The organism is Parafrankia sp. EUN1f (assembly GCF_000177675.1).
In the GTDB taxonomy this organism is placed as follows: Bacteria; Actinomycetota; Actinomycetes; order Frankiales; family Frankiaceae; genus Parafrankia.
Window position 1 is genome coordinate 1 of the sequence record NZ_ADGX01000037.1, and the last position, 57,671, is coordinate 57,671.

General features: G+C 69.4%; 47 protein-coding genes, 2 tRNA genes and 2 pseudogenes (1 of these 51 running past the window's edge). 27 read left to right on the forward strand and 24 right to left on the reverse strand.

From position 1 onward, the window contains the following. The first annotated feature begins 770 nt into the window (after positions 1–770). A complete protein-coding gene (locus FREUN1FDRAFT_RS43765) occupies positions 771–956 on the forward strand; it encodes a hypothetical protein (RefSeq protein ID WP_006540616.1) in 186 nt (61 codons plus the stop codon). A 14-nt stretch (positions 957–970) separates the two neighbouring features. Further along, positions 971–1,336, forward strand: coding sequence for a hypothetical protein (locus FREUN1FDRAFT_RS13500; protein ID WP_006540617.1), 366 nt, complete (start codon positions 971–973; stop codon positions 1,334–1,336). A gap of 478 nt (positions 1,337–1,814) precedes the next feature. On the opposite strand, the gene FREUN1FDRAFT_RS13505 is transcribed toward FREUN1FDRAFT_RS13500, so the two are convergent. Continuing rightward, positions 1,815–2,483, reverse strand: coding sequence for an O-methyltransferase (locus FREUN1FDRAFT_RS13505; RefSeq protein WP_006540618.1), 669 nt, complete (start codon positions 2,481–2,483; stop codon positions 1,815–1,817). A gap of 230 nt (positions 2,484–2,713) precedes the next feature. Here FREUN1FDRAFT_RS13505 and FREUN1FDRAFT_RS13510 point away from each other — a divergent pair, with 230 nt between their 5' ends. The 3 genes and pseudogenes from FREUN1FDRAFT_RS13510 to FREUN1FDRAFT_RS41435 all read left to right on the forward strand — a co-directional run bounded on the left by FREUN1FDRAFT_RS13510 (position 2,714) and on the right by FREUN1FDRAFT_RS41435 (position 5,111). Beyond that, positions 2,714–3,715 (forward strand): LysR substrate-binding domain-containing protein, encoded by a 1,002-nt coding sequence (locus tag FREUN1FDRAFT_RS13510; protein ID WP_006540619.1) that lies wholly within the window; start codon positions 2,714–2,716, stop codon positions 3,713–3,715. Between the two features lie 632 nt (positions 3,716–4,347). After that, positions 4,348–4,692, forward strand: a pseudogene (locus FREUN1FDRAFT_RS13515) (transposase); the annotation flags it as partial. A gap of 71 nt (positions 4,693–4,763) precedes the next feature. Next, complete coding sequence (locus FREUN1FDRAFT_RS41435; RefSeq protein ID WP_006540623.1) at positions 4,764–5,111, forward strand: DUF732 domain-containing protein; 348 nt, start codon at positions 4,764–4,766, stop codon at positions 5,109–5,111. 311 nt (positions 5,112–5,422) lie between these two features. Here FREUN1FDRAFT_RS41435 and FREUN1FDRAFT_RS13520 read toward each other — a convergent pair whose 3' ends face one another. From FREUN1FDRAFT_RS13520 to FREUN1FDRAFT_RS13530, 3 genes are all read right to left on the reverse strand, one after another. Continuing rightward, positions 5,423–6,661, reverse strand: a complete 1,239-nt coding sequence (locus FREUN1FDRAFT_RS13520) for a pentapeptide repeat-containing protein (protein ID WP_035951497.1) — start codon at positions 6,659–6,661, stop codon at positions 5,423–5,425. 345 nt (positions 6,662–7,006) lie between these two features. Then, entirely contained in the window at positions 7,007–7,561 is a 555-nt protein-coding gene (locus tag FREUN1FDRAFT_RS13525; RefSeq protein ID WP_006540625.1) for a GNAT family N-acetyltransferase, read from the reverse strand. Then, positions 7,558–8,856: a helix-turn-helix domain-containing protein gene (locus FREUN1FDRAFT_RS13530; protein ID WP_006540626.1), complete on the reverse strand. Its 1,299-nt coding sequence runs from the start codon at positions 8,854–8,856 to the stop codon at positions 7,558–7,560. The genes FREUN1FDRAFT_RS13525 and FREUN1FDRAFT_RS13530 overlap by 4 nt, the downstream gene beginning before the upstream one ends. A 303-nt stretch (positions 8,857–9,159) precedes the next feature. Between FREUN1FDRAFT_RS13530 and FREUN1FDRAFT_RS13535 the strand changes: the two genes are divergently transcribed. Then, a complete protein-coding gene (locus FREUN1FDRAFT_RS13535) occupies positions 9,160–9,780 on the forward strand; it encodes a hypothetical protein (protein WP_006540627.1) in 621 nt (206 codons plus the stop codon). An 8-nt stretch (positions 9,781–9,788) separates the two neighbouring features. On the opposite strand, the gene FREUN1FDRAFT_RS13540 is transcribed toward FREUN1FDRAFT_RS13535, so the two are convergent. After that, a complete protein-coding gene (locus FREUN1FDRAFT_RS13540) occupies positions 9,789–10,235 on the reverse strand; it encodes a hypothetical protein (protein ID WP_232295178.1) in 447 nt (148 codons plus the stop codon). Here FREUN1FDRAFT_RS13540 and FREUN1FDRAFT_RS39770 point away from each other — a divergent pair. The 4 genes from FREUN1FDRAFT_RS39770 to FREUN1FDRAFT_RS13555 all read left to right on the forward strand — a co-directional run bounded on the left by FREUN1FDRAFT_RS39770 (position 10,213) and on the right by FREUN1FDRAFT_RS13555 (position 12,766). Beyond that, entirely contained in the window at positions 10,213–10,968 is a 756-nt protein-coding gene (locus tag FREUN1FDRAFT_RS39770; RefSeq protein WP_006540629.1) for a hypothetical protein, read from the forward strand. The two genes, FREUN1FDRAFT_RS13540 and FREUN1FDRAFT_RS39770, sit on opposite strands and share 23 nt — an antisense overlap. Positions 10,969–11,399: 431 nt before the next feature. Then, on the forward strand, positions 11,400–11,564 hold the full coding sequence (locus FREUN1FDRAFT_RS43770; protein WP_157474743.1) for a hypothetical protein: 165 nt from the start codon (positions 11,400–11,402) through the stop codon (positions 11,562–11,564). Positions 11,565–11,633: 69 nt separating this feature from the next. Beyond that, positions 11,634–11,858, forward strand: a complete 225-nt coding sequence (locus FREUN1FDRAFT_RS39780) for a hypothetical protein (protein ID WP_006540632.1) — start codon at positions 11,634–11,636, stop codon at positions 11,856–11,858. Between the two features lie 335 nt (positions 11,859–12,193). After that, positions 12,194–12,766, forward strand: coding sequence for a hypothetical protein (locus FREUN1FDRAFT_RS13555; RefSeq protein WP_157474745.1), 573 nt, complete (start codon positions 12,194–12,196; stop codon positions 12,764–12,766). Positions 12,767–12,925: 159 nt separating this feature from the next. On the opposite strand, the gene FREUN1FDRAFT_RS46255 is transcribed toward FREUN1FDRAFT_RS13555, so the two are convergent. The 9 genes from FREUN1FDRAFT_RS46255 to FREUN1FDRAFT_RS13600 all read right to left on the reverse strand — a co-directional run bounded on the left by FREUN1FDRAFT_RS46255 (position 12,926) and on the right by FREUN1FDRAFT_RS13600 (position 20,471). Continuing rightward, positions 12,926–13,303: a hypothetical protein gene (locus FREUN1FDRAFT_RS46255; RefSeq protein ID WP_006540634.1), complete on the reverse strand. Its 378-nt coding sequence runs from the start codon at positions 13,301–13,303 to the stop codon at positions 12,926–12,928. 47 nt (positions 13,304–13,350) lie between these two features. Beyond that, positions 13,351–13,719 (reverse strand): hypothetical protein, encoded by a 369-nt coding sequence (locus tag FREUN1FDRAFT_RS46260; protein WP_006540635.1) that lies wholly within the window; start codon positions 13,717–13,719, stop codon positions 13,351–13,353. Positions 13,720–13,799: 80 nt separating this feature from the next. Further along, positions 13,800–14,009 carry a hypothetical protein gene (locus tag FREUN1FDRAFT_RS45095; RefSeq protein ID WP_035951501.1) on the reverse strand — a complete coding sequence of 70 codons (210 nt, stop codon included), beginning with the start codon at positions 14,007–14,009 and terminating at the stop codon, positions 13,800–13,802. Further along, on the reverse strand, positions 14,009–14,587 hold the full coding sequence (locus FREUN1FDRAFT_RS13575) for an RNA polymerase sigma factor (protein ID WP_006540637.1): 579 nt from the start codon (positions 14,585–14,587) through the stop codon (positions 14,009–14,011). Before FREUN1FDRAFT_RS13575 ends, FREUN1FDRAFT_RS45095 begins: the two co-directional genes overlap by 1 nt. A 502-nt stretch (positions 14,588–15,089) precedes the next feature. Then, positions 15,090–17,243, reverse strand: coding sequence for a hypothetical protein (locus tag FREUN1FDRAFT_RS13580; protein WP_006540638.1), 2,154 nt, complete (start codon positions 17,241–17,243; stop codon positions 15,090–15,092). Continuing rightward, complete coding sequence (locus FREUN1FDRAFT_RS13585; protein ID WP_006540639.1) at positions 17,240–17,584, reverse strand: hypothetical protein; 345 nt, start codon at positions 17,582–17,584, stop codon at positions 17,240–17,242. Before FREUN1FDRAFT_RS13585 ends, FREUN1FDRAFT_RS13580 begins: the two co-directional genes overlap by 4 nt. A gap of 303 nt (positions 17,585–17,887) precedes the next feature. Further along, positions 17,888–19,669, reverse strand: coding sequence for a DnaB-like helicase N-terminal domain-containing protein (locus tag FREUN1FDRAFT_RS39785; RefSeq protein ID WP_006540640.1), 1,782 nt, complete (start codon positions 19,667–19,669; stop codon positions 17,888–17,890). Then, positions 19,666–20,028 carry a hypothetical protein gene (locus FREUN1FDRAFT_RS13595; RefSeq protein WP_035951505.1) on the reverse strand — a complete coding sequence of 121 codons (363 nt, stop codon included), beginning with the start codon at positions 20,026–20,028 and terminating at the stop codon, positions 19,666–19,668. Before FREUN1FDRAFT_RS13595 ends, FREUN1FDRAFT_RS39785 begins: the two co-directional genes overlap by 4 nt. Positions 20,029–20,222: 194 nt before the next feature. Next, positions 20,223–20,471, reverse strand: a complete 249-nt coding sequence (locus tag FREUN1FDRAFT_RS13600; protein ID WP_006540642.1) for a helix-turn-helix domain-containing protein — start codon at positions 20,469–20,471, stop codon at positions 20,223–20,225. Positions 20,472–20,529: 58 nt separating this feature from the next. Here FREUN1FDRAFT_RS13600 and FREUN1FDRAFT_RS39790 point away from each other — a divergent pair, with 58 nt between their 5' ends. From FREUN1FDRAFT_RS39790 to xerC, 3 genes are all read left to right on the forward strand, one after another. Further along, the gene (locus FREUN1FDRAFT_RS39790) at positions 20,530–21,204 is read left to right on the forward strand and encodes a helix-turn-helix domain-containing protein (protein WP_157474747.1); all 675 of its coding nucleotides are present in this window, start codon (positions 20,530–20,532) and stop codon (positions 21,202–21,204) included. Beyond that, the gene (locus tag FREUN1FDRAFT_RS43775) at positions 21,201–21,374 is read left to right on the forward strand and encodes a hypothetical protein (protein WP_006540644.1); all 174 of its coding nucleotides are present in this window, start codon (positions 21,201–21,203) and stop codon (positions 21,372–21,374) included. The genes FREUN1FDRAFT_RS39790 and FREUN1FDRAFT_RS43775 overlap by 4 nt, the downstream gene beginning before the upstream one ends. A gap of 199 nt (positions 21,375–21,573) precedes the next feature. Continuing rightward, complete coding sequence (gene xerC / locus FREUN1FDRAFT_RS41445; protein ID WP_232295179.1) at positions 21,574–22,770, forward strand: tyrosine recombinase XerC; 1,197 nt, start codon at positions 21,574–21,576, stop codon at positions 22,768–22,770. A 22-nt stretch (positions 22,771–22,792) separates the two neighbouring features. Here xerC and FREUN1FDRAFT_RS13615 read toward each other — a convergent pair. Continuing rightward, positions 22,793–22,881 (reverse strand) — tRNA-Ser (locus FREUN1FDRAFT_RS13615). Positions 22,882–23,293: 412 nt separating this feature from the next. Here FREUN1FDRAFT_RS13615 and FREUN1FDRAFT_RS13620 point away from each other — a divergent pair. Further along, positions 23,294–23,752 carry a hypothetical protein gene (locus tag FREUN1FDRAFT_RS13620; protein WP_006540646.1) on the forward strand — a complete coding sequence of 153 codons (459 nt, stop codon included), beginning with the start codon at positions 23,294–23,296 and terminating at the stop codon, positions 23,750–23,752. Here FREUN1FDRAFT_RS13620 and FREUN1FDRAFT_RS13625 read toward each other — a convergent pair. The 5 genes from FREUN1FDRAFT_RS13625 to FREUN1FDRAFT_RS13645 form a co-directional block, all read right to left on the reverse strand. Further along, complete coding sequence (locus FREUN1FDRAFT_RS13625; protein WP_006540647.1) at positions 23,683–26,556, reverse strand: FUSC family protein; 2,874 nt, start codon at positions 26,554–26,556, stop codon at positions 23,683–23,685. The genes FREUN1FDRAFT_RS13620 and FREUN1FDRAFT_RS13625 overlap by 70 nt on opposite strands. A 132-nt stretch (positions 26,557–26,688) precedes the next feature. Further along, entirely contained in the window at positions 26,689–27,450 is a 762-nt protein-coding gene (locus FREUN1FDRAFT_RS13630; RefSeq protein WP_006540648.1) for an ABC transporter permease, read from the reverse strand. Then, positions 27,447–28,574: an ABC transporter ATP-binding protein gene (locus FREUN1FDRAFT_RS13635; protein ID WP_006540649.1), complete on the reverse strand. Its 1,128-nt coding sequence runs from the start codon at positions 28,572–28,574 to the stop codon at positions 27,447–27,449. Before FREUN1FDRAFT_RS13635 ends, FREUN1FDRAFT_RS13630 begins: the two co-directional genes overlap by 4 nt. 397 nt (positions 28,575–28,971) lie before the next feature. Next, positions 28,972–29,871 carry an LLM class F420-dependent oxidoreductase gene (locus tag FREUN1FDRAFT_RS13640; RefSeq protein ID WP_006540650.1) on the reverse strand — a complete coding sequence of 300 codons (900 nt, stop codon included), beginning with the start codon at positions 29,869–29,871 and terminating at the stop codon, positions 28,972–28,974. A 763-nt stretch (positions 29,872–30,634) separates the two neighbouring features. Then, on the reverse strand, positions 30,635–31,525 hold the full coding sequence (locus FREUN1FDRAFT_RS13645; protein ID WP_006540652.1) for a class II glutamine amidotransferase: 891 nt from the start codon (positions 31,523–31,525) through the stop codon (positions 30,635–30,637). Between the two features lie 355 nt (positions 31,526–31,880). Between FREUN1FDRAFT_RS13645 and FREUN1FDRAFT_RS13650 the strand changes: the two genes are divergently transcribed. Next, positions 31,881–33,857, forward strand: a complete 1,977-nt coding sequence (locus FREUN1FDRAFT_RS13650) for a serine/threonine-protein kinase (RefSeq protein ID WP_006540653.1) — start codon at positions 31,881–31,883, stop codon at positions 33,855–33,857. Positions 33,858–34,117: 260 nt separating this feature from the next. Here FREUN1FDRAFT_RS13650 and FREUN1FDRAFT_RS13655 read toward each other — a convergent pair whose 3' ends face one another. Both FREUN1FDRAFT_RS13655 and dcd read right to left on the reverse strand, forming a co-directional pair. Further along, on the reverse strand, positions 34,118–34,324 hold the full coding sequence (locus tag FREUN1FDRAFT_RS13655; protein ID WP_006540654.1) for a cold-shock protein: 207 nt from the start codon (positions 34,322–34,324) through the stop codon (positions 34,118–34,120). A 499-nt stretch (positions 34,325–34,823) separates the two neighbouring features. Continuing rightward, a complete protein-coding gene (dcd, locus tag FREUN1FDRAFT_RS13660; RefSeq protein ID WP_006540655.1) occupies positions 34,824–35,456 on the reverse strand; it encodes a dCTP deaminase in 633 nt (210 codons plus the stop codon). Between the two features lie 178 nt (positions 35,457–35,634). On the opposite strand from dcd, the gene FREUN1FDRAFT_RS13665 reads away from it, so the two are divergent. The 3 genes and pseudogenes from FREUN1FDRAFT_RS13665 (at position 35,635) to FREUN1FDRAFT_RS13675 (ending at position 39,080) form a co-directional block, all read left to right on the forward strand. After that, positions 35,635–36,411 carry an HAD family phosphatase gene (locus FREUN1FDRAFT_RS13665; RefSeq protein WP_006540656.1) on the forward strand — a complete coding sequence of 259 codons (777 nt, stop codon included), beginning with the start codon at positions 35,635–35,637 and terminating at the stop codon, positions 36,409–36,411. Continuing rightward, positions 36,408–38,860 (forward strand): annotated as a pseudogene (locus tag FREUN1FDRAFT_RS13670) (glycoside hydrolase family 65 protein). Before FREUN1FDRAFT_RS13665 ends, FREUN1FDRAFT_RS13670 begins: the two are co-directional and overlap by 4 nt. 149 nt (positions 38,861–39,009) lie before the next feature. Beyond that, positions 39,010–39,080, forward strand: a tRNA-Gly gene (locus FREUN1FDRAFT_RS13675). A 654-nt stretch (positions 39,081–39,734) separates the two neighbouring features. Here the strand turns inward: FREUN1FDRAFT_RS13675 and FREUN1FDRAFT_RS13680 are convergent. Continuing rightward, complete coding sequence (locus FREUN1FDRAFT_RS13680) at positions 39,735–41,948, reverse strand: (Fe-S)-binding protein (RefSeq protein WP_006540658.1); 2,214 nt, start codon at positions 41,946–41,948, stop codon at positions 39,735–39,737. Between the two features lie 900 nt (positions 41,949–42,848). On the opposite strand from FREUN1FDRAFT_RS13680, the gene FREUN1FDRAFT_RS13690 reads away from it, so the two are divergent. The 7 genes from FREUN1FDRAFT_RS13690 to FREUN1FDRAFT_RS13720 all read left to right on the forward strand — a co-directional run bounded on the left by FREUN1FDRAFT_RS13690 (position 42,849) and on the right by FREUN1FDRAFT_RS13720 (position 53,399). Continuing rightward, a complete protein-coding gene (locus FREUN1FDRAFT_RS13690) occupies positions 42,849–44,054 on the forward strand; it encodes a nuclease-related domain-containing protein (protein ID WP_006540659.1) in 1,206 nt (401 codons plus the stop codon). Positions 44,055–44,976: 922 nt separating this feature from the next. Next, positions 44,977–46,809 carry a molecular chaperone DnaK gene (gene dnaK, locus FREUN1FDRAFT_RS13695; RefSeq protein WP_035951510.1) on the forward strand — a complete coding sequence of 611 codons (1,833 nt, stop codon included), beginning with the start codon at positions 44,977–44,979 and terminating at the stop codon, positions 46,807–46,809. Next, positions 46,806–47,645, forward strand: coding sequence for a nucleotide exchange factor GrpE (gene grpE / locus FREUN1FDRAFT_RS13700; RefSeq protein ID WP_006540661.1), 840 nt, complete (start codon positions 46,806–46,808; stop codon positions 47,643–47,645). The genes dnaK and grpE overlap by 4 nt, the downstream gene beginning before the upstream one ends. Before the next feature lie 172 nt (positions 47,646–47,817). Then, positions 47,818–48,996: a molecular chaperone DnaJ gene (dnaJ, locus tag FREUN1FDRAFT_RS13705; RefSeq protein ID WP_006540662.1), complete on the forward strand. Its 1,179-nt coding sequence runs from the start codon at positions 47,818–47,820 to the stop codon at positions 48,994–48,996. After that, positions 48,993–49,583, forward strand: a complete 591-nt coding sequence (locus FREUN1FDRAFT_RS46265) for a heat shock protein transcriptional repressor HspR (protein ID WP_006540663.1) — start codon at positions 48,993–48,995, stop codon at positions 49,581–49,583. The genes dnaJ and FREUN1FDRAFT_RS46265 overlap by 4 nt, the downstream gene beginning before the upstream one ends. 236 nt (positions 49,584–49,819) lie before the next feature. Continuing rightward, positions 49,820–52,432, forward strand: coding sequence for an ATP-dependent chaperone ClpB (clpB, locus tag FREUN1FDRAFT_RS13715; protein ID WP_006540664.1), 2,613 nt, complete (start codon positions 49,820–49,822; stop codon positions 52,430–52,432). A gap of 46 nt (positions 52,433–52,478) precedes the next feature. Beyond that, positions 52,479–53,399 (forward strand): pseudouridine-5'-phosphate glycosidase, encoded by a 921-nt coding sequence (locus FREUN1FDRAFT_RS13720; RefSeq protein WP_006540665.1) that lies wholly within the window; start codon positions 52,479–52,481, stop codon positions 53,397–53,399. 71 nt (positions 53,400–53,470) lie between these two features. Here the strand turns inward: FREUN1FDRAFT_RS13720 and FREUN1FDRAFT_RS13725 are convergent, their stop codons facing one another. Further along, positions 53,471–54,055 (reverse strand): hypothetical protein, encoded by a 585-nt coding sequence (locus FREUN1FDRAFT_RS13725; RefSeq protein ID WP_232295180.1) that lies wholly within the window; start codon positions 54,053–54,055, stop codon positions 53,471–53,473. Between the two features lie 626 nt (positions 54,056–54,681). On the opposite strand from FREUN1FDRAFT_RS13725, the gene FREUN1FDRAFT_RS13730 reads away from it, so the two are divergent. Continuing rightward, entirely contained in the window at positions 54,682–57,021 is a 2,340-nt protein-coding gene (locus tag FREUN1FDRAFT_RS13730) for an MMPL family transporter (RefSeq protein ID WP_006540667.1), read from the forward strand. A 226-nt stretch (positions 57,022–57,247) separates the two neighbouring features. Further along, positions 57,248–57,671, forward strand: the 5' portion of a protein-coding gene (locus FREUN1FDRAFT_RS13735; RefSeq protein WP_050795860.1) for a PH domain-containing protein. 101 nt of this gene lie beyond the right edge of the window; 424 of the gene's 525 nt are visible here — the first part of the coding sequence; the start codon lies at positions 57,248–57,250; its stop codon lies beyond the right edge, outside the window.

The following is a 57,671-nucleotide window of genomic DNA, read 5'->3' on the forward strand; positions in this document are numbered from 1 at the left end:
CCCGTGGAACCACCCTGAGCACCACCGCCCCCGAACGAGCCCGTGGAACCACCCTGAGCACCACCGCCCCCGAACGAACCCGTGGAACCACCCTGAGCACCACCGCCCCCGAACGAACCCGTGGAACCACCCTGAGCACCACCGCCCCCGAACGAGCCCGTGGAACCACCCTGAGCACCACCGCCCCCGAAGGAACCCGTGGAACCACCCTGAGCAGCCGCATGCGCCGGCGCAGCAAACATCAGCACCGCGGCCGCAGGCACCGAAACCAGCATTCCGCAAACTCGCTTCTTGTCGAGCTTCATCGATAACCCCCTTGCTCGTTCCGCTACTCAGACGGAGGAAGGTGGCCACCCTCATGCGGCGATGCCACTCAGCAGGAGCAATCAGCCGCTGCAGCGAACCGGGATGCTGGACACCTTCCCGGTGCGCCACTCCGCCGCATCCCTACCCGGATTCCTGGCCTAATACTTCAAGGCATCCCGTGTAGTTGCGACGAACGATCTGCCAGTGGTGGCGGTGAAATAAGAGAATACGCTGGAGCGACTGCATTACCGGACCGGCGACAGGGTGCGAGCCGAGCCGTTCGTGGCAACAAATCTCGAGGCCCCATTCCTACCATAACCCGAAAAAAGGAGTGAGCAGGAACATCGGTAGTGTTCATGCTCTATGGTCGACCAGCTCGGGCCCCGAACAGCGGGTTAATCGCCGCGGACTCGAGTTCCCGCGGGTGGTTAACGTCAACTGGTGAGCGGCAATCGGGTTTACGGATGACGGCACGGCGACGGAAGAACGAGCTCCAGCGCCGCTGCGCCAGACCCGTGGACGAGACGGGCGCCCGCATCCGGGCGACGTGGTCGGAGCTGACCGCCGCGGACACGACCACCGTCGAGGCGGCGGAGCTGCTCGGGGTGACCCTGCCGAACAGCAGCGACGGCGGGTCACACCTGCGCTGAGGCGCCCGGCTCGCGTGGCCGGGCTGCTCCCGGCACTCGTCCCGCACCTGGTCCACGCGGCCCGAAAGACGCCGCTGGTCGGCGGCACCGGCCTGGCCGTGCTGATCGCCGCCGGGCCCTTCCTGACCTCGGCCGAGCTGGAGATCGGCCAGGCGGCGATCGTGCTGCCGATCGTCGCGGTGACCTGCGCGCTCGCAGTGGCGTTCGTGCTCGACGTCCGGGCCGCGCCCACCACGGTGACGCGCCGGTCTCCCGGCTGTGGATCACGGGCCTCCGGGTCGGGGCCGCGCTGGCACTGGCGGCGTGCGGCTGGCTGGCGGCGCTGCTGCTCTGCCGCGCCGCCGTCGCGGAGCCCACCTTCTTCCCGGCGGCCGGTCTGACCGTCGAAGCAGCGGCGATGGTCGCGCTCGTGCTGGCGCTCGCGGCCGCCGGCGGCGTCCTTGGCCGGGCCGGCGCACGCCGGCCTCGTGGCCGCACCGGCACTCGTCCTGTTCGCCCTCGCCGCCGTCCTGCTGCCCGAAGAGCTGACGCTGCTCGCCACGCCGGGCACACCTCAGTGGTCGTCCACCCGATGGTTCTGGCTCGGGCTGCCGGTCGCCGCGGTCGTCGTCGGCGTCCTGTTCGCGAGGGAGCCACGCTCCCCTCATGGGAGGCGCACAAGCCCCACCGCACCCGCACCCGCGCCCGTGAACGTCAGCGCCCCGGTGGCCCGGCGCCCCGGTGGCGCGGTGGCGCGGTGGCACGGTGGCGCGGTGGCGCGGTGGCGCGGTGGCACGAGATCAGCCTCCGCGGAGCGGTTCACAGCCCGGCGGAGAGGCTCAGAGCCGGGTGGATCGGCTCAGAGCCGGGTGGATCGACTCAGAGCCGGGTGGAGAGTTCCAGGCCGTCATCAACCGGCAGCGGGCTGGAGATGTATCCATGCGCGGGGTCGCGAACGTAGGCGAGATAGTCCGCGGTGTCGTCGGCGAACAGCACCGTGTCGTCGGCGACGACCACCGCTCCTGTCGACAGTCTGGACTCAATCAGGCGCAGAACCGGCAGGTAGAGGTGGTTCCAGCCGTCCAGCAGCAGGAAGTCGACCTGGTCCGGCAGGGCCGCGAGTGTCTCCAGAGCGTCACCGGGCCAGACCTCCGCCACATCACCCAGCCCCGCCTCGGCGAGATTGGCACGGGCTGCGGCGGCCTTGCCCGGCGACAGTTCGGTGCTGACGACCCGTCCGGCCCCGTTGTCGCGAACGGCGGCGGCCAGGTGAACCGCAGCGATCCCGAAAGAGGTGCCGAACTCGATGACCAGCCCGGGCCGCACAGCACGGACGAGTTGGTAGAGAAAGACCCCGGTCTCCCGGGATACCGGCATATAGATGTCACCGGTGAGCTCGGCGAGCTTGGCGGCGGGCAGTTCCCTCGGGACGAAGCCGGCATGCGCCGCCTGAAACGCGGCGACGGCCGCGTCGTCCTTTTCTGAGGCACCGAACAGGCGGTCGATGACGTTCACGGTCGGCGGGGCGAGCAGCGATGACGAGGGCACGAAAATCGTCCTTCTCATTCGGGTGGCAGGCGAGGGATCCGCGTTCGGAGGAACCAGGCCGCGAAGCAGCTGGGCGGCCCGGAAGCCACAGGTCCGCGCGGGTCTGCCGGTTTGCGGGCCGGGTGGCTCCGTGGGTCGCTCCGGGCGGGCCGCAGCCCTGCCCGGGAACGCTCACCATGACTGTAGGAAGAAGACGATCTGACTTCAAATGCAACTTGTACAGTTGATTAGTGCACAGAAGTCAATCGGACCTGTCAGGTGTCGACCTCAACCTGCTGGTTGCCCTGGACGCACTGCTGGAGGAGCTCAGCGTCAGCGCGGCGGCCCGCCGGCTGCACCTGACCGAGTCCGCGATGAGCCGCACACTCGGGCGGATCCGCCGCGCGGTCGACGACCCCGTCCTGGTTCGGGCCGGTCACAGCATGGTGCCGACACCCCGGGCACTCGCCATGCGCGCCGAGGTCCACGACCTGGTTCTGCGCGCCCAGGCGGTCTTCGCACCGGCCCAGCCCAGCGACCCGGCGACGCTGACCCGGACGTTCACGATCCTCAGCAGCGACCTGCTCATCACGGCAATCGGGGTCGATCTCCTCGACCGGCTTGGAACCGAGGCACCCGGTGTCCGGCTCCGTTTCCTCCCCGAGCCGGACATGCGGTCCGACCCGCTCCGGGACGGCACGGCCGATCTGGAGATCGGCGAGATCGACTCGACCGCCCCAGAGATCATCATCGAGGCGGTCGGGGAGGAGCGGGCAATCGCCGTGGTGCGCGCCGGCCATCCGCTGACCGCAGGACCCGTCACACTCGCCAGGCTGGCAGCAGCCCGGCACGTGACCGCTTCCCGCCGGGGCAGACTAAGCGGTCCGATGGACGAGATGCTTGCCGCCCACGGCCTACGCCGCGAGGTCGCCGCAGCCGTACCGACCCACGCCGCGGCCCTGGTTCTGGTGGCGAACAGCGATCTCGTCTCGATCGCACCGATCCGGCTCGGCCGGGCTCAGCTGGACGCACTGGGCCTCGTCCCGCTCGACCTCGACCTGCGGCTCCCACCGCTGCTGCTGTCCCAGGCATGGCATCCCCGTCACGACGCGGACGGCCAGCACCGCTGGCTGCGCGGCCGCGTCCGTGACTGCCTGAGACAGGCACTCGCCGGGGGCTCGGCGGCGGTGAGGCCGGACGGGTGGAGCGGAGGGCGTGGGATTCGAACCCACGAAGAGGATCGCTCCCCTTAGCGGTTTTCAAGCTTGGCCGACGCTGTGTCAGACAAGTTCGAACGAGACCGCATCGTCCACGCTGCCAGCGTGTATCACGCTCCGTGGTGCCAGGTTCTGCCACTTCAGATCGCTGACGGCCGAGTAGTCCGTGCCCACTACGTGCCCACCGCGATCAACCACGCCGGCTCGTACGTCGACGCCCACTCCCCGCATCACCGCTGGGTGCGGCGTCCTCTCCTCCACGCCGGGCCGTCGCGTCACCGGACCATGCCGGGCTAAGGGGTGGTCAGGGATGGACACCGTCCACCCCTCCCGACCTCTCGACGCCTACCCAAGAGACGCGGAGACACTGTGCCGCAGCAGCTCCCCCGCCACGATCTTCCTCGGTCCTTCCGGCCAGGGGTGGCTGCCACCCCTGCGTGTCCACCCCTCGACCAGGCCCCGTGGACGGGTCGGCACGACCGTCAAGCGGTTATCGATCGTCCCTGTTGGAACACCCGTGCGGCCTCCATGGAGGGCCAGGCCCACGCCGCCCCGCTGCCGGAGCTGCTCCGGCAGCCCCTCGACGACTCCCGGCGCGGGCCGAAGCCGAAGACGCAGCATCTCACCTGCTGAAGGCCTCCCCAGAGAGAAGCTGCGGAGCAGCGTCGCTGGTCACCGCCGGGCAGCGTGGGGACAGCCCGCAGTTCTCCGCGGTGCTCGACAAGATCCGTGTCCCCCGGCCGGGACCTGGCCGTCCCAGGACCCGCCCCGACCGGGTCATGGCGGACAAGGCCTACAGTTCGCGGGCGAACCGGGCGCTGCTCCGCCGTCGGCGAATCCAGTGCACGATCCCGGAGAAGAAGGAGCAGGCTGAGAACCGGCGTGCCCGTGGGTCGAAGGGCGGGATCAACCTCCTCAAACAGCACCCCGCGGTCACCACTCGCTACGAAAAGTTAGCCGTCCGCTGCCGGGCAACGGTCGCCATCGCAGCCATCAACATCTGGTTCCGCTAACGATCTTTTGGAACAGTCCCTGGTAGATCGGCGCGCTCCGTTACCCTGGCGCCCTTCACTTAGGAGGGCAGATGCGGGCACGATGGGTAACGCTGGCGCTTCTGGTTGCGATCAGTGGGTGTAGTGGCTCGGCGGACGGGGGCGATCTCGCCGACCAGCCAGGTCCCGAGAGGTTCGTGCAGGACGTTCACGCGCAAGGCCTCACCCAACCTGGTGCTGATCTACTGACGGTGGGCCATGAAGTGTGCGAAGGGCTCGCCAACCCAACAGCGACGGCGCTTGCTGACGCTGGGAGGAGCGTCGCGGCGCTGAAGCCGACCACGGCGCAGCAGAGAGCATTCATGATCTCGGCCGTACAGAACCTCTGCCCCGAGCACTCCAAGGGCATCGAGATTCTCTATGGAGTAACGGCCAAGTAGTTGCCGCACGGCCGCACTCGGCGCCGGTGAGTGTCATCGCATCGGCAGCCCGGACCGAGGACAGGTCACGGACTGTCGCACGGCCGCCGGGGAGCTCCCAGTGCGGCCATGGTGCGGACACCGGTCTCACTCACGGCCTGTCCGGGGCACCCGTCCGCACCCGTTCGTGGGGAGAAAACCCTTACAGGGCAGTCACTTTCTCGGCGGGTCGCTCGTCCACCTCCGGGTCATCCGGCGACTTAAAAACCGCCAATTTCCGGGCCGAACGGAACGGCGCAAAACCATGTGAAACCGGCACGACGTCGGAAGAGTCAGGAACCGCCCACCAATGGGTCGTAGGGCGGCCAGGATCCCGGCCGCTCCAAGTAGTCCGGCAACCGCGTCCCCGCATCCGCACGAACTGCTGACGCCACCTGCCCCACCGTCATGCCCTGGGCGCCGGCGAGGTTCGTTCCGTTCAGCCAGGTGAGGGTGAGGTTCGTCCCGAACAGCCAGGCGCCGGTGAGGTTCGCCGCGCCCAGATGGGCACGGGTGAGATCCGCCTCGCCCAACTGGGCACCGGTGAGGTTCGCCGCGCCCAGGTTGGCCCGGGTGAGGTCCGATCTGTCCAGCCAGGTGTTGCTGAGGCTCGCGGCGAGCAACTTGGCGTCAATGAGAGTCGCTTCATGCAGCCGGGCGCGGGTCAGGATCGCCTCGCCAAGCCGGGCGCCGGTGAGGTTCACCCCATCCATCTGGGCTTCCGTTAGGTTCGCCTTGTCCAGCCGGGCATTGCTGAGGTTCGCCGCGTCCAACTGGGCTTTGGTGAGATTCACCCCGACCAGATGGGCTCCAGCCAGGTCCGCCCCGACCAGATGAGCACCGGCGAGGTTGGCGTCCGTGAGGGTGAGATCAACCAGGCTGGCGGGGCCGGTGAGGGTTGCGCCGGTCAGGTCACAGCGTGGGACATCGTCGCGGAGCGGGAGTCGCCCTAGGACTTGGACGGCAGCGCGTATATCCGCCGCGGGCCGTACAGGTGAAGGTGCGTCCTGGCCGTCGGCGGGTGGCGGTGGATACAGAACGAGGTCGGTGCTCCGGGTGCGGACGAATGCGGAGAGGACCTCCACGACGGTGCGCTGATCGGCCGGGGAGTCCACCGCGATGCGTTCCAGGGCGTAGATCCCGGCTAGGCGGACGCCGAGGTTGTCCGGGTCGTTGAGCAGCTTCGCCGCCTCCACATACAACTCCCGCACGTGGGTGTTCAGGTTCGCCGCCCGCTCCCGGGCATCCGCCGCCACATTCGCACGCCTGGTTTCCGCGTTGGCCTGCCGTGTCTCGTCCAACGCGATCAGAGCGCCGGCCACCGCGGTCAGCGCCGCCGCCGCGGTGAGCAGCCCGCCCTGCAGGGCTGCCCGCGCCTCGGCGCCCCCGTCGGTGCCCGGCGGGTACATCCGGTCCGGCAGGTTCCAGATCCCCAGTACCGCTACCCCCGCACCGATCGCGGCGACCCCGGCCACGATCCACAGCACCCAGCGCCGTCCCGACCGCCGGCGTGCTCCCCCGTTGTCCGCCATGAGGGAGGTTGTACGCCACTGTCGCTTGCAACAGACAGGCCATCCCATTCGGGGCGAGACCTGTACAGACCGCGCTCGACGAACTGACCGAGCTGGGCTGGATTCGCCGCCGGCCGGACCCGCCGCGCAAGGCCGGTCGGCCGCCGTCCCCTACGTACGAGATCCACCCGGCTCTGACGAACGGACGCCTAGCCTGGTAGCTCTCAAGGGTCGCCCGGCGTCACCAAACGCCCTGATTTCGGAGTCTTCCGGTTCCGCATCGGTTATCGATCATCACTGTTGGACAGCCGAGTGCGCCTGCGAGGAATGCCAGCCTGCCGGGGCCGCGGGCTGTCCGGTGAGCCGTCAGCCCTGGGCGGTTTCCCAGGTCTTGCGGTCGATGGCGTAGATGTCGTACTCGGCGCCCTGGAGGACTTCGGAGCGGTCACGGTGCAGGCCGAGTTTCCCGGCGACCCGGATCGATCCGACGTTGCCGGCCGTCATGATCGAAATCAGATCGTCCTTGCCCGCCACGTCGAACGCGAACTCGACCGCCGCCGCGCCGGCCTCGGTGGCCAGGCCCTGGCCCCACCGGTCCCGGCGGATCGTCCACGCGACCTCGCAGCCCGGCCAGCCGAGCGCCTCGTACAGCCCGGCCCGGCCGAGTAGCTGCCCGCTCGCCCGGTCCTCGACCGCCCACATGCCGTACCCGCGCAGTGCCCAGTGTCCGATCTGAAAGGCGGTCTGCGACCAGGCACCGGCCTCCGTGCTCGGCTGGGGCGTGTGGTCGGCCATCCCGTCGGCCGTCACGATCGCCAGGTAGACGGGGATGTCGTCCGCCCGCCAGCCGCGCAGCACGAGCCGGGGCGTGAGGACGGTCGGTACGCCGTGGGCGTCTGGCTGGCCGAGGGTGAGGGTCATCCGCTGCTCCCTGCCGGTAGTGCCCGTCTGTGGGCCTGGAGCCGCTCGCCGAGTTCGGCGACGGCCCGTTGGCCTTCCCCGCGTGCTCCCAGCTCCTGCCAGATCTGCCCCGATCGCTGGATAACGGTCCGGGTCGGCCGTCCTTCCAGCACCGCCAGCGCCGCCGACGCGGCGTCCGCGGCCTGCTCCGGGTCGGGCTGTGCCCGTCGCAGGAACGCCTGTGCCAGCGCGTTGTACGTCCCGCCGATGTCCTCGTAGCCGCCGCCGGTGGCTTTCAGGATGGTCAGGGAACGGCGGGCGTGCGGCTCGGCGAGCTCACCGTCCCCGAGCCGCCCGGACACCACCGCGACGAACGTGTGCACCAGCTCCTCACCGAACGGTTCGGTGCCGACCATCGGTTCACCGAGCCAGACCGCGTCCTGCACGTCGCGCAGCGACTGCCGGGCCTGCTCGTGCTGCCCGGCCGCGGCCCGCGCGCGGGCCTCGTAGGCCGCGAGCCGGGCGCGTAGGTACGGGTGGGCGCCGTGCCGGGCCTGCGCGGCGATGTCGGCCGCCGCGGTGTGCCGGCCGGTGTAGTAGGCGATCGACGTCTGCAGCGTCGCCACCGAGCCACTCAGCAGCGGGTCGGCGACGTCACGGGCGTACAACTCGGCGAGGGAAGCGAACCGGCGCGCGGCGGCGTCGTCACCGATGTTGAACGCCAACCGTCCGGCGTAGAACGCGTACAGCCCCGCGACCAGGGTGAGCCGGCCCCGGACCCGGCCGGACAGACGGCCGTCGAGGAGCCGCTCGACGTCACGCCAGCCACCGACGATCAGCGGGGTGAGCACCGCGTGCGGGGTGGTCGTGTACGCGGTACCGATCTGGTCGAGCCGTTCGTCGAGTTCGTCGAGGGTGAGCGGGTCCGGGTCGCCGCCTGCGATCCGGCGTGACACCTCACCGGCAAGCCCTGCGGCGACGGCCAGGGCGCCGAGTTCTACTACTTCTCGCCGGTCCGTCTCGGCTCCTTTCGTTGCCCGTCCGCCTGGCAGCTCGGTGTCGAGATCCTGGCGGAGTACCTCCAGCCGCACGTCCTTCCACATGCTGATCAGCTCACCGCCGGCGTTCAACACCCGGTCCAACGCCTTGATCAGGTTCGCTGACGGGACCTGCTTCCCGGCGACGGCCTCGGAGATCTGTGGCCGTTTGAACGTGGTCGCCGCGGCGAGGGTGGTGCGGTTGTGCCCCTGCCGTTGCATCAACTCCCCGAGCCGGCGGGTGAGCCGGCCGCGCGCCGAGTCCTCGCCAGAGTGCATCGAAGCCCCCACCGTCGGGCGCACCGTAACCGCGGCGGTTACGGACGTAACGAGAGTTGCGGTCTGTCGTGGTCCTGGCGCGGAGTGTGTCATGTGACGTGTTCGGGGGAAACACACCCGCCCGCATCTGGGGAGTGGTCGGGGGACCTCCGGACGGGCGCTGGCTCTCGCGCATGACCACCGGTGAGGCCACGCCCAGGCGGGGAGGCGGCTGCCTCAGAGCCCGTCTCCCCGCCGTACCCGGGGCCCGCATCCGCGGGTCACCGGACCGCATCCCGCCCACGACCGAGCCGGGAGGCTCTCATGAATCACGGTTCCGCCCTCACCGTCGACCCGCGCCCGGACCGCGCCACCGCGACCGTGGCCACGGCGCAGGTTGACGCCTACCCGACCGGCCGGCGTGCCGCGGAGATCCTCGACCAGCTCGAGGAGCACCCGCTGTTCGAACGGCTGCGGGCCTCGACGCTCGCCTACCCGGACTGCTGGGCGACGTTCACCGGCTACCCGATCATCAACGAGTGGAACCTCGACGAGGACGGCCCCCACCTGTTCGAAGAGGCGCTCCGCACGATGGCGATGAAGGCCGCCGTCTACGACGCCACCGGCGACGAGCGGGCCGCCGAACTCGACGTCGCCGCGCCCGTCGACGAGATGGTGCACGCCCTCACCGCGCAGTTCACGATCCTGACCGCCATCCAGACCGACCTGGGCGTGACCTTCATCCACAGCACCGACAACGAGCGGTTCCAGTACGACGCCGACGGCTTCACCGACACGATCTACCGGGCCGCCGGGTGGGGTGAGCCCCGACGCCGCTACTGGATCGGCAAGGCCGAGACCGTCCGCCGGCTGAACGTCCTGCTCGGGCTCTACGAGTCGATCGGCATCAACCGCGGCGGACGTTCCCACCTCCTCAACTTCTGACCTCAGCCTCAGCCCACCGCCGCCAGCGCCACCCGTAGCGCGTCCACGACCACCGCCGCCGGGAATCGCCCGGCCGCCGCCCGCTCGGCGTCGGCGAGCACCACCTCGACCTGCCCCGGCTCCGCGTGCCGGACCAGCACCGTCATCCACGCGGCGAGCCCCTCCGCCCGGTCCGGCATCGGGCCCGGGGCAGGTCCCCGGTCCGCCTCCTCGGGCCAGCGTTGCCCCCCGGAGGCGTACCGGCCCGGCGCAACCCCGATCTTGTGCGGGTGGACGCAGACCGGCACGCCGGTGACCGCGTCCCGCCGGTAGCCCCGGGACGTGTCGTACCGGCTGTCCGGGCCAGGCCCGTCCGCGATATCGAACCGGCCCCGGTCATGCACCAGCGCGGGGCAGACCACGCACAGCGCATCCTCATCCCAGGGACGATCCATGTCGCGCTCACCGGACGTCACCGGCCCATCATCACCAGCAGGCACCCCGCCCCGTGGGCCGGCCCGGCGATCTATCCTCACCGCACCCCGGCCGCTGGTCGTCACCGCGGCACTCGACATCGCCCGCCGTTGGTGCTCCGGTCATCAGATCGACGGGGCGCCCGCGCTCGGTCACGCCGTCCGCGTCGCGCTCGCCCTCGGCCGGCACCTGCCCGACGTGTCACCCAGCCTGACGGCCGCCATCCTCCTGCATGACGTCCCCGACTACGCCGACACCCAGACGCTCGGTATCGAGATCGGCGACCGGTGCGGCACAGACGTCCTGATCGCCCTGTGGCTCATCCACGGCGAACACACAGCCATGGACCTCTACCAACACGACCCAGACGCCGCAGTTCGCCGCCTGGAGACCCTTCCCAGCGACGTCGCCGCCGCACTCGCGGCCGACAAGGTCGTCAGCCTGTCCTACGTGCTCGGCTGCGCCCGCCGGGCCTGGGACATCCGCAGCTACTGGGCCAGCCGCCGTGCCTTCCTCACCCTGGTCCCGTACTTCCGGGCGTTCGTCGAAGTCACCGCCCCACGACTACCCCCGGCCCTGGCCGACGAACTCGGCGGGCTGGTGCGGGACGCCCGCCGCGCCGCGATACTCGCGGCTCCTGTGACTGCCACTGGCCGGGTGGCCCAGGCACGTCCGCGGCAACGAATCCTCGAAGGTGGCCGCAGCCAACCGGTAGCAATTGTAGATCCACTCTGATGGAACAGCTGAATACTGCCGCGCGGCCGTCGCTCGGACTGTGCGATCGGTGGTCGATCATCACCGGTGGCACACCCGTACCGATCCCTGGCCCGTACGACCGCCACAGCACGGTGGTGGCCAAAGCCTCGAAACAGGGCAAGTAGACCCCACGTGGTCTTCTGGTGACATACAACCGGCGTGCCTCTGACTGCGATCCTGACGCCCGGTAACTCTTGATTACCGGGCTGAACGGAATAGGACAAAAACGGGTGTGACCAACCGCGGTGATCCGCCGCCAGGAGAGCATCGGTGCGACGTTCTATCTCCTGCGAGGCCTGATCATGCGTGACCGGTGTGAACTGCGGATGGCCGGAACCGGTAAGGGTGCCTACTACGTGTGCACTCGGGCAAGATATTCCAGTACGGACCCACGCCGGCGCGTGCGCCGCATGAACGCAAAGATCGTGGAAGATTTCGTTTCGGACGCGGCGGTTGGCAAACTGGAAAAACTTGACGTGACCGGCGAGGCCGCTACCGAGACCGGGGTTCCTGCCGCACTACAGGAGAAGATCGACGGGCTCCGTGCGGAATTGGAGGAGTTACAGGAGGGCTGAAAGAAGGGCGAGCTCTCTGCACGAAAGTACCGAGAGGACAGGAAAATCATCAACGATCACATACAGGAGTTGCAGAAGCAGACCGCCACCCCGCGTCCGGCGCTGGAGATTCTGGCCGGTCTGACCGGACCGAACGCGCGTGCCGCGTGGGACCGGATGGGCGAGAACGGCGAGAAAGAGCGAATGAACGCGGTTCTGCGGTTTCTGTTCGGCGCCGCGATCATCGGCAAGTCGACCACGCCAGCGGGAAAGTGCGACTACAGCCGTATCCGTTTCGAGGAAAACCGGCTCTGAAGACTTCACCGCCCGCGGGGCGGTGTCTATGGCGACCCCGGTACGACGCCCCAACGCCACACCAGGGCCTGAACCGGTGCCGTAGTCGATCTTCACGGCTTTCCATGACAACCCAGGCGGCTCCCTAAATCTGACGATCACGGAAAGATCAACTCGGAATGTGAGCATGTCCACAGAGCACTGGGATGTACACGGAGGACTCGCCCCAGGTGGCGCATTTACCAGTAGATAGGACCTAGTTCCTATCTACTCTGTGTTGCTACCCGACAGGCCAACTTTCGCTCAGAGTCTTGTTCCGTCAGGGTCCTATGCACCAGAAAGGAAAGGTTCTAGACTTGATCAAGAAGGCTGCACGCATCATCTTGACCCTGGGTATCTCCGTCCTAGCCACTGTCTTTCTCGGCGGGGGCATCATGGCCTCTCCCGCGTCGGCAGCGACCAATCCGGAGATCACTCAACATTACAACGGCATGCTCCTGACCTGGGACAATGAGACCTGGAACGGGGCGACGAGCTGCGCCGTGGTTTCGGAAACCGACGTCTATTGCTTCGACACCTTGGCCGAGCTGGATGAGTTCACACCCGAGGATGCGGAGGCTCGACCAAGCACCGTGTTGTACAGCTGTTCGGGCTGGACCCGTCTGACCGGCACCAGCAATACCGGCAGCAGCCATACCCTGCAGTTCAGTGACTGGGGATACTGGCAGAACCTGAGCCAGTGGGTCGCCGTCCCGTTTCACGTCGCAGTTTGGAACAACTACCCAAACACCTGTAAGGCGTACTTCCGTTTTGCCGGTGGAGCTTGTCAATACATAGCCCCGAACGCCACGATCTATTTCACTCCTCCCCAGCCGGCGGATCAGGTCTACGTGCAGAACCCGTCGTACGCTCCGGCGCCGGGCTGCTAGACCAGCGTGACCGCGCGTAACTGCTACATGTAGCAGGGCTGATGGCACGGAGGGCGGGAGAGCTTGTGAACCGAGCGGTTACCCTGACAGCCGCGATCGGTTCCGCCCTCGCTGCCCTCCGTGCTGTCATCGTTGTCAGCCAAGGTGCGTCAACGGACGTCACGTGGTGGCGCCGACGGTGGGAACACGCCGGGTCGTGATGATCTCGGTGTAGCTCTCGATGATCGAAGCATCGGGAAGGTGTAGTCCGGGGGGCGGTGGCGTGTCGACCTGTTCGATGGTCAGGGGCGCACCGGTGTCGGAGAAGATCACATACGCGACGCCGAGGCTGAGGCTGGACTTGTCGGAGACCACCAGGCCCACCGCATGGCCGGGCCGGCCGGCGTGGTCACGGGTCGGCCCGGCGTCGAAGAGCGTGGGGATCTGCGCGAGGACCTCGTAGAGCGCGGCGTTCTGTGCCGGGCTTGTCAGGCCGGTACTGAGGAACCTCAGGACCTCGCTCGTGACCCAGAGGTCGACGGGGTAACCCCGTGCCACGGCATAGGCCTTCAGCCTCGCTGAGATCTGCGTGGGGTCGGTGGGGGTCAGGGCCGGGTCGTACTCGGGGGGCAGCGGTGGACGGTCGGAGCTGCCCTCGATCCGGTCGTCGTCGGGGGGGTCGGCCCGCCGATGTCCGCGCCGGCGCGGTCGATCTGCTGGATGTACCGTTCGCTGTGCACCGCCCCGTCGTTGCCACGCCACAGGTCCGTGATCGTCGTACGGGCGGTGGTCGTCGCCTTGTGGCGGGCGACGGCGATGTCGAGCCCGTAGCTCTGGGTGCGGACATAGATGACAGGGCCACTCCCGGCCTGCGCGCTCTCCCGCTGCCGGCGGGCCGCCTCCGACAGCGCCGTCACCGCACTGTCGTGATCACCTGTGGTGGCGGTGAGGAGAGGTTCCGGCAGCAGCGGCATGGCTGTGGCCTGGTCGTGTGTTCGTACGACCGTGAACCCCAGGATCGCGCCCGCGAGCACCAGGACCGTGGCCGCCGCCGTCAGGACGCCCCGGCGGCGCCGGGCGGCGTCTCGACCAGGTCTGCGCCCAGGCCGGGGGACCGGGCGGACGGATCGGCGAGCAGAAGGGCCAGCAGGCTCTCCCCTCGCCGCTGCTCGACGGCGCTGAGGGGATCGTCCGCCACCGGGTTGGAGGCGCCCAGGAGCGCGCGCACCACGACGAGATCGTCGCTGTCGTCGCTGTCGGACATCATGATCCTTCCTGGAAGATGGGCGAGGCTGGGGCTTCGGCGCCGGTCGGCGTCGAGGCGGCTTCTGCCAGGGCCGTCTCGAGGCGGCGCCGGGCACGGTGCAGACGCACCTTCGCCGTGGCGGCGGAGACCTCCAGAGCAACCGACAGGCCGTGAAGGTCCAGCCCTTCCCAGCCGGCGAGCTGCAGGATCTCCCGGTCATCCGGAGACAGCCGCTCCAACGCCTGCCAGGCCGTGTCTCTGCGGACCGTCTCGTCGGCGATGTCCTCGTCGGTCAGGGCGGTCGGGTCCGTGGCCAGCCCGGACCCGACGATCCGGGCTTCGAGCCGGAGCCGCCGGATCCCCGCGCGGCGCTGGTTACGCACGACGTTGCCGGCGATCCCGTACAGCCACGCCCGGAGCTCGTCCGGGGTGGCGGGGTGGCGCTGCCGATGCCGCCAGGCCGCGAGGAAGGTCTCCGACACGACGTCCCAGGCGGCCTCGTCATCACCGAGACGTCGCTGCGCGAACCGCAGGACCGCCCCGTGATGTTCCCGGAACAGCGCCTCGAACGAGGGCACGGCCAGACTGGCAGGCACAGGGACAGTCCTTCCTCGGGGCGTCATCCCTTTCATGTCCGGCACCCCCCACCCGGTTACATCCCACCGAGATGTTGTCTGGATATTCGGGACCCCGGACGGCGCCCACCTCCGCAGTCACCGTCGCGACGAGCAAGGACTCGTCGTCAGCCGGCACGAGGCAGGAACGGGTTCTCCCCCACCGAGGGGCCGCAAAGGCCGCCCGCACAGCGATGACCCGTCCGGTGGGGTGGCGCTGGCTCCAACTCCGCCGGCACGCTTCCGGGGTGTCGCTGGGTTGGCGAACACATCCACGGATGGCCTCCGGCTGTGAGCGCCCGGCCAGCGCAGGTGCCCCGGCGCGGCTGCGGCCCCGTGCGGTGGTGATCGATTCCTAGGGCGGGCGATGCCCGGGAGCCGGCCCGCAGGCCTCCTCGGTGCCGGCGGGGAGGACAGCCCTAGACCCTAGAGTCCCTGCGTTCAGGGCATTCCCGGGCCTAGAGCCATCCCTAGACCTAGGGCCCTACGCCCTAGCCGCGACGGCCGCGCGCAGCGCCTCGCGGGTCACGCCCGCCGCGTTCGCTGGCCGTCCCTTGACCCCGGGCGCCCACACCTGGTCGTCGACCTGCACGCCGGCTGTGCGCAGGTGGGCCCCGAGCTGCTGCGCCGTCCACGGTGCCGCCCCGTCTGGGCTGTCGACGGTGTACCGCCCCGGCCAGGTCTCGGCGAGCCGGCCCGCCAGCACTGCCAGGTGCGTCTTCTCGGCCTCGGCGACTTCGAGCGCATGACCGAGCAGGACCATCGGGCCGTGCTCGTCGACCTCGACGGCCTCGCCATCCGCCTGCCCCGTCAGCGTTCCTGCGGCGGCCCGCAGCGCGCGGGCCCGTTCAGCGACCCGCTCGGCGGCCGGGGCGTCGACGTAGGCGCCCCGGGCCACGATCGGATCGTCCTCGACGCCGGCCAGGTAGCAGATGCCCTTGTCCTTGCGGGTGAACGTGTACGCCTGCACCCCACGGGCCGACATCCCGGTGCCCAGGATCATGTTGTTCTCCAGATGGCCACCGACCCGCAGGCACAGCCGGATGCTCATGTTCGCCGATATATCGAGCGGCAGGCTTTCCTTCGTCGGCCGCTGCGTCGCCAACGCGAGCATGATCCCCATAGAGGGACCGCGCTTCATGATGGGCACGCACAGTTCGATGGCCTCCTCCTTGAACTCCTTGTGCCCGAACAGTTCCTGGCATTCGTCGATCGCGAGCACGATCGGCTGGAGACCGCCGACCTTCCGCGACAGCTCTGGGGTGACCTTGTTCTCCGGGCACACCTGCTTCGGAAGCGAGCGGATCAGGTCGGAGCGCCGTTCCAGTTCGGCGTGTACCTCTCGCAGCCCCTCCATGCACGCCACCAGGGCGGGCGTGCCGGCCCCGGAGGCATACCGGTGCGCGACCTGCTCACCGGGGGAGGACAGGTCCCCGGTTCCCTTGAGTTCGTAGACGTAGAGCTTCACGAACGGGTCCAGCGCCGCGCCGAGCAGAAGTACCCGCAGCGCCATCGTCTTGCCGTACCGGGGCATCGCGCCGATCAGAATGCTCTCGAAGATCAGCGGGATGGACACCGGCCGCAACCGCTGGTCGAACCCGAACGGCAACGGCTCGAAGATGTTCGTGGTGCCCTTGTGCAGCAGCGGCCAGGCCGGTGCCTTGCTCCTGGCGAGGGTCTCCCGCCCGACCCACAGCACCATCCGCCCCGGGTGGGCTTCGGTCTCCGGTTCCGGCCACACCGCGCCCAGCGGCCGGCGCAGGCCGGATGCGAGCTTGTCGCGTTTCTCGGCGACCTCGGCGACGGTGACGCCGTACGGAAGGTCGAACTCGGCCCGCCAGCCCGGCCCGTCGACCTGGATCGGCGCGACCCATTCCAAGCCCTTCTCGCTGATCTGCTTCGCGATGGTCGCCGGCAGACCGCACGCCGCCAGCGCCCGTTCCACAATGTCGCTGGTCAGCTTCGGTGCCCGCCCGGACCCGGTGACCCGGCTGTCCAGGATCGGTCGGTCACGGCGCCGTCCGACCGCGCCCAGGGCCAGCACACCGGCCGCCGCCGTCAACCCGAACAACGCCGGCTCGTGGGCGTAGAGCAGGCCTTCACCGACCCCACCAGCGAGCAGCCCGACGCCGGTCACCGGCGCCCGGCGCCTCACCCGCTCGTCGCGCTGCCGAGACAGCGCCAGGTACGCCGGGCTGTCGGCCCGGTCGGTGCCCTGGATGCGCTCCCGTCCATCGGCGTCGCCGGTCCACCGGGCCAGGGCCCGGACCGCGCGGGCCGTGCCGCGGGGGCTGCCCGCCGCGAGACGGCCGGCGTAGAGGTGAGCACGGGCCGTGTGGAATGCGGCCGGGTGCAACGTCTCCTCGACGGCCCACCAGGCGGCCCGGCGGAGCTGGCGAACATCGCGTACCCACGGTGCGATGACCGGCCTGCGGACCGTGGGCACCTCCCACGGCGCGGCCTCGCCGGTCCCGGCCGGCTGGTCGACCGGGACCGGGTCGTGCTCGTCGGCATCGACCGCCACCGGCTCGGCCTCGACCGGGACGGCTACCGGCTCGGGTCCGGGCGCCGGGGCCTCCGCGGGGACGGAGGCCCATGGGCCGGGGACGAGCAGCCCTTCGTGGGTCTGCGCGCTCACAGCCGGCCCTCCGCCCGGCTGGCCTGGTCGAGGGCGAGCAGGTGCCGGAGGTTCTCCGCGACCCAGTCGACGTCCCCGCGGACCAGCCCGCCCACGATCGAACCGAGCCGGCTGGACGTCTCGATCCCGAGGACTATCGCCACGTCGAGGCTGCGGACTCGCGCGAGCCGGGCCCGCGACCGGTCCAACTCGACCGGGGTCGGCGTGAGCAGCTCGACGGGCACGCCTGCGGCCCGCCGGCCGGTGTCGTGCCCGGCAGCGGGCCGGGCCGGGGCCGGGATGGTGCGGTCCGGGTGGGGCTGATCCGGCCTGTGGGGGCCGGTGGGTGGAATGCTGCACATGGGTCCTGCTCCTTGTCTGGCAAGGGGTGGGGTCAAGGGCCGGGCCGGCGCTGAGATCGCCGGACCTGGCCCGCTTACGTTGCGTGACCGTTCTGATCAGGGTCAGGGCCGGTGCGTCGCGCCCCGTCAAGCAGGTGCGCAGGCACCCGGCCAGGGGTGTACGGCCAGGGGCGGCGGCCACCCCTGGCCGGGAGAGAGCGAAAGATCCTCGGGGAGGAACCGCTGCGGTGCAGGGGGTTCATCTCTCTTGCGTGATCGCTGAGAGCCTGGGAGGGGTGGACGCTGTCCACCCCTGACCACCCCTTAGCCCAGCGTGGTCCGGCGGCGGTACTGCTTCCCGGCTAGGCCGTTGTATTCGATCTCTTCCATCTCGACCTCACCAAGAGCGATCAGCCGGCTGATCGCCTCGTGGAAGTAGTCGCGGTGACGGCGGGTAGCAGTCCGCAGATCCGAATGCACGAGCCAGCCGGTTTCCCGCCCGAGACGATCCGAGATCGCCCGGCACGCCTTCCGTACCCGGTCCTCATCGGTCCGCTCCGCGACGATCACCGAACGCTCGGCGTTGGCCACGGCCCGAGCCCGGTTCCGTGACGAGTCGACCGCCCGCAGCTTCTCGACCACCGACGCGCGCGTCCGATCCGACACGGCCATCACCGTTCCGGCCAACTCCCAGTCCCTGTCATCCACCTGGGTATGACCGTGGAGCAGGCCGAGCGCTGCGGCCACCTTCAACCGGCACAGCAGCGCGTGACCGTCGAGCGCGTCGCCCTCACCCCGCTGCCGCTGGATATGCGCCTTCCTGATCGTCGACAGAGCGGCCGGGCAGACATCGAGCACGTACCGGCCGGGGGCAAAGCCGTCAGCTTCGGTCGTCCACGCAGGCATCTCCCAGGCAAGCGCCTCAGGAGCAGACGGAGTCTCATCGGGAATCGTCGGGTCTGTTCCCGGCAGCCAGAGGAACCGTTGCGGGGTGCCCCCCGATGCCTCCTTACCCGACAGCAACGGGCCCGCGTTCTCCGGCTGCACCCCCACCACCAGGCCCAGTCGGTAGGTATGGTTGCCGGTCCTCAGCGGCTCCCCACGGTTGAGAGCGCCCAGAGACTCGCCCATCCACGCTTCCCGCAACACCGACATGATTGTTGACCCCTGGCGGTCCTGGAGAGCGCCGAGCCGGTCGACTTCGTTCACGACGACAATCGCCGTAGTGGTGTGCAGGTGCGCGTCTGGCTCGCCGTTATCGCCCGCCTTGTAGCGCACGAACGCGCTGGCAATTCCTTCCCCGGTACCGATGGGCCATGGCGTTACCTCCTCCGGCAGCGTGTAGGCGTCCTGCGCTGCGCCCAGCGCAGCACCCTTGCCGTTCCCCGATTGCGCAACGATTGCCAGGAAAAGGTTCAGCGAAGCGTGGCTACCAATGGTGGGTGGCAGAACGTACTTCGGGCCCACCTGGGACAGCACCCGGACAAGCACAGCACCGAGGGTCGCCCACGGCGATGCCATCCGGCCGCGGGCAGCCGCCCGCACATGGGTCAGCGACGTCCGAGCCGACCAGAACGCCTCTTCCTCGGCGGGCGTCAGCGCGACGGGAGTCTGCTTGTCCTGCTCGACGAGCGTGCCAAGCGTCGTCACAGCCTCCCGTGCAACTTCGGCCAGGTCCTTGCCGCCGTCCAGCGCGGCCCTGGCGGACGTCAGCGCCTCCCGCACCTTCCGGCGGTCCGCCGCCTGCCTGACCTCGGCAGCGAAATGACCCGCCATCCCCTGGGAGGGCGCGGCTTCCTGCCAGGAATCGAGATCAGCGAAGGTGACCCCGTGTCCGGGTGTGGCGTAATCCGCCTTCGCGCGCTTTCCGAGCTCAACCAGTACCGATGCCCGGTCAACCGGGAGCCCTTTGCCTTCAAGATCACAAATGGTCTTGAAGGTGATTCCATGCGCCGGGAGCGAAAAGTCCTCCGCTGTCAGACGATCCTTCATGTCCTTTACGGTAGAAATGTCGGCAAGCATCAGGCCGAGGACAACCCGTTCCGGGTCAACCTGCGGGGCCTTCATCGGGACTCTCAGCTCCGGGCGGGGCGCCGCCACGGTCATCGGTCTGTCCCCCAGCAACTCAGACGGCGCAGCTCGTGACCGTGCTCGGCGAGGCGGGACCGCAGCGGGCGGCCAGTCGCCGCGTGGAGCCGGGCACGGGTCGCGACGTCCACGGGCAGGACCACGATCACCCCGGCGCCGGCGAGCCGGGCCAGCACCCGAGGGAGCGCGGCGACCGGCCCGGTGAGTGTGCCGGCGAGGGCTGCGCTTACGGCCTGCTCGGCACCCGCCCGGGGGTAGACCTGCGCCCGGTCGCCGTCGACGTGCACGACCGCGACGGGCGCCCCGGCGGTGCACGGGTGGATGGTGCCGCTGGCGGCCGTGCGCCACAGCTCGGCGCTGGTTGCCTGGGACGTCACCGCAGTGACTAGAGCGCCGCAGGTTCCACACACGAGCGGGACCGGTCGGCGGTTATCCTCGTAGGTGCTCACGCAGCGTGGTGCGTAGCGAGCTGCGCAGGGAAACCGTACGCTCAAAGTGGTCGTTTCCTTCGGGATGTCGGTTTCGACCGGAACGGCGCCCCTGGCCGGGCGCCGTTCGTCGTTGTGGGCGTTCATGCGGGGACGAGCGACGAGCCGTCCCCGATGCCGAGAGCAGCACGCAGTGGCGCTGTCGGCACCGTGTACTGGCCACCGGTCCGGATTACGGGCACAGGGAAATCCCCTGTCCTGGCGAGCTGGTACGCCTTGCTCCGGCTGAAGCCGAGGATCTCGCTCGCCGTCACCAGGTCCGTCTGGACTCCCAGCGCAAGGACCTCAGATTCGGTCCAACGGCGACGAATAGCCGTTTTCTTCACAATCACGATAAGCCTCCCGTGCCACTACTCAGAGCAGTTGATCCGCGTCAGAGAGTGCCATCATGTGCTGCCCAGTGTCAACGAGCAGCTACAGTCTGCTGCCATGACGGAAACTGAGGCGCCTAGCTCTGCTGCCCTGGCAGAAGAGGACTGGCGGCAGCGGCAGGCAACGTTGGTCATCGGAGAGGTCCGACGACACCGCCAGGCGCAAGGCATGAGCGCGGCCGAGCTTTCGGATGCCTGCGCTCGACTCGGCCTGCCAGTGCACCGGTCCGTGATCGCCAACCTGGAGGGTGGGCGCCGCGGGTCCGTGACGATCGCCGAGCTGATCGCATTCGCTGCCGCGCTCGATGTCGCGCCGGCACAGCTCCTGTGCCCGGTGGGCTACGCCGACGAGGTCGAGATGCCACCAGGGCGAATCCGCCCGACGTGGGATGTCTATGAATGGATCACCGGCGCATGCCCGGAGAAGACGGAAACGCCTATCGCCCATTACCGGAAGTACCACCTGTATCAACGTGAAGAACGGCAGGCACAGCAGCGCGCCGACGAGCAGGACCATCGGGCCGGTCAGCTACCCGCCGGGCCGCTCCAAGACGCCGTACGCGCGACCGCCGACGCGGAACGAGGCCGGGCGCAGACGATCTATGCCCTGCTCGATGTCCTCCGGAAGGACATGATCTCAGCGGGGATTCGACCACCCGCCGACCGTCCGGACGAGGCGGGCACGCCCGCATGAAGATCAAGACCGAGAAGCGGTGTGGGTGCCGCGGAGAGGACGACAAGCAGCTCGGGACGCACTGCCCGAAGCTCAAGCGGGCCGGGCACGGGAAGTGGTCGTACCGGCTGCGGGTGCCTGATGAGCTGGTCGAGCTGGTCGGTAAGCAGTACCTGCGGGGATCCGGATAACCACCGCGAACGAGGCCAAAGACGCAGCCCAGGAGAAGATGGAGTCCATCAGGGCGGGTCAACAGCACGTCGGCTCGTTGACGACCGGCGCATACCTTGACCAGTGGCTACAAGGGAAACGGCGATTGCGGCCGACCGCTCGACGGTCGTACGAGGGTCACATACGGCTGCATCTGAAGCCCTGGCTTGGTTTGGTGAGGTGCCGTTGACGGGGCTGCGCGCCCATCACATCAGCAAGGCGTACCAGCGGATCGAGGAGGTCAACCGGGAGAAGACGCGGCCGACGGGGCCAGGGACCATCGCGCTCGTACACGCGACCCTGAGAAACGCGCTGAATGATGCGCGGGACCAGCGGATGATCTCGTTCAACCCGGCGGCAGGAGTCGAGCTGCCCGAATACACCCGGCCGGAGGTCGAGCCGTGGGAAGCGCACGAGGTCGGGGCGTTTCTCGACGAAGCGGCGACTGACCGGCTTGCCGCGATGTGGGAGCTGATCGCCCTTCACGGCCTGCGACGCGGCGAGGCCTGCGGCGCCACCTGGGAGGGCATGGTGGTCGACCCGGCCACGGTCGACGACCCGGACGGCCCAGCCGGGCTGCTGACCATCACACAGCAGATCACCGAGAACAGTGGCCAGCACGGAGTATGGCCGCCGAAAACCCGAAGCGGGAAGCGGAAGGTCGATGTGGATGCGACCACACTCGGTTCCTTGCTCGCCCACCGGGTCACCCAGGAGCAGGAGCGCGAGCAGATCGGCGCAGGCTGGGACAACGGCACCTTGCCGGACCAGGCAGGCCGGCCGGTCAGGCTGTCGGGCCTGATGTTCACCCGGCCGGAGGGTCTGTACCTACCGCCCGAGTGGGTCAGCGCACGGATTCAGCAGATCGCACGGACGGCCGGGCTGATGGGCACGGTGCGCCTGCCAGCCGCGGTGAACGATCGGGCGCTGGTGATCGGTGTCCGGTCGCGAGAGCCGGTCGGGGTGTGGACGGTGTACCGGGATCGGGAGCCGCTCGTGCAGGTGGAGGTGACCGCCGCGGAGCGAATCCAGGGAAACCGGACTCGGCTCGCCCTCTCCGGGCCGCTGCCGGTCGCTGTCGAGCCCGGGGACGAGATCGGCCGGGCCCTGCTGTCTCGACGCCGGCTCCACGACCTCCGGCACTCCAGCGCCTCGATCCAGCTCGCTGGGGGCATCGACCTGGCGATCGTGTCGAAGCGCCTGGGGCACTCGTCACCGGCGATTACAGGCAGCATCTACGCACATCTGCTGCGCCCAGCGGGGCAGCGGGCGGCGCGGACAGTGGCCGCCGCGATCCCTCGCAGACGCCCCGACGTGCCCACTACGTGCCCACGGGGATCTTCAGGCGCCCCAAGCGGATCTTCTCAGACGTTCTGATGTTGCAAACATGCTGGTACAGCGGAGGGCGTGGGATTCGAACCCACGAAGAGGATCACTCCCCTTAGCGGTTTTCAAGACCGCCGCCATCGGCCACTAGGCGAGCCCTCCTGACCTGCGGTTTCAGCCCGGTTGACCCCGATCGCCCCTGGGGCCGTTCCGTGCTTGTTCCGCGTGACCGTCCGGACCGTCGCCGGCCGGGTGGTCATGGTCGAGTATCGCAGCTCCGGCGTCGGGCGTGCCGAGGGCCTGTTCGATCGAGCCGTTCGCGATCACCTCCTGGCGTCGTAGCTGCACCAGAGATCGCCCGACGACGCTGGCGGGTCGGGCTGTCACCGAGGGGATCGATGCGGCCTGATCGGGTGCTCCGACGAGCATCTGATCCGGGGACCAGGCCCTGGGATCATGCGACGCCGCCGATGGGTTGTGTCGGCGGCGATCAGGGCACGTCGAGACTGTGACCAGAACACATGATCAGAAACCCGCGAGCCGGCCGGATCACGTCGCCCGGCTGACAGGCCGAGTGAACACGCCGCCGACCACGGTCACCGACGGGGCGGGCTCGGCCCCGGATGACCGGACCGTCTCGCATCTCGACGAGGCGACGGTCAACGCCACCGGGCGGCTGAGTGAGGCACTCGAGTGGGTGGAACGGGCCCGGGGGGCGCTCTACTCGTTCCACCAGCTTTCGGGGCGGGCCGACATCATTCTCGGTGAGGCGTTGGACGCACTGCGGGAGGCCGGGCACGAGCAGGTTGCAGGCGAGGTTCGCCGCGAACTGTACGGCCGCAACGTCCTGGACGGCCGGTGGACCTTCCAGATCGTCGAAGAATACGACGATCTGTACTATCGCCCTTTTGCTGCCGCCGAGGAGCGGGTCCGTGACCAGCTCACCGATGGGCACCGGCACGTCTACGAGGCCCGGATGAAGGCCCGTGAGCGCACCGAGGCGGGCCGTGACCTGTGGGGTTCCGGGCCCTGATGATCCCGCGCCACAGTCCGTCCCACCCTGCCCACACTCCCACCGACACCCCTGGACGGGTCCCTGTCCGCGGCATCCCCAGCAGAGGACCACAGACGATCCACATCGTCGTCAGCGCCGCCGTCGGACCTTCGTTCGAGTGCCGTGGCGGCCGCCGTGAGCATGGGCTCGATTCCTCGCAGGATGTCGAGGTAGCTGGCCCGGGCGGCGAACGCGATGCCGGCGAGTGTTTCTGGATGGCCTGGCAGGTGCTCCACCTCGTGAAGCACCGCCAGACCGGCCGGTCCGCCGGCGCCCGGGGCGAGGTCGGGGTCGGGTGGGCGCCAGGCGGCCCCGAGTGCCACCGCGTAACGGCGATACCAGTCGCAGAGACCGTCCAGATCCTGGGCGAGCGCTTCGCGCGCCGTGGCGAAGGCAGCGCCGAAGGCCGAGGCGCTGTCGAAGTCGGGCAGGTCCGGGGGCCAGCGGACGTCCCCGTACCGCAGTAGCTGTGCCGTACGGCGCATCCGCTGCGCACCGGCCGCGATCATCATCAGCGCGTCGATGTCGAACCGCTCCGGAGGGTCCTCGTCGAGGAAATGGCGCACGGCGTCGTCCAGGAGGCGACCGGACCGGATCGCGCGGCGCGCTTCCTCCGCCACCTCCGCGGGCGATTCCCGCGCTGCCACCGCGGCCCCCGTACCCACCCCGAGCGCCGTGCCCACCCCAGGTTCCGCGCCCGCCTCATGCCCCGCGCCCGCCGCCGAGGCCAGCTCGCCGCCAGCCCCGGCTGCCAGCCCCGCGCGTGGTCCGGGCGTGCCGGGCAGCCTTGCCACCGTGGTCTCGAGGAAATCCACCGCGGTCAGATACGCCGATTCGGCCCGAGCCCGCAGCACCGCGACCGCGCCTCGCGGCCACAGCAGCGCGCCTGCCGCGATGCTGACCGCGAAACCGATCAGAACATCCTCGATCCGAACAATCCCGACCTGCCACCCTTCGGGTGCGACGATGTTGAAGAGCAGGATGACCGCGGTCGTGAAGCCGGCCTGACCGAGCGCGAAACCTGCCACGCGGCGGGCGTAGCTGCCGAGGAAGACCGCGATCGGCAGCACCGCCCACAGCGCGGCCCAGTGGCCGTCGGCGGTGGCGATGGCCACGGTCAGGCCGCCCACGACGATCCCGAGAACCGTGCCGGCGAGTGCCTTCGCTGCCGCCGCGTTGGTCGCGAGCGCATTGGTCCGCAGGACGGACAGCGTTCCCAGTACGACCCAGAAGGCGTGGTCGACCCCCACGGCCTGGGCGATGAGCACAGCCAGCGAAAGCCCGAGCGCTCGACGCACACTGTTGCGGAACCAGGCCGATCGCGGGTTGGCGTACCCGGCGGCAACGTCGGTCGCTACCGTGCCTCGTTCCCGCCACGAGTGCTCCCGCCACGAGTGTTTGGGGCCTGTGACGGCCTTCGCGGGCCGAAGGCGCTCGATGGAGCCGAGGCCACGGGTGGGCGCGGTCGCCTTCAGGACGTTGAGCGCCAGGTCACGGGTGCCCCGAGCGAGCCTGCGCAGCCGAAACGCCTCAGCGGCGGCGAGCTCGGCGCTGACCGGACCGAATCCTGCGCTCCCCCGCGCCCGGGCCTGCCGCTCCTCTTCGTGATTCTCGTGTTTCAGCTGATCCTGCCGCCCCCGCCGCCCCTGCCGCTCTTGGCGCCCCTGCCGCTCTTGGCGCTCCTGGTGCTCCTGGCTGCGCAGGTAGGCCAGCAGCGCGGCGCGGATGGCGCGCTCGGCCCGTTCGAGACGAGCCATGCCGAGTCGGTCATCACCGGCGGTGGCGGATCCGGCGGGTCCGGTCGATGGCGGCGCGGCCGGCTCGATCCGGGTGGAGATGGCCTGCAGCGTCACTGCCACCGCGGCGTGCAGCTCAGCGGCCTCGGCGGGGAAGCAGGCACGTGCTGTCCGGTCCCGCTCCGGCCAGGGCAGGGCGAACGGCATCAGCCAGTTGAGGTCGATGAAGACGTACCCGAGCGCCGCGGCCCGCCCGCCGAGCCCCGTGGGCCGATGGACCGTGGCGGCGAACTCGCGTCGCAGCCGCCGCAGCTCCGTCCAGATCCGCGCTGTCTCCGCCGCCGACGTCACCGCCGCCGATGTCACCGCCGACTCAGCTGCCGGTGGCACGGGATCCCCCGCAGCGGGAGCGGCCTTCGCCGCGGCGGGAGATGCCACGGCGGGCCGATGCGCCCCCGGGGAGCCACGTCGATCCGCCGGGGGCCAGGCCACCCCGCTGGCCAGGGCGCGGGAGACCGCCGCGATGTTCGCGCGCAGCCGGTCGGGCGGACGGCGCGACCTCAGGAGCGTCACGGCCGTGATCGAACCCGCCGCGCCGATGGCCCAGCCTGCGAGTCGCTCCGGTATCGCCGGCAGTGGCCCCGGTGTCATCACCGCCAGAACGAAGGCGAGTAACGCGGAACGTCCGGCAACGGCCACATAGGGGTTGAGGACGCCGGAGAACAGGATGACGAACGCGACGGCTGCGGTCATGGTGACCGCCAGAAAGATCGACCGCGAGCAGAGCGTCCCGAGGACGATCAGTGTTGCGCCGGTCGCCGTGAGCGTGAGATAGGCACGCAGCCGCGTTGTTCGCGGGCCCTCGAACTCGACGAACTCAAGGAGCGCGATGACGGCGAACCAGGCGAAGAGGCTCATCCGCACGTTGCCGGCGATCCCGACGGTGAGTGCGAGCACGGCGGGCGCGACAATCGCGACCCGAGCCGCCGAGGTGGCGCCGAAATGCCCCGGATCGCGAGCCCAGACCCGCCGCCGTCGCTGTCGCATCGTAGTAGCGCTACCCGGCGGGCGGCGCCCGATGCGTCCGGCTGCGGGCGCCTCTCGCCGGAACGCGGGGCGCGCCCCGACCAGGGGACCCGGTCGGGGCGCGCAGGTTTACCGGACGAATGTGGACGTAGGTCAGGCGTCCCGGCGTTTGGCGCTGATGAGACCGAGAGCCAGCAGACCGAAGCAGACCGCGGCGAAGTAGAGCAGCGACCCCCACGGCCCGAACGGCAGGCCCTCGATGACCGGCGGCCCGTCACCCGTATCGAGCTGGCCCGCAACGACGAAGTTGTTTCCGACGATGAAGGGCATCCAGTCCTGGATGTGGGGCCCGATCCGCGGTATGGCCGGCAGCAGGCTCTCCGCGAGGAAGAGGTAGACGAGCATGACCACGATGGCCCCGGCGGTATGCCGGATCAGCAGCGCGAGGCCGATCGCGAAGACCGCCGCGAGCAGGTAGATCAGCCCGACCCCGAAAACGTTGCGGAACTCCTGGCCGGTGTCGAGTGCCAGCGGTGCGTCCGGCCTGATCGCCTTGGCGATGGCCCAGGAGCCCACCGCGGTGATTTCGCCGACGATCCCGGCGAGCCCGGCCACGACGGCCGTCTTCGCCAGCAGGGCCTGAGTCCGACCGGGAACGGCGAGGAAGGTCGACCTGATCGTCCCGAACCGGTACTCGGTGGTGACGGTGAGCGCCGCCATCACCATCATCACGACGAGCCCGAAGTTGTAGGCGAACTGGGTGACGGCCGGGGTGAGGTCACTGAGATCGTCCGGCTTGGTCGCGGCGCTGAAGATGGCGGTCAGGCCGACGGTCAGCGCCACCGTGATGATCATGCACCACCACGGCGAGCGGGTGGAGAAGAGCTTGATCCGCTCTACCGTCATCAGTGTCATTGAGTCCCCTCCTGACCACCGCGACTGGCTGTTTCCCGAGTGGCAGCCGGGCCGGACCCGCCACCGGGCGGCGGCACGGCCCCGGGCGGCGGCACGGCCCCGGGCGGCGGAAAACCGGGCGCCCCTGCGGGCACCGGCCCAGGCGGAGCAAAGGGCGCCTGTGCACCGGCAGGCACAGCGAGCCCCGAGGAGGCTGGCGCGGCGCCTCCACCGGCCTGGTATTCGACCTCGCCGCCAGTCATCTGGATGAAGGCCTGCTCCAGCGAGCCACGCGACTCGGTGAGCTCGTGGAGCACCAGCCCCACGGCACCTGCCAGCTCACCAACCGCTTCGGTGGAGCTTCCACGCACGACCAACGTCGCCGGAGTGTCCTCGGTGGCCGGCAGTTCCTGGACGGCCAGCCCCTGGCCGGCCAGCACACTGTGCAGCCGCGCCAGCTCAGGCCCGCGTACCCGCACTGAGGAGTCGGCGGCCGATTCGATGAAGCTCTTGGTGCTGGTCTGCGCGATGAGTCGGCCACGACCGATGACGACGAGGTCCTGCGCGGTGAGCGCCATCTCGGAAAGAAGGTGACTGGATACGAAGACAGTGCGGCCTTCGTCCGCCAGCCGGTGCATGAACTGACGGATCCAGAGAATGCCTTCTGGATCGAGCCCGTTCACCGGCTCGTCGAAAAGGAGGACGCCCGGGTCGCCCAGCAGGGCGACAGCGATGCCCAGCCGCTGGGCCATGCCCAGCGAGTAGCTGCCCGCGCGACGCCCCGCGACCGCGGTCAGGCCCACGGCGTCCAGAACCTCGTCGACGCGCTTCGCGGCAATCCTGTTGGAGGCCGCCATCCAGCGCAGGTGCGCCCGTGCGGAGCGGTTGGGGTGCACCCATTTCGCCTCCAGCAGGGCGCCCACCTCGCGCAGCGGCTCCTTCAGCTCCATGTATCGGCGGCCGCCGATTCGAACCTCGCCGGCCGAAGGCCGGTCAAGCCCGAGAATCATCCGCATCGTCGTCGATTTGCCCGCGCCGTTGGGGCCGAGAAAGCCAGTCACCCTGCCGGGTTGCACGGTGAAGGACAGGGCGTTGACTGCGACGGTGCGCCCGTAGCGCTTCGTCAGCCCTCGTGCCTCGATCATCACACTCCCTTCATGGTCATGATCGCGAGCGCCGGCGGCCGTGGGAGCCGTCGGTCGCCGACCCGATACTTGCATCGCCAGCCGACACTTCCCAACCATGGGGTGAACCCGGTTGGTAATTGGCCTGTCGGGCTCCCGACACCGTACGGGGCCGCGCACACGACCAGCCGGTCTGGCAGGCACACCGCCTTCGCAGGCAGTGATCGCCCTGTCAGCGCAAGATCGTCACATGATCACAACGAGGGTGTGAGAACAGGCACGACTACCGGCACGAGCACGCGCCGATACCCGATCGGGCCGGGCGGCGAAGTGTTTTCGCCGGCCGGCCCGCCGAAAAGAACTGTTCGCTGACCATCGCCAACGGGCCCGGCCACACAGTGCCGGGGTCTTTTCAGGCTCAGATTCCGCTGACCGCGCCGGCCACCGCCGGTGGCCTCAGATCGAGCCCGGCGGCGAGGATGCGCCACTGGGCCCGGGGGAGCTGCTTGTTCTCGGTGAGGATCTGCACCGCCACCTGGTCGGCACCAGCTGCGCAGTGCTCCTCCAGCCGGGTCCGGATGCTGTCCAGGTCGCCCCAGGCGATGAGCGCGTCGACCAGGTGGTCGCTGCCACCCGCGGCCAGATCCGCGTCGGTGAAGCCGAGCCGGCGCAGATTGTTCGTGTAGTTGGGCAGCTCCAGATAGATCGACAGTGCGGCCCGACCGATCGCCCGCGCCCGGGCCGGGTCCGTCTCCAGGACGATCTTCTGCTCGGGCGCGAGAAGTGCGCCCGGCCCGAGGATCTCCCGCGCCATCCGGGTGTGCTCGGGGGTGACGAGGTAGGGATGCGCCCCGGCCGACCGGCGGGCGGCCAGACCGAGCATGCGTGGGCCCAGTGCCGCCAGCACCCGTGCCGACGCCGGGATGCCGACCGCGTCGAGCGCCTCCAGGTAGGAGACCACGGCGCCCAGTGGCCGACGGTAGCGGCGGCCGGTCACGCTCTCGACCATCCGCGCGTGCCCCGCGCCCACGCCCAGCAGCAGGCGGCCGGGGTGTGCCTTCTCCAGCATTCCGTAGGTGTCGGCCAGCAGGTCCACCGACTCGGTCCAGATGTTCAGGATCCCGGTACCGACGCTCAGGCGCTCGGTGGACTCCAGCAACGCCGCCGGAAGCTCAAGGTCCGCCGTGGCACCGCCCAGCCAGACCATGTCGTAGCCGAGCTCCGCAAGCTCCTGAGCGGTGTCGCGACGTTCGGCCGTGCCATGTGGCCACTGCCTCGCGGACATCCAGAGCCCGATCCTGGCGACATTCATGGTCACTTGTGATCCCTTCTCGCTGGTCACATCGTCGTCATCGACGCCGCGATCCGATCGGGTCGTCCTACCCGATGCCGCGGCCCTCCTCACGTCTCGGTGTGGTCCTGACGGGTATGCCACCCCGATTGGCCGGTGGATATCGGTACATCCGACCCGTTGGTGACGAATCATCGGACCGCCGGACCACCATTTCGATCTTGAAGCGAAAGAGGCGAAGCGAACCGTGTCGGATTGGGGGGTGGTGGGTTTCGCCCGGGAAGTCGAGATGCCGCCACAAGGGCGGATCGGGTGAGACGGACCCTGTAACGACCATAGCCAGCCAAGAGGACGATCGTCACCCTCGGCGGGGACCTCGTGACCCCTGAGCAACCAGCCGTCCGGCGGGCTCAGGCGGGAAGAGCGCAGGTCGCGGGTTTGAACCAGGCGCTTCTCACACCCTTCCCCCGTGGTCGGCCCACCGGCCCGATCGGGCCTGGCGCCAGGAACCGACCAGGCGATCGGCAAGCCGCGCCGGCCCCGCCGACGAGGCTGGCAACCCAGCGCCCGCGACGGGAGCAGCTCGGGCTGTCAACAGGTCATCCACAGGAAGCCCGCGCGCGGCAGCGTGGCCCCGCGGGGCCACGGAAGCCCTGCCAGCAGGCATTTCATACCGCCGAACTCCCAGTATCGCGATCGCATCCACCACAGGTGTCCACAGCTCTCCACATGATTTCCACACGTTATCCACAGGCCACGGTCAGCTGCCTCGCCGTCCGCCTCGCTACGTTCAGGCGGGAATCTGGATGTCGGGCACCGCGGCGGTCTGCGACGCGGCCGCCTCCGGGCGAAGGTCGTCGAGATCCAGCGCATGCGACGGCGGTCCGGCGAGCACCAGCCGAGAGGTCACGGAGAGATCGGGAGCCACGTGCAGCAGTTCACCGCTGGCCATGAGGCGCCACCGTGGGTCCTCGTCCATCCGCTCGCTCTCCACCACCACGGCGGGCCGCGTCCGCAGGTCGACGGACCGGACCCGGATCTCGCTGAAAGGGCTCGCGTGGTCGAGATGACGCTGGTTACGCCCGCCCGGGGCGCGTTGGAGCACGTGCAGGCCATTGGTGTCCGGGTAACGAAGCGCCCACAGCTCACGCGGAGTGGCCAGCACCATGTTGATCGAGTAGAGGGGCAGGTTCTCGGCGATCCAGTTCACTGCGGCAGTGATTCCTTCGCCGACGTCTCCGTCCCGCGCGGCGATCTCCCGAGTCACCAGGGCGAAGTACCGCTCGGAGTCGGTGTTGCCGACTACGCCCGCGCGGGCCGGCCCCAGCTCGGCGTCGAGCTTGTCCAGGCCCTCGACAACCCCGTTGTGGGCGAAGATCCGGCCGTCCTGCAGGAAGGGGTGGGTGTTGGCGTCGTCGACCCGCCCCGTCGAGGCATGCCGAACGTGCGCTACGAACGTGGTGGAGGTCACCTGCTGCGCCTCCCGTGCGAACGCCGTGTCGGCGCGCGAACGGATTGCCTGCCGGCTCACCTGCGGAGTTCCGTCCTCGGCGAAGACACCGAGGCCGGCGCCGTCCGGCGGGCGGCGCGTCTGCGTGCGGGGGTTGTCCGGGGCGTCGAGCAGCCAGAAGGTCGCCTCGATCCGCTCCGCGCCGCCGCTCATCGCGAACAGATGGCACATACATGACCTCCTCACACCCGGGAGTCGTCCCCACGGGCACAGATCACCAGCGGTCATCCGCGCGTTGCGCAGTCCGTGGTCCGCCGACCGCGGCCGGCCGAATCCGTGACATCGCCTGGAACCTGCCCGGGATCCGGGCAGTCACGCCGGGCACCGCAGCCGATGCATGCCCCGACGGTCGGGCTGCAGGTCAGCCAATATGATGAAAACGGACTTGCCGCGACACCAGGGCACCGAGACACCAGGACACGAGAAGCGTCCATATCAGGTGGTCTACCGGTGGTCTGCCCCCGTTGCCCATGATCGGGATCACCGTGGCATCGCGGCGGCACGCCGGCAGCGCCCGGAAGGCAGGATGAGCAGCACTCCACCCACTGCGGCCAGGCCAGACCCGGGCCAGCCGTTTGACCGGCCCGGTGGGCTGGAGCCGGACTGGGGCATGGCCCTGCCCCAGTCGGCCCGCCCGTCCTGGGACGGTGTGTTCGCCCCGCTGGCCGCCTCCGATCCCTGCGAAATCAGCGGCTACCCGCTCCAGGCCCGCATCGGCGAGGGCGGCATGGGCGCGGTCTACCTTTCTCACACCCCTGGCGGGCGCCCGCTGGCGCTCAAAATGGTGCGGCCGGAGTTCGCCACCGATCCCGACTTCCGTGCTCGTTTCGCGAAGGAAGTGGCGATCGCGCAGCGGGTGCAGGGCCCGTACACGGTCCCGGTCATCGACGCGGACGTCGACGCCGTTCGCCCGTGGATCGCGACCGCCTATGTTCCCGCGCCCTCCCTCGCGGTCGCCATAGCCCGGACCGGCGTGCTGCCCGAGTCGACCGTCCTGATGCTGATTGCCGGCGTCGCCGAGGCGTTGCAGTCCATCCACCGGGCCGGCGTGATCCACCGCGATCTCAAACCGGGGAACGTCATTCTTGCGCCGGACGGCCCGCGCGTCATCGACTTCGGGGTCGCCCGGGCGATCGACGCGGCCACGGCGGCGATGACCCAGACCGGCGCCCGGCTCGGGACCCCGGCCTTCATGGCCCCGGAACAGGTCCAGGGCAGGCCCCTCGACCGCCCCGGCGACATCTTCGCCCTGGGCTCCACCGCCTACTTCGCGCTGACCGGCCGCCCGCCGTTCGGGGTGGACGCCGCGGTGTTCCACCGCATCGAGCACCAGCAACCGGACTGGTCGGGCTGTTCGGACGACCTGCGCGACATCCTGTCCCGTTGTATGGCAAAGGATCCCGCGTCGCGGCCCACCCCGACCGAACTGATCGAGCTCTGCCGGTTCGCGGCTCCCCTCGGGCAGCTGACCGCCCAGGACCACCAGGGCCTCACGACTGACTGGCTTCCGCCGACCGTCGCGGCGGAGATCACTCGCTACCGCGTCGCCCGCCTGCCTGAGCCACGCACACCGCAGGTGGAGCCGCCGACCCATGTCCCAGGCGCGATACCAACCGCGATACCAACCCCAACACCAGCCGCGATGCCGGGTGTCAGGACGGGCTCCGGCGACTACCCGGCGAGCCCGGGACGCCTTCCCGCGCACGGATACGTCCAGGCACCCGTGGGAACAGCCGCCCGCCACCCGTCGCAGCCGCCGTCGTCGTCGCCTGGCAAGCCTCCCGGAGCCCGGCCGCCATGGCTGCTAGCGGCGATCGCGGGGGTCGCGGCGGTCGCGGTGTGCGCCCTCGTGGCCGTGCTGCTCCCGCGCTCCGACGAGCCGGCGCCGGCGGCGCCCATGACCGCCTCGGTGGGCGGGCCTGGTCCCGATGGTGATCAGTCCCGCCGCGTGGCACCAAAGGGGGCTGGCCCCGACGGCGCGCTGCCAGGACCGGGGCTCACCACCCCCGGCGCCGCAGGCCCGGGCGGACCAGGCGCCGGCGACCCGAGGGCCGCAGCCGCACCGGGATCGCCCCAGAACCCACCCGGTGCGTCCCCGACCACAGCCGCATCGGGCACGCCGACGGCCTCTCCGTCGGCACGCCCGACCGCCGCGATGTCGAAGCCCCCTGTCACAGCGAGCACCACCGCTACTGGATGCCCCGCGAGCCCCAGCCACGGCTACAACGGCGACGGCTACGCCGTGCTCGTCGAGGATGCGCCGCTGCGCACGGGGCCGTACGCAACCTGTTCCACCGTCTCGAAGCTCGCCAAAGGGCTGAAGGTCTGGCTGCACTGCAGCGTCGTCAACAGCTACGACAACGCCTGGTGGTGGGCCCGTCTGGACGGCACGACGACCGCCGGGTGGATCTACGGCGGGAGCCTCAAGCTCAGCTACGTCGACGACAACGGTGACGGTAAGACCCGCACCTACAGCTGCGACGGGAAGTACGTGGACCACTGACGCCGTGGCATCACTGACGCCGTGGCATGTAAAAGACGACATGAAAAAGGGCCAACCGGCCTGAACGTCTCTGCCGGTGGCCCTCTGCGCGGACGCATCCGGGTACGGACGCGACAGCACAGCGATCATGCCGCGAACCGACGGCGGGGATGGGCCGGTTGTCACCCCGCCGCGGTCGCGACTACCGCGACCTCATGGGGCTCGTCCGGAGGAAGGCCGTGAGGCCGATCTCCGGCCGAGCTGGCCGCAGTTCGAACAGATCAGATGAGGGGCTGCACCTGGGCAGCCTGCGGACCCTTCTGGCCCTGCTCGATCGTGAACGAAACTCGCTGCCCCTCTTCGAGGGACTTGTAGCCGTCTCCCACGATCGAGGAGAAGTGGGCGAAGACGTCAGGGCCTCCGCCGTCGACGGTGATGAAGCCGAAGCCCTTTTCGGCGTTGAACCACTTGACAGTACCTTCGGACACGTTTTTTCCTCGTTCCCCTGCTGCGGCGCACCCACGTGGTGTTCCTGCTTTGTGCCGACAACCGCCGTTGGCGATTACCGTGATGCCATCCTGGTGGTGACCGGCGGCACCAAGGAGAAGAGCAACGAGACCACCGTACACCCCCGACCCGCGGACGGCCTCACGGGAGAGTGATGCCATGCGGTTCGTGGGTGCGCCACTCGGTCGCGCCGTGTACGTCCCCTTTACCACGGATCCGCACGACCGAGGGCGATCTGTGGACAAGTGGACAACCGGCTGGCGGTCTTGGTGGAGCGTGCCGACAGCCGTGCATCACGAGGATTTCGTTCAAACGGGTGCAATCAACGCCCCATTTCGAACGTTCACGGGCGAGTGACATCGAAATCTGCTCGTCGAAGGCAGAGCTGGAGCTGGGGGTTGCCAGGCCGGCGCCCACCAGGGCGAGCACGACGATTTCGGCCCTCCGCAAGGGTTCGACGCCGCACGAAGGTCCCAACGATCAGTTGTACCCGGGCGCCTCTGTGACCTCTGTGACCTCGGCGACCTCAGCCAGCTCGGGAACCGTCGTCCGAGTGAAGTCGCGGTAGGCCCTGGACGGGGTGGGCCCACGCTGGCCCTGGTAGCGCGAGCCGTAGATCGCCGAGCCGTAGGGGTGCTCGGCCGGCGACGACAGCCGGAAGAGGCAGAGCTGGCCGATCTTCATCCCGGGCCAGAGCCTGATGGGCAGCGTGGCGACATTGGACAGCTCCAGCGTCACGTGCCCGGAGAAGCCGGGATCTATGAAGCCCGCGGTCGAGTGGGTGAGCAGCCCCAGGCGCCCCAGGCTCGACTTGCCTTCGAGACGCCCGGCCAGGTCGTCCGGCAAGGTCACGATCTCCAGGGTCGACCCCAGGACGAACTCCCCGGGATGCAGCACGAACGGCTCGTCGCCCTCCGGCGCGACGAGCTCGGTGAGATCCTCCTGCTCGACGGCCGGGTCGATGTGGGTATAGCGGTGGTTCTGGAAGACCCGGAAGGCACGGTCCAGGCGCAGATCCACACTGGACGGCTGGATCAGCCGCTCGTCGTAGGGATCGAGCCGCACACGGCCGGTAGTGATCTCGGCACGGATATCCCGATCTGACAGCAGCACGTCCCGGACGCTACCGCAGAGCGCCGGATTGTTGCCGTGGGGTGGAACGCGTGCAGTTATGGGGTAAGTAGCCCCTCGAACTCGAAACCGTGTGCAGGTCGCCGCCGGTAGGACCTCGCCGGCGCCTCCCTGCCGGCCTGCCGGCCTGCCGGCTGACGCTGATCCAGGATGGGGACCGATGTTGGGGCTACCGGATCACATCAGGGCGTGCCTGTTCGATCTCGACGGTGTGCTGACCCGCACCGCTGCCGTGCACGCCGCCGCCTGGAAGGAGATGTTCGACGACTTCCTGGAGAACTGGGCCAGACGCTCCGGTGATCCGTACGTTCCCTTCGACCTCGGCGCCGACTACGCCGACTACGTCGACGGGCGGCCGCGGGCCGACGGCGTACGGGCGTTCCTGGACTCGCGGGGCATCCACCTGCCGCCGGGTGCGCCCGGCGACCCGCCCTCGGGCCTGACGATCAACGCCCTCGCGACCAGGAAGAACATCCTGCTTCTGCAGCGGATGGAACGGGACGGCGTCGAGGTCTTCGAAGGTTCGGTGCGATACCTCCAGGCGCTCGACCAGGCCGGCGTCCCGCGCGCAGTCGTGTCGTCCAGCGCCAACTGCGCCGAAGTCGTGCGGGCGGCCGGAATCGAGCGGCTGCTGCTCGCGCGCATCGACGGTCTCGTCGCGCAGGAACGTGGCCTGGCGGGAAAGCCGGCTCCGGACACCTACCTCGCCGGCGCACAGGCGCTGGGGGTCCAGCCCGAGGCGGCCGCGGTCTTCGAGGATGCCGTGGCGGGCGTGCAGGCCGGGCGGGCCGGTGCCTTTGGCTACGTGGTGGGTGTGGACCGGATCGGCCACGCCGAAGCCCTGCGGCACAGCGGCGCCGACATCGTCGTCAAAGATCTCGCCGACCTGCTCGGCGGGCAGGCGTTGGGTGCCGTCGCCGCCGGGAGAACCGTGTGATCGGCAAGCCGAACTACCTCATCGAGGCCTGGTCGCTGACCGAACACGGCCTCGACATCGACGCCCTCGCCCGCTCCGAGTCGCTGTTCGTGCTCTCCAACGGGCACGTGGGCCTGCGCGGGAATCTCGACGAGGGCGACCCGCACGGGCTTCCAGGCACCTACCTGAACTCCGTCCACGAGCTGCGGCCGCTGCCCTACGCCGAGGCGGGCTACGGATATCCCGAATCCGGCCAGACGGTCATCAACGTCACCAACGGAAAGATTATTCGCCTGCTGGTCGACGACGAGCCGTTCGACGTGCGGTACGGAGATCTGCTGACTCACACCAGAACAATCGACTTCCGTGAAGGCGTGCTGTCCAGGGAGGCCGACTGGGTTTCTCCGGCCGGTCAGCGCATCAGGATCCGCTCCCAGCGAATGGTTTCCTTCACCCAGCGGTCCGTCGCCGCGATCTCCTACGAGATCGAGCCGGTGGACGATTCCGCACGCATTGTCATCCAGTCCGAACTGGTCGCCAACGAGCAGCTTCCGATGCGTCGAGGCGATCCGCGTGCGGCCGCGGTCCTGGAGTCACCGCTCGTCTCGGAGCGGCACCGGGCCCGAGGTTCCATGGTGGAGCTCGTCCATTGCACCCGGCACAGCGACATCCGGGTCGCCGCGGCTATGGACCACATTTTCGACGGTCCCCGCTCGCTCGGGGTGAGCTCGGAAAGCGAGCCCGATGCCGGGCGGGTGACCGCAACGGCCGTCCTGGCCGCCGGCGAGACACTCCGAATGATCAAGTTCCTCGCCTACGGCTGGTCCGAGCAGCGCTCCCTGCCCGCGCTGCGCGACCAGGCCGTCGCCGCGCTGGTCGCCGCCCGCCAGACCGGGTGGAGCGGGCTGGTCGACGAGCAGAAGGAGTACCTCGGCGAGTTCTGGCGGTGCGCAGACGTCGAGGTCGACGGGGACGCCGAGGTTCAACAGGCCGTCCGCTTCGCACTGTTCCACGTGCTGCAGGCCGGCGCGCGAGCCGAACGCCGGGCGATCCCCGCGAAGGGACTCACCGGCCCGGGCTACGACGGTCACGCCTTCTGGGACACCGAGAGCTACGTGCTGCCCGTACTGACCTACACGGCACCGGCAGCCGCCGCCGACGCGCTGCGCTGGCGCCACTCCATCCTCCCTATGGCCCGGGAGCGCGCGCAGCTGCTCAACCTGGACGGAGCCGCGTTTCCCTGGCGAACCATCCACGGCGAGGAATGCTCCGGCTACTGGCCCGCCGGCACCGCCGCCTACCACGTGAACGCCGACATCGCCGACGCCGTTATCAGGTATGTCTGGGTGACGGAGGACACGGATTTCGAGGTGGAGGTCGGCCTCGAGATCCTGATCGAAACGGCCCGGCTGTGGCGTTCCATCGGGCATCACGACCTGTCCGGGAAATTCCGCATCGACGGTGTAACCGGACCCGACGAGTACTCCGCGCTCGCCGACAACAATGTCTACACCAACCTCATGGCCCAACGAAACCTCATCGGCGCGGCCGACGCCGTCCAGCGCCACCCCGAGCGCGCACGCGCCCTCGGTGTCGACGCGGAGACCGCCGCCAACTGGCGGGATGCCGCCGACGACATGTACATCCCCTACGACGTGCACCTCGGGGTCCATCCGCAGTCGGAGGGGTTCACCCATCACCAGGTGTGGGATTTCGACAGCACCAGGCCCGAGCAGTACCCCCTGCTGCTGCACTTCCCGTACTTCGACCTCTACCGCAAGCAGGTCGTGAAACAGGCCGACCTGGTGCTCGCCATGCAGCGGCGCAGCGATGCCTTCACCGCCGAGCAGAAGGTACGCAACTTCGCCTACTACGAGGCGCTCACCGTCCGGGACTCCTCGCTCTCCGCCTGCTGTCAGGCGGTGATGGCCGCCGAATGCGGGCACCTCTCACTCGCCCACGACTATCTGCGCGAAGCCGCCTTCATGGATCTGAAGGACATCGAGCACAACACCGGCGACGGGCTGCACGTGGCCTCCCTCGCCGGCAGCTGGATCGCACTCGTCGAAGGCTTCGGCGGACTGCGCGACACCGGGCGGCTGCTCTCCTTCGCGCCCCGGCTGCCCGAAGGACTCACCCGGCTCTCCTTCGGCCTGCGGGTACGGTCCCGCCACCTCCGAGTCGAGGTCTTCGCCTCGTCCGCCACCTACACGGTGCTCGAAGGCGACGGGATGACCATCGTGCACCACGGCGAGGAAGTCCGGATCCCGCCCGGCCAGGCCTGCACGCTCGACGTACCCCCGCCCCGGAGCTCGAACGCCCGCAGCAGCCCCCAGGCCGGGAGCCGCTGCGCTTCCTGCACCAGGTGGACAGCAGCGAAGTGAAACGTGGCGAGACACGCCGCGCCGAAAACGCCCGCGCCGGTGCCGGTGCCGGTGCCGCCGACCGGTCCGAGCAGCATGATCGGTGATACTCGACCGCGCAGTTACCCGACTCCACAGACCGTCCCCCGATCGGCCCGTCGACACCCTGCACGTCCGAAAGCCCAGCCTGGACGAGAAGTCAGGGGTGGCGCCACGGCATGTGGCGCGCTCGTCCGGTAGGATGCGGATGCACCATGCGGGCGTAGTTCAGAGGCAGAACACGAGCTTCCCAAGCTTGCAACGCGGGTTCGATTCCCGTCGCCCGCTCGAGCCGGTTCACTGTGGTTGCCCCCATGCGGGGGGCTTCCCGGTGGGCCGTTATTTTTTCGGGGGGCTTCCCCCGGACCCCCGAACGGCCGGCATCCCTGGCCCGGCGGGGTCATCTCCCCCTCGAGGACGTCCCCGTTCACTGTGGTTGCCCCCATGCGGGGGGCTTCCCGGTGGGCACCACGGCCAGAAGCGATCGGAAGGCGAGCAGTACCTGCTCCCCCGGCGGCGATTTCCATGATTTTTCGGTGTTCGGGGTGAAGTTGAGCCGAAGGGGTGAGGCTTTTGGTCGTTCCAGCGACCACAATCCTCAGCCCTTGCCCGGCAGCAACTGCCTGAGCCTCAGCTCTTCGAGCTCCGACCGACTGCGGGACGGACCAGGTCGGCGGAACAGACTGGGTCGGCGGGGGGCGGCGGCGCCTCGGCGTGGGACTCCTCGGCCAGACCAGGCGGGCCGACCGAGCACGAGCGTCGCCTCGCTTGGGGGCGATCTCCATAGCCTGCCGTGACAGGCCCGTCATGCCAGTGGGACGTCTCCCAGGCCGCTTCGGGTGGCCGAACCACGCGGCGCGGGGTGCGGAAATGCCGGACGGGGCGCGGCCCGTTCGCCACGCCCCGTCCGGTCGGTTCGAATTGCCTACGGTACCGGCAGGGTTACGCGCCCTCCGCCGGAGCCGCGGCGGCGGGCGTGGCCGGGGCGGCCAAGGAGCGGGCCAGCAGCTGGGAGACGTCGAGAACCTCGACGCTCTCCTTTGCCTCGCCGGCCAGCTTCTTCTCGGTCACCGCGTCGGAGAGCATAACGATGCAGAACGGGCAGGCGGTCGAGACCACGTCGGGGTCGAGGCCGAGCGCCTCTTCCATGCGATCGACGTTGACCCGCTTGCCGATCTTCTCTTCCATCCACATCCGCGCGCCACCGGCGCCGCAGCAGAAGCCACGGTCCTTGCAGCGGTGCATCTCCTGCCCCCGGATGCCCGGGATTGCCTCAAGGATCTCCCGCGGCGGGGTGTAGACCTTGTTGTGCCGGCCAAGGAAGCACGGGTCGTGGTACGTCACCGACGACTCGATCGGGGTGATCGGGACGAGCCTGCGCTCCTCCACGAGCTTGCCGAGCAGCTGGGTGTGGTGGACGACCTCGAAGTTGCCGCCGAGTGCCGAGTACTCCCGCGCGAGGCTGTTGAAGCAGTGCGGGCAGGTGGCGACGATCTTCTTGACGCCGGTCTCGTTCAGGAGCTCGATGTTGGCCTTCGCCATCTCCTGGTACAGGTACTCGTTGCCGAGGCGGCGGGCCGGGTCACCGGTGCACGACTCCTGGCTGCCGAGGACGGCGAACTCGACCCCGGCGGTGTGCAGCAGTTCGGCGAACGACCGGGCGACCTTCTTGGCCCGGTCCTCGATCGCACCGGCGCAACCGACCCAGTAGAGGTACTCGACCTCGTCCGGGATCTGCTCGCCCTCGTCGAGGATGCGGACCTCGAAGGGCAGACCTTCGGTCCACTCGGTGCGCGACCGCGGTGAGACGCCCCACGGGTTGCCGTTGTTCTCGAGGTTGCGCAGCATCACGCCGGCCTCGGACGGGAACGCCGACTCGATCATGACCTGGTAACGCCGCATGTCGACGATGTGGTCGACGTGCTCGATGTCCACCGGGCACTGCTCCACGCAGGCGCCGCAGTTGGTGCATGACCACAGGACGTCGGGGTCGATGACCCCGCCCTCCTCCTCGGTCCCGACGAGCGGTCGGTCGACCTGGGGCTGACCGGGCTCGGGCACCCGGCCGAAGCCGGATTCCGGCACATGGTGCACCGCGTGCTTCTCGGACGTCTCCTCGGCGGACGCGGTGGCCGCCGCTGTGGTCTCCTCGCCCTCCTCGTCCTTCTTGGGCGCGAGCAGGTAAGGAGCCTTGGCGAACAGGTGGTCGCGCAGGTCCATGATCAGAAGCTTGGGTGACAGCGGCTTGCCGGTGTTCCACGCCGGGCACTGGCTCTGGCATCGCCCGCACTCGGTGCAGGTGGCGAAGTCGAGCATGGCCTTCCAGGAGAAGTCCTCGACCTTGCCCACACCGACGACGGGCTCGTCCTCCTCCATCAGCTTCTCGATGTCGGGGGTCGTGCCCAGCGGGCCCAGGGCGACCGGCTCGCGCTTGAGGATGACGTTGATCGGCGCAAGCCCGATGTGCAGGTGCTTGGAGTAGACCACGAGCACCAGGAAGCCCATGATGATCGCGATGTTGAGCAGCAGGAACGCCGTCTCGATGTCCTCGTTGGTGTGCACCGAGAAGGCGCTGAGCGGCTCGCTGACCAGCCAGGAGGCGAACGCCCACTTGGTGTCGCCCTGCGGGTGGGTGCCGGCGTTGAACTGGGCGCCACGCGTGATCAGCAGGGTCACGATGACCAGGGTGATCATCCCGAGGATGACCCAGGCCGGGCCGATGTGGGAGCCGTAGAAGCGGGACTTGCGGTCCAGCCGGGCGGGGGCGTTACGCAGCCGGATGATGGTGAACGTGAGCAGGCCCGCGAGGACCGCGACCGCGAAGAAGTCTTCCAGGAACCCGATGATCGCCCAGTCGCCGAACAGCGGGATGTGGAAGTCGTGGTCGAACAGGGCCCCGTAGGCCTCGATGATCGTCAGCCCGAGGATGGTGAATCCCCAGAAGGTGAAAAAGTGCGCCAGGCCGGGTACGGACCACTTCAGCAGCTTGCGCTGGCCTCCGACCTCGCTGATCTCCGTCCAGATCCTGGTCGGCAGATCGTCAAGCCGGCCCTCTGCGGGCTGGCCAGACCTGATCAGTCTGGTCAGCCAGAAGACGCGGCGGCCGGCCACCGCGAGAGCGATCAGCGTGATCGCTAGACCGATCGCGATTCTCACAGGTCCTCCATCTGCTGTGCTATCCACCTCTGCCTGGGGCTGCCCGGGTGCTGCCCGACAACGCGGCGAGCCTACTCCTACCGGCCAGTAACTTGTCGATCCCGACAGCCACACCACCAACGGCCACGGCTCCGGAGCCCTGCGCGGCCATCGCATACTGCGCCTCGGCCGCCGGCTGCGCTCCGGAAAGCAAGCCTCGCCGGGACCGCACGACCGGTGACCAGCGGAGTGACCAGGGACACGTTCAGATCACCGGCAGCTCTCCATCGCATCTCCATTCACCCACTGCACCCCGGAGAGGTCGAGTCGCCGGGGCGGCTTCCGACCTCGCAACACCTGCCGCCCCCGACCCTGCCACGACGTGGTCCGAGCGTCGCGGGATCGGGCACCTATTGGGCCGATCTTGCCCGAGACGCAGGAGAGCCTGCTACTTTGAGTGGCAGACAATCGCCAGAACCACAACGCTCCGCACTGTCCGTTCCCGACCAGCCACACCGAGAGCCCCGACCAGGACCACTACTTCCAGGTCGGGCCAGACGACCTGACGCTGTGGCCCGCAACGACCAGCCAGCCACCGACCCACAACTCATGGATCATCGCGCGGGTTGATGTCAACTCTTGAGATGACCGCGGGTCCCGCCCCACCATGGGTCAGTGTCCTGGTCCGGACCGTGGCGGCTCGTTCGCGCGCTGGTCGGGGGCGCATGACGCTGCGCGCTGGCAGCAGCGCCGCCACCAGGGCGCCCGGTGCGCTCCTGGGGGCGGGTCCCGACGACGTTGACGACCCTGCGATCCATGGTGGGCACGATGGTGACAAGCACCAGGCCGACGACAGGTCGGGCCGGGCGTCCTGGCTTTTCTCAGCACACTGAGTACCTCCGTGCGCGGGAGAACCAGGCGATGGTCAGACGTGACCGCATCGCGCGTGACGTTCCTCGGGCGGCCATCCGCGCCGCGATCGTCGGCCTCGGCCTCGGCCTGGTCATCGGCTTCGGGCTGGGCCTGCCCGGCCTCGGGGTCGCCGTGTTCGTGGCCCTCCTTGTGATCTGGCCCGGTGGCATGGCCGTGGCCGCCTTCGGTGCGTCACCGGACGTCGAGACACTGCGCGAGGCGGCCGAGGCCGAGCGGAAGACCGCACACGCGATCTCCCGGCTGCGCCGGCGCGGGTACGTCATCCTTCACGACCGGGCCGTGCCGTACTCGGAGGCCACCATCGGCCACCTGCTGGTCGGCCCCGGCGGGGTGATGATCCTCTGTAGTGACACCAACAAGGGCGTCGTCCGCTACACCAAGGGCGGCGCGGTGGTCGACGGGGAATCCCTCAAACCTGCGATCGACAAGACCTCCTGGCTGGGCGGCGAGGTGCGCAACCAGATCCGGGCCGCGCTCCCGATGCTGAAGTTCCCCACCTACCCGATCCTGGTGATGGTCGAGGCGAGCGTCCTGTGGAAGGACGGAGCTCTCGAAGGAGTCACCGTCCTGAACGTCAAGGACGTGGTCGAGTACATCCGGCACAAGCCCGGGCGTCTCAACCCCGGGCAGGTACAGGAGGTAGTGGCCGCCGCCCAGCGGCTCTTTCCGCCCTACTCGTCGAACCGGCTGGCCGAGCAGATCGTCGTCGATCGGGACCAGTGGCTCACCCTGATGGACGCCCTGCGCACCATCCAGGAGAACGGCGGCGATGCCTCCGGGATGCTTGACCGTCTCGCGCAGATCGAAGCGGATCTGGGCCGGCAGGCGGATCTCGTCGAACGCCGGGGCCTGCGCAGGGCCCGCTCCGGCTCCGACGAGCCCACGGCGGGGTTCGGCGCCGGCGCCACGGCAGACTCGGTGGTGCCGCCGGGCAGCACCGGCTCCGGGCTCGCGCCGCTGGCTCCGAACGCCCCCGCGGTCCGCCCGGGGGCCAGGCGAGGGCGCCGCATCCTGGCGTCAGTACAGCCGGAGCGCGGCGGCGACTCCAAAGCCGAACCGGGCCGACCGCTGCTCTCCAAGGGCGGCGCGGCGGGCCCTGCTCAGGCCGGCACCGACCAGCAGGTGTCGCCGGGTGCGCACGATGGCGGGAACACCATGGATGGCCCCCCAGGGGAGCCGGGCTCCAGGCTGTAGATCCGGGCTCGGCAAGGCAACCGGGTTTCCCGGCGGCATCTAACCCAGGCCGTCTGAGGCCAGCGGCGGCTCTGGACGCGGCGCAGCGCGGTGTGCGCACCAGCCACTCCGCGCTGCGCCGCGCCGCCTCATGAGGCCTGTGTTCCATTTGTCCGCCTGGCGGACCGCCGCGAGCCGCGAGCCGCGAGCCGCGAGCCGCGAGACATCCGCACCGTCGACGACGGCCACCTCGCGCCGCTCCCGCATCCCGCGTGGCGGATCCGGCCCACCGGATTGACCTGGCGGTCGGTGCCCACCCGCCACACGGCGACCCACCGGGGATGGGGATCCCGCGCCGCCGCGCCGCGCCCGCGCGATTCGCCCCAATAGGTGCAAACAGGGGCACGAAGTCGCTTGACGACCCGCAAGAAGTGAGGATTTCGGTCGTTCTAGCAGCCAAGATCCTCACTTCTTGCTCGGCGACAACGACAGAGGCGGCAGCCCGAAGCCGGACCTCGTCGATCTGAGGATTTGGTCCCCGACGAACACCGGTCCCGCGGGCCGGAAACTGTCCGCGGCGCGGTCCAGACTGCGACTGTTCATCCAGGCAACCCAGAAGTGTCTTAGAGCGATGCCCGAGTCACGTATGGTCACTTCTGGGCGTCTTGTCGTGACAGTCGGGCAGGCGGAGAAAAATTGAGTGGACAAGACTCAGGTTCGTCGGGCTATCCTAGGTTCGTTCATCCTGAGCGGACCATACTCAAGTCGACTCCGGGCGCTTGACTCCGACGCGAGGAGCGTGCGGCGAGCCCGTTGGACCAGGCATCACGCAGTCGCACGCACCCCGTGCCTCGGCGCTGGAGCCAGGTCCGGGGCTCACACCAACAAGAGCGTCCCGCCGGTCTCCACCAGGCGGGCCTGCATGATCGAGAGGCATACAGACATGGCACGAGCGGTCGGTATCGACCTCGGCACCACGAACTCCGTCGTGAGCGTGCTCGAGGGTGGAGAGCCCACGGTGATCGCCAACGCCGAGGGCTCCCGGACGACTCCGTCTGTCGTGGCCTTCGCGAAGAACGGCGAGGTGCTCGTCGGCGAGGTCGCCAAGCGGCAGGCCGTGACGAACGTGGAGCGGACCATCCGGTCGGTCAAGCGCCACATGGGCACAGACTGGAAGATGAAGGTGGACTCCAAGGAGTTCACCCCCCAGGAGATCAGCGCCCGCATCCTGCAGAAGCTCAAGCGGGACGCCGAGGCTTACCTGGGCGAGCCGGTGTCCGACGCGGTCATCACCGTCCCGGCCTACTTCGACGACGCGCAGCGCCAGACGACCACGGAGGCCGGCACCATCGCGGGTCTCAACGTCCTGCGCATCGTCAACGAGCCGACCGCCGCCGCCCTCGCCTACGGCCTGGACAAGGGCGAGAAGGAGCAGACCATCCTGGTCTTCGACCTGGGTGGCGGTACGTTCGACGTCTCCCTGCTGGAGATCGGCGACGGTGTGGTCGAGGTCAAGTCGACCTCCGGTGACACCCATCTCGGCGGTGACGACTGGGACCAGCGGATCACCGATCACCTCATCAAGACCTTCAACGACCAGCACGGCGTCGACCTCGGCAAGGACAAGATGGCGCTGCAGCGCCTGCGCGAGGAGGCCGAGAAGGCCAAGATCAACCTCTCGCAGTCGACGCAGACCTCGATCAACCTGCCGTACATCACCGCCTCGGCCGAAGGCCCGCTGCACCTGGACGTCTCGCTGACCCGCGCGGAGTTCCAGCGGATGACGCAGGACCTCATCGACCGCCTCAAGGGCCCGTTCCAGCAGGCGGTCAAGGACGCCCGCATCAAGATCAGCGATGTGGACCATGTGGTGCTCGTCGGCGGCTCCACCCGGATGCCCGCCGTCGTGGACCTCGTCCGTGACCTGACCGGCGGCAAGGAGCCGAACAAGGGCGTCAACGCCGACGAGGTCGTCGCCGTCGGCGCGTCCCTGCAGGCCGGTGTTCTCAAGGGCGAGGTCAAGGACGTCCTGCTGCTCGACGTCACCCCGCTGTCCCTCGGCATCGAGACCAAGGGCGGCATCATGACCAAGCTGATCGAGCGGAACACCACGATCCCGACCAAGCGCTCGGAGATCTTCACCACCGCCGAGGACAGCCAGCCCTCCGTGCAGATCCAGGTCTTCCAGGGCGAGCGCGAGATGGCCGCCTACAACAAGAAGCTGGGCATGTTCGAGCTGACCGGCCTGCCGCCGGCGCCCCGTGGCATGCCGCAGATCGAGGTCACCTTCGACATCGACGCCAACGGCATCGTGCACGTGTCCGCGAAGGACCTGGGCACGGGCAAGGAGCAGTCGATGACGATCACGGGCGGCTCGGCGCTGCCGAAGGACGACATCAACCGCATGGTGCAGGACGCGGAGCAGTACGCGGAGGAGGACCGTCAGCGCCGCGAGGAGGCCGAGACCCGCAACCGGGCCGAGTCGCTGGTGTACTCCACGGAGCGCTTCCTGGCCGAGAACGGCGACAAGATCGACGCCACCGTGAAGTCCGACGTCGAGGAGAAGCTCGGCACGCTGCGCGGGGCGGTCGCCGGGACCGACATCGCCGCCATCCGCGAGGCGGCGGATGAGCTCACCAAGGCCAGTCAGGCCATGGGCGAATCGATGTACGCCCAGGCCGCCAGTGCGCAGGCCGGCCCGGGTGCTCCGGGCGCGGGCCAGACCGACGACGACGTGGTTGACGCCGAGATCGTCGACGAGGAGGACCCGAAGTGACCCCTTCCCACGACGAGCACCGGCTGGACCACAGCCGGGCCGGCGGGGACGGCGGCCCGGAGGAGCCCATCGTCAAGGACAGGCGCCGTATTGATCCGGAGACGGGCCAGGTCCGCGCCGGGACCGGCCACGCCGCCTCTGGCGCCGAGCCTGCCGGCCCGGCCTCGGCCGGTGTCGCCGGCGCCGGTGACACCGAGCTGGTCACTTCGCTGCACGAGCAGCTCGGCGAGCGGACGGCGGACCTGCAGCGACTGAAGGCCGAGTTCGACAACTACCGGCGCAGGGCGACCCGGGAGCGTGAGGCGGCCGGCGACCAGGCGGTCTCCAAGCTGCTGACCGCCCTGCTCGGGGTTCTCGACGACATCGGTCGTGCGCGGGACCACGGCGATCTCGAAGGCCCGTTCAAGGCCATCGCCGAGTCCCTGGAAGCGGCGCTGGAGTCGACCGGTCTGGAGCGTTTCGGCGCCCCGGGCGAGGTGTTCGACCCACACCTGCACCACGCTCTGCTGCACTCCTACCGGTCGGACGTATCCGAGACGACCTGCGTTGAGATCTTCCGCGCGGGCTATCGGCGCGGAAACACGGTGCTGCGGGCCGCACAGGTCGCGGTCGCCGAGCCATCCGACGAGGGCGGCGCCGCCGGCGCGGACGTCGACGGGAGCGGGCATGAGGGCGGATCGGTCCAGGCCGGCGATACCGGGCCCATCGGGACACGTGCGGACGAGGGTCAGCCGGTGCCCGGCGCGTCTCCCGGGAGGGAGCACGCTTCCGTGCCGGATGACACCGGCAGCATTCCCGGGCCTGACCGCGGGGGCCCGACCGTCAGCGCCGACTGAAGAGATGGCCTACTAGAAGCATGCCGATCGACCGCTCGCGTGCCTCCCGCCCGACGCCTCGCGCCGGGCGGGTCGGCCCGCTCCGACCTGACCGGCGGCCGGGTGGCTCCGCATGCCCGGACGCCTCCGACGCCCGCGTGCCGGGCTCGATCAAGACGGAAGGAGGGGCGCCGTGAGTGTTCGCGACATGGTCGAGAAGGACTACTACGCCGCTCTCGGTGTCCCCAAGGACGCGTCCGCGGCCGACATCAAAAAGGCGTACCGCAAGCTTGCCCGCGAGCTGCACCCCGACAAGAACCCCGGGGATCTCAAGGCCGAGGCGCGGTTCAAGGAGGTCTCCGAAGCCTACGACGTCCTCTCTGACGAGACCCGGCGTCGTGAGTACGACGAGGCGCGCGCGTTGTTCGCGTCCGGGGCCTACCCGGGCGCGGGCGGCGGGCGCGGTGGCATGGGCGGGTTCGGCGCCCCGGGCGGCTACGGGCCGACCTCCGGGATCAATCTCGATGATCTCCTGAATGGCAGCGGCGGGGGTGGCCTCGGCGGGATCTTCGACAATCTCTTCCAGCGGTCAGCCCCCGGCCGCGCCCCCCGCCGTGGCGCCGACATCGCGGCCGAGGTGACCATCTCGTTCGAGAAGTCGCTGACCGGTCTCGAGGCGACGGTGCGGCTGCCGGGGGCTGCGACCTGCACGACCTGCGGAGGAACCGCCGCGAGGCCGGGAACCACGCCGCGAACCTGCCCGGTCTGCCGAGGTCTCGGTGTGATCTCCCGCTCCCAGGGCGGTTTCGCGCTCTCCGAGCCGTGTCGGGACTGCCTGGGCAAGGGCAGCCTCATCGACCACCCGTGCCCGGACTGCCACGGAACCGGCCGCCGTGAACGCGAGCAGCGGATCCGGATCCCGGCGGGAGTCAGTGACGGCCAGCGCCTGCGCGTGCGTGGACGCGGCTCCCCGGGCGAGCGTGGCGGAGCAGCCGGTGATCTTGAGGTCACCGTGCATGTCCAGAACCACCCGGTCTTCGGGCGGGAGGGTCACAACCTGACCATCATCCTGCCGGTGACGATCACCGAGGCCGCGCTCGGCGCCTCGGTGAAGGTGCCCACCATCGACGGGACTCCGTTGACCGTGAAGGTGCCGCCCGGGACGTCGAGCGGCCGGCGGCTGCGTGCTCGCGGTCGTGGTGTGCCCCGCCCCGGCGGGGAGAACGGCGACCTCATCGTGACCCTCGAGGTGACGGTTCCCCGACCGTCCGAGCTTTCCCCGAAGGCACGCACCGCGCTCCAGGAGTTCGCGCGGGCACACCCCGAGGATCCCCGTGAAGCCCTGATTGCCCAGATGGAGGGCCGGTCATGAACGCGCGCCCGAACCGTACGTCGGATCCGCCCCAGGCGGCGCGCGGGTCCAGTGGCCGATCCCGATCGAGTACCGGCATGCCGTCTGGCGGCCAGGCCGCCGGCAGGTCGCCGACTCCCCCGCATCCCGGGGACGGACAGGGCACCGGCTACTACCAGCCCCCCGGTCCCACCGCCGGCCCTGCCCACGACGATGACGCGCCGGTCTATGTGATCTCCATCGCAGCGCAGCTCGCCGGCATGCATCCGCAGACGCTTCGGTCCTATGACCGGCTCGGCCTGGTGACGCCGGGGCGCACCGCAGGTCGTGGCCGGCGCTACTCCGCCCGCGATGTCGCCCTGCTCCGCGAGGTACAGCGACTCTCCCAGGAGGAGGGCGTCAACCTGGAGGGCATCCGGCAGATCCTCCATCTCGGAGCTCAGGTCGTCGCGCTGCAGGCCCAGGTTCGCCAGCTCGCCGAAGAGCTCGCCGCGGCCCGTGTCGAGGCCGACCGCCGGGTCGCCGAGGCGCATGCGAGCCATCGGCGTGACCTCGTTCCCATCGAACGCGGAGCGGTAGTGGTCTGGCGTCCCGGCCACCGCCGCTGACGTCCGGCCACCAGCACCGCCACCAGGATCGCCACCGCTGCCGACACCGACGTCCGGCCACCGACACAGCAGCACCACCAGCGAATAAGAGTTGAGTGGGAATGACTCAGGTATGCTGAGTGTCATTACCGGAGAAGAGCGGAGTCGACCGACCCCGCCGACACAGGACCAATCACGCGGGTCCGGCACCACCGGAGCCGCCTGACACCGGATCGCTCCGAGACACTGGGATCGCCATGAACGCTGACCGTCTCACCGCCCGCTCGCAGGAAGCGCTGTCCTCCGCGATCAGCCGTGCCACCGGCGACGGATCCCCGCTCGTCGACCCACTGCACCTGCTGACCGCGCTGCTGGAAGCGCATGACGGTGTCGGCGCCGCGCTGCTCGACGCCGTGGGCGTCGACGCGGCGGCGGTCCGCTCGCGCGCAGAAGCCGCCGTCGGCCGGCTCCCACGGGCCGCCGGGGCCAACGTCGCGCCGCCTCAGCTCTCGCGCCAGCTCGTCGCCGTGCTCAACAACGCCGAGCGGCAGGCCGCGCGGATGAGCGACGAGTACATCTCGGTCGAGCACCTCGTCGTGGCGCTGGCCGAGGAAGGCGGCGAGGCCTCGCGCATCCTCGCCGACACGGGGGCCACCGCCGATGCCCTGCGCGGCGCGTTCGACCGCGTGCGCGGCGGTGCCCGGCGCGTCACCAGCCGTGATCCCGAGGGGGCCTACCGGGCGCTGGAGAAGTACTCCATCGATCTCACCGCGCGGGCACGGGAGGGCAAGCTCGATCCGGTGATCGGTCGAGACACCGAGATCCGCCGAGTGGTGCAGGTGCTCTCCCGGCGCACCAAGAACAACCCCGTCCTGATCGGTGAGCCCGGCGTCGGCAAGACCGCGATCGTCGAGGGGCTCGCCCTGCGGGTCGCCGCCGGCGATGTTCCCGAATCCCTGCGCGGCCGGCGGATCGTCTCCCTCGACCTGGGGTCGATGGTCGCCGGCTCGAAGCTGCGCGGCGAGTTCGAGGAGCGGCTCACCTCGGTGCTCACCGAGATCCGCGAGGCCGAGGGACAGATCATCACCTTCATCGACGAGTTGCACACCGTCGTGGGTGCCGGCGCGGCCGAAGGCGCGATGGACGCGGGCAACATGCTCAAGCCGATGCTGGCCCGCGGCGAGCTACGCATGATCGGCGCGACGACGCTGGACGAATACCGGTCCCGGATCGAGAAGGATCCGGCGTTGGAGCGTCGTTTCCAGCCCGTCATGGTCGGGGAGCCCTCGGTGGAGGACACCATCGGCATCCTGCGCGGGCTCAAGGAGCGCTACGAGGTCCACCACGGCGTGCGGATCACTGACTCCGCGCTGGTCGCCGCGGCCACGCTCTCCGACCGCTACGTCACGGCCCGCTTCCTGCCGGACAAGGCGATCGACCTGGTCGACGAGGCCGCATCCCGGCTGCGGATGGAGATCGACAGCCGGCCGGTCGCGGTCGACGAGCTCGAGCGCGCGGTGCGCCGCCTCGAGATCGAGGACATGGCGCTGTCGAAGGAGAACGACGACGCCTCCCGGCAGCGGCGGGAGCGGTTGCAGCGAGAGCTCGCCGAGAAGCGCGAGGAGCTCTCCGCACTGACCGCTCGCTGGCAGCGCGAGAAGAACTCGATCTCCGAGGTCCAGAAGATCAAGGAAGAGCTGGAGAACGCCCGCCGCGCGGCCGAGATGGCAGAGCGCGACCTCGATCTCGCCAAGGCCGGCGAGCTGCGCTACGGCACCATCCCGACGTTGGAGAAGCGGCTCGCGGCAGCAACGGACGCGCTCGCCGGCTCCGACTCCCCCGGTGGCGCGATGCTCAGCGAGGAGGTCGGTCCGGACGACGTGGCCGAGGTCGTCGCCTCCTGGACGGGCATTCCCGCCGGTCGCATGCTCGAGGGCGAGACCGCCAAGCTCCTGCGGATGGAGGAGGAGCTGCACCGTCGGGTGATCGGGCAGGACGACGCCGTGCGCATCGTGTCGGACGCGGTCCGCCGCGCGCGGGCCGGCATCGCCGACCCGGACCGGCCCACCGGCTCGTTCCTGTTCCTCGGGCCGACCGGTGTCGGCAAGACCGAGCTGGCGAAGGCGGTGGCTGACTTCCTGTTCGACGACGAGCGGGCGGTCGTGCGCATCGACATGAGCGAGTATGCCGAGAAGCACTCGGTGGCCCGCCTGATCGGCGCTCCTCCCGGGTACGTCGGCTTCGAGTCGGGCGGTCAGCTCACCGAGGCGATCCGGCGGCGCCCGTACAGCGTGATCCTGCTCGACGAGGTCGAGAAGGCCCATCCGGACGTCTTCGACGTGCTGCTCGCCGTCCTCGACGACGGGCGGCTGACCGACGGCCAGGGCCGCACGGTCGATTTCCGGAACACGATCCTGATCCTCACCTCGAACCTCGGATCGGCCTTCATCGCCGACCCGACGCTGCCTCCCCAGGTGCGCCGGGATTCGGTCATGGTGGCCGTGCGGGATGCCTTCAAGCCGGAGTTCCTCAACCGGCTCGACGACGTCCTGGTCTTCGAGCAGCTGGGGCGGGAGGACCTCACCCGGATCGTCGACATCCAGATCGACCGGCTTCGTCGGCGGCTCGCCGACCGCCGCATCGATCTCACCGTCACCGACGCCGCGAAGGGTTGGCTCGCCGACGCGGGCTACGACCCGGTCTACGGGGCACGGCCGCTGCGCCGGCTGGTTCAGACCTCGATCGGGGACCAGCTAGCCCGCGAGATCCTCGCCGGTGAGATCAGGGACGGCAACGAGGTCGTCGTCGACGTCGACCCGAAGCGGTCGGCGCTGACCGTGCATCCCACGGTCGGCGCGCCGGCCATCTGATCTGACCGGGCCTCCCGCGCCAGTCCTCTCCGCGTAGGGTCGACGGGTGGCGCGGGAGGTTGCAGGTCTGTCGGTTTCCGCCGAGGTCGAGGCCTCGCTGGCCGCCGGCTCGCCGGTGGTCGCGCTGGAGTCCACCTTGATCGCCCATGGGCTGCCGCGCCCCCGCAACCGGGCCGTAGCGGTGGAGCTGGAAGCGATGCTGCGCCACCGTGGCGTCACCCCCGCCACGGTGGCCGTGATCGACGGCGTGCCCACCGTGGGGCTGGATGACGACACGCTCGGGCGTATCGCCGGCGACCCCGGAGTCACGAAGGCATCCGTACGCGATCTGCCGGCCGCCGCGGCGCTGGGTCTCACCTGCGCCACGACGGTCGCGGCCACCTCCGTGCTGGCCGCCCGGGTGGGAATCCGGGTGTTCGCCACCGGCGGCCTCGGCGGTGTACACCGGGGCGCGGCCGAGACCTTCGACGAGTCCGCGGACCTGCCGACGCTGGCCGCCACACCGATCACCGTCGTGGCCGCGGGCGTCAAATCCATCCTGGACGTCGACGCGACCATCGAACGCCTCGAGACGTTCGGGATCACGTTGCTGGGCTGGCGCACCTCGGACTTCCCCGGCTTCTACCTCCCCGCCACCGGCCATCGGCTCGACTGGCAGGTGGACGACGCCGCGCAGGTGGCGGAGGCCATGGCGGTCAGAGATCGCCTCGGCCTGACGTCCGCGATCGTCGTCGCGAACCCGGTGCCGGAAGGTCAGGCCCTCGATGAGGCCATCCACGACGACGTTCTGCGCACCGCGCTGCGGCAGGCGGACGAGCTCGGCCTGCGCGGCAAGGCCGTCACCCCGTTTCTGCTGGAGACCTTCCACACCGAGACCGCCGGTGCGAGCCTTGAGGTCAACATCGCTGTCGTGCGGAACAACGTGGCGGTGGCCGCCGAGATCGCGGCGGCCTGGGCGTCGCGCTGATCGACCGCGTCCAACGGGCCGGCCCGCGCACCAGCACCTGCCAGCGCCTGCCGGCCCCGGCTGGCACCTCCCTACTGGAGCTGGAGCCTGCCGGCGATCTGGTCCGTGATCCGCTGCAGATGAACATCCGCCGGGTTGTTGTCGACATTCGAGTAGGTCACGATCACCTCGACTCGTCCTTCGATGAGGAAGAGGTTGTCCAGGACGAGTCCGAGCGTTTCGCCGCCAGCCTTCACGCTCACGCTCATCCGCAGCAGCGCGCGTGCCCCGGAGGGGGCCTGCGGTGTCTCGATCGCGACGACCTTGATCTCGCTTCCCGGCTCGGAGACAGCGTCGAACTGCTGCTGGATCGCCTGGCCGAAGCACTCGCCGAACCGCGGATTGTTGAGGAGCTCAAGATGGGCGGCGGCCGTTTCGGTGGACACGATCGACGCGGTTGAGGATATCGCCACGATGGCGTCGGCTTCGCTGGTGAACTTGGGACCGTCGGCGGTGTCCTGATAGTCGTCGAGATGATCGTCCGAGACGCCGAGGCACTGCCCCACCGAACCCAGCGAAATATCCTCCGAATTTGACTGTGCGCTGGGCGGAGACGCCGCGAAACCGGCTGTGAGTGCTCCTTCCATCAGGACGTAGTCTTCGGCGTCCAGTGGCACCTCGGTGGACGCGGGCGACGCCGGGACAGCGGGTGGCGCGCCGGTGGCACCAGGCGCTCCCGGCGGATTGATCGCGGTGAGATCGCCGCTCTGGCAGGACGCCAGCAAAGCCGCGACGGAAATCACCAGACCGCCGCGGGCGAGGGCCGCGGATCCACGACGCCATGGTCCCGGCGCGGAGTGCCGCCGGCCCGTAATCGTGTCCGCGCGACCGGGGAGCGAGGAATCCACCAGTCGCCGACCGGCGCCCCAAACAACCATCAGTCAGACCCCCTGACAACGGCGGCCCGAATTCTGATGATCGAGCCGGAAGATTTCACCGCGTCCCGCGACAGGCCACGGCGACCTTCTTCCACAATGCCGCAGAAAATGCTGCGGTCGGTCGATGTGGCGGGTCGTTGTCGGGACAGCAGTCCGCCGGATCAGGTACCCGGTACCGCCCTTGACGGAGCGCAGATTGTCAGCTAATTACGAACCCTCCACCACATCCAGCCATCATCTGTGCACATTCCGTCACAGGCGGCCGCCACTTCCCCCTGATCGCGTGAACAGATCATCGAACGCGACGCGCGCGAGACGCTCCGAGCTGGCAGCATCGGCGAGGAGACCGAAGGAGAGGGCACCGCATGATCCGGCCGCGTCGCGCCGCCGCGCGTTCAACGCGGCTGTTCCCCTGGCTGATCGTCGCGTGCTGGCTGCTGGCCGGCATAGCAATCAGTCCGCTCGCCTTCAAGCTCACCGAGGCACAGACCAATAATGCCTCCGCATTCCTTCCCAAGGATGCCGAGTCGACCCGCCTGCTGGAAGCGCAGAAAACACTTCCCGGCGGGGATTCCGTACCTGCGGTGGTCATTCTGCACCGCGACACCGCGCTGACCGACCAAGATCTGGCCGCCGCCGATGCCCTGCGCACGGAGCTGCAGGGATTCGCGACGACACAACTACCCGCGGTCATTCCGTCAGGTGATCGGCGAGCAGCACTGATCACCGTCCCGATGCCGCAGGACAAGGACGCCGACCGCTTCACCGGAAACGTCCAGAAGATGCGGGAGATCGCCAAGCGCACCGCCACGGGGAACGCCGGTCTCACCATCGCGGTCACGGGCCCTGCCGGTCTCATCGCCGACACCTACGACGTGTTCTCGACAATTGAGGACGCGCTGTTGATCGTCACTGCGTCCATCGTGGCTGTTATTCTCCTCGTGGTCTATCGCAGCCCATTCCTCTGGATCGTTCCGTTGCTTTCGGTCGGCATCGCCGACCAGATGGCCGCCGGCCTGATCTACCTGCTGGCCAAACACGCCGATCTCACGGTCAACGGCCAGAGCTCGGGCATGCTGCGGGTACTCGTCTTCGGCGCGGGCACCGACTACGCACTACTGCTCATCGCGCGATATCGAGAGGAACTGACCAGACACGCCGAGCCCGCCGCCGCTATGCGGATAGCGCTGCACCGAGCCGGGCCGGCCATTCTGGCCTCCGCCGGAACCGTGATCATCGGCATGCTCTGTCTGCTGCTCGGCACGTTGAACTCGCACCGCGGGCTGGGTCCGGTCTGCGCGCTCGGGATCCTCGTCGCGGTGGTGACCATGCTGACGCTGCTCCCGGCAGCGATGGTGGTCGGCGGTCGGCGTCTGTTCTGGCCGTTCGTACCGGAACTGGGCAAGCCCGAGCACATCGAGCAGATCGAGCGGACCGGTTTCTGGGCGAGGACCGGCGCCGCGATCGCCCGGCACCCGCGCCGCATCTGGCTCGCGACGGCGGCTGTCCTGGGCGCGCTGGTCATCGGCATGAGCGTGCTTCCCGGCGTGCTGCGCCAGGACCAGGCCTTCCGCAACGAGGTGGAATCCGTCAAGGGTCAGCACCTCGCCGAGCAGAGCTTCCCCCCGGGCGTCACAGCGCCCACGTTCGTCGTCGCGAACGCGGGTCACGCGGACGAGGTGGCCGCCGCGGTCCGCGCGACACCCGGAGTGGTCGGCGCAGCTGAAAGCGGTCGGACGTCCGAGCTGGTGCAGTTCCTGGTGGTGCTCGACTCAGCGCCCGACAGCACCGACTCGTTCCACGCCGTGGAGGACCTCCGCACCGCGGTCCACGCGGTACCCGGCGCCGACGCCCTGGTCGGCGGGAACACCGCGGTGAACCTCGACGTCCGCGACGCCGCGATCCGCGACCGCGGTGTGATCATCCCGGTCGTCCTCCTGGTGGTCCTGCTGATCCTCGGGCTGCTGCTGCGAGCGATCGTGGCACCGGTCCTGCTCATGGCCACGGTTGTGCTGTCGTTCTTCGCCGCTCTTGGCGCGAGCGCTTTGGCCTTCCGCTACCTCTTCCATTTCCCCGGCATCGACCCGGCGCTCCCGCTTGTCGGTTTCATCTTCCTGGTGGCGCTCGGCGTCGACTACAACATCTTCCTGATGACCCGGGTGAGGGAAGAGGCGGGGCAGATCGGGCACGCCGCGGGCGTCCGCCGCGGACTGGCGGTAACCGGCGGGGTGATTACCTCGGCCGGAGTCGTTCTCGCCGCCACCTTCGCGGTGCTCATGATCTTCCCTCTGGTTCAGCTCGCCGAGGTCGGCTTTCTGGTGTCTTTCGGGGTTCTGCTCGACACGCTCGTCGTCCGCTCGGTGCTGGTGCCGGCGCTCGCCCTGGACGTGGGCCCCGCCGTGTGGTGGCCGAGCCGCCCAGCCCTCGCCGCGGCGCCCCGCGCGGCCGGTGTCGTCCACCCGGCCCCCACCGACTCCGTGGCTGTGGACGACATGCTCACCGAGGTCCACCTGCTTGCGCACGACAGCCCTCGTCACGACACCGTTCAGGACAACGACCTTCAGGGCGACCACCCTCAGCGCGACCACCTTCAGGGCGACCACCTTCAGGGCGACGACCTTCACCATGACGCCCCGGCACCGCCCGAGCACGGCCACCCGCGTTCCCAGGAGGGGGCGCGGGCGAGGACCGGCCGAGACGACTGAGCCTGGTTTCCGTCGCCGACGCGGACCTGTCATCGACTCGGACCTGCGGCGTCCTCGACCGTGCACCGTGAGATGGAAAAGGCTTACTGAACGCACACAAACAGACCGCGCACGCGCAGGTTTCGTTCCGGCCAATCCGTAGTCAGATTGGTCAATGCCGGCCACACGGTGACTACCACTGCGAAAATGAGCGGGAACGCCGGGGTGCAGACCTTATGGTTGCCACATGCACACCGCTGCGCGCCCTGCCCCGGACAGCGCAGCGATGGCGGACATCTGGCGGGTTCCGCCGGAATGCTGGTCTGGGCTGTCACCCCAGCTCCGTCGACTACGCCGCCTGCTGCTCGCCGCCGTCGCGCTCCCGCTCAGCGTTTTCGCCGCGCTCGCCGGAGGCGGTCTCCTGGGTTTTCCGGGCCTTCTCGTCGGGTTCGTCCCACTTGCGGCGGCCGCCCTGGCCTGGCGGTCCATCGGCCGGGCATGGGCGGCCTGGCGATACGCCGAACGCGACGACGACCTGCTTATCCAGCACGGCGTGCTGGTCCGCAGACTCGTCGTGGTCCCCTACGGCCGGATGCAGTTGGTGGATGTCACCTCCGGCCCGCTTTCTCGGCGGTTCGGGGTGGCCCAGGTGCGCCTGCACACCGCCGCGG

Excerpts from the sequence above, each read along its gene's own strand:
- FREUN1FDRAFT_RS13520 (WP_035951497.1), bottom strand. The coding sequence starts at position 6,661 with ATGGCGGACAACGGGGGAGCACGCCGGCGGTCGGGACGGCGCTGGGTG.
- FREUN1FDRAFT_RS39770 (WP_006540629.1), top strand. The coding sequence starts at position 10,213 with ATGTCGCGCTCACCGGACGTCACCGGCCCATCATCACCAGCAGGCACC.
- FREUN1FDRAFT_RS13585 (WP_006540639.1), bottom strand. The coding sequence starts at position 17,584 with ATGTGCAGCATTCCACCCACCGGCCCCCACAGGCCGGATCAGCCCCAC.
- FREUN1FDRAFT_RS13625 (WP_006540647.1), bottom strand. The coding sequence starts at position 26,556 with ATGCGACAGCGACGGCGGCGGGTCTGGGCTCGCGATCCGGGGCATTTC.
- FREUN1FDRAFT_RS13645 (WP_006540652.1), bottom strand. The coding sequence starts at position 31,525 with ATGTGCCATCTGTTCGCGATGAGCGGCGGCGCGGAGCGGATCGAGGCG.
- FREUN1FDRAFT_RS13630 (WP_006540648.1), bottom strand. The coding sequence starts at position 27,450 with ATGACACTGATGACGGTAGAGCGGATCAAGCTCTTCTCCACCCGCTCG.
- FREUN1FDRAFT_RS43765 (WP_006540616.1), top strand. The coding sequence starts at position 771 with ATGACGGCACGGCGACGGAAGAACGAGCTCCAGCGCCGCTGCGCCAGA.
- FREUN1FDRAFT_RS13530 (WP_006540626.1), bottom strand. The coding sequence starts at position 8,856 with ATGCACTCTGGCGAGGACTCGGCGCGCGGCCGGCTCACCCGCCGGCTC.
- FREUN1FDRAFT_RS13535 (WP_006540627.1), top strand. The coding sequence starts at position 9,160 with ATGAATCACGGTTCCGCCCTCACCGTCGACCCGCGCCCGGACCGCGCC.
- FREUN1FDRAFT_RS13730 (WP_006540667.1), top strand. The coding sequence starts at position 54,682 with ATGATCCGGCCGCGTCGCGCCGCCGCGCGTTCAACGCGGCTGTTCCCC.
- FREUN1FDRAFT_RS43770 (WP_157474743.1), top strand. The coding sequence starts at position 11,400 with ATGAACGCAAAGATCGTGGAAGATTTCGTTTCGGACGCGGCGGTTGGC.
- FREUN1FDRAFT_RS13635 (WP_006540649.1), bottom strand. The coding sequence starts at position 28,574 with ATGATCGAGGCACGAGGGCTGACGAAGCGCTACGGGCGCACCGTCGCA.
- FREUN1FDRAFT_RS46260 (WP_006540635.1), bottom strand. The coding sequence starts at position 13,719 with ATGCCGCTGCTGCCGGAACCTCTCCTCACCGCCACCACAGGTGATCAC.
- FREUN1FDRAFT_RS13525 (WP_006540625.1), bottom strand. The coding sequence starts at position 7,561 with ATGACCCTCACCCTCGGCCAGCCAGACGCCCACGGCGTACCGACCGTC.
- FREUN1FDRAFT_RS43775 (WP_006540644.1), top strand. The coding sequence starts at position 21,201 with ATGAAGATCAAGACCGAGAAGCGGTGTGGGTGCCGCGGAGAGGACGAC.
- FREUN1FDRAFT_RS13665 (WP_006540656.1), top strand. The coding sequence starts at position 35,635 with ATGTTGGGGCTACCGGATCACATCAGGGCGTGCCTGTTCGATCTCGAC.
- dnaK (WP_035951510.1), top strand. The coding sequence starts at position 44,977 with ATGGCACGAGCGGTCGGTATCGACCTCGGCACCACGAACTCCGTCGTG.
- FREUN1FDRAFT_RS39785 (WP_006540640.1), bottom strand. The coding sequence starts at position 19,669 with ATGACCGTGGCGGCGCCCCGCCCGGAGCTGAGAGTCCCGATGAAGGCC.
- clpB (WP_006540664.1), top strand. The coding sequence starts at position 49,820 with ATGAACGCTGACCGTCTCACCGCCCGCTCGCAGGAAGCGCTGTCCTCC.
- FREUN1FDRAFT_RS45095 (WP_035951501.1), bottom strand. The coding sequence starts at position 14,009 with ATGTCCGACAGCGACGACAGCGACGATCTCGTCGTGGTGCGCGCGCTC.
- FREUN1FDRAFT_RS41435 (WP_006540623.1), top strand. The coding sequence starts at position 4,764 with ATGCGGGCACGATGGGTAACGCTGGCGCTTCTGGTTGCGATCAGTGGG.
- FREUN1FDRAFT_RS13650 (WP_006540653.1), top strand. The coding sequence starts at position 31,881 with ATGAGCAGCACTCCACCCACTGCGGCCAGGCCAGACCCGGGCCAGCCG.
- FREUN1FDRAFT_RS13690 (WP_006540659.1), top strand. The coding sequence starts at position 42,849 with ATGGTCAGACGTGACCGCATCGCGCGTGACGTTCCTCGGGCGGCCATC.
- FREUN1FDRAFT_RS46265 (WP_006540663.1), top strand. The coding sequence starts at position 48,993 with ATGAACGCGCGCCCGAACCGTACGTCGGATCCGCCCCAGGCGGCGCGC.